Here is a 56,013-nt window from a genome sequence, read left to right as displayed (position 1 = left end):
GGGCAGCCCGGCGCCGCGCAGCAGCCCGCCGAACGCGCCCTCGCCGCCGAAGCGGCGTTCGTTCATCCAGGTGACGGCGATGCCGAGCAGGCAGGCCGCCATGATCGCCGTGCCCGCCACGATCATCAGGTGCGACGGGTTCGCCAGCGACAGGACGTCTTCGCGCTGCGCGAGCGTCACGTCGCGCGAGTGGCGGTAGACGTCCCAGCCGAGCCCCGCCAGGTGCAGCGCGAGCCCGCTGATCGCTCCAGCCCACAACAGCCTGTAGTTCATCGGTCGACTCCTCGGCGGACAGCCTACGCGAACGGCGTTCACCCGGGTAGTTCGGCAGCGCGTTCGCTCCCGTCCAGCTATGCTTCGCCCACCAGCACCGACAGCGACGGGCCATGCCGATTCGCCGACTGTTCATCGCCAACCGCGGGGAGATTGCCCTGCGCATCATCCGCGCCGCGGCCGACCTCGCCATCGAAACCGCAGCCGCGGCGCCGGAGGACGACGCAGCGAGCCTCCACCTTCGACGCGCCGACCACGCGGCCCGGCTGCCGGGCGCCGGGGCTGCAGCGTACCTCAACATCGAGGCCGTGGTGCGCGCTGCGCGCGACACCGGCTGCGATGCCATCCACCCCGGCTACGGCTTCCTGAGCGAGCGCGCCGATTTCGCCTCGGCCTGCGAGGAGGCCGGCATCACCTTCGTCGGGCCGGGACCGGCGACCCTCGCCGCGCTGGGCGACAAGGTCGCGGCGCGCGGCCTTGCCATCGCCTGCGGCGTGCCGGTCATCCCGGGCTCGTCCGCGGCGCTCGACCTCGACGGCGCCCGCGCCTTTTTCGCCCGGCTCGACGGCGCGCCGATGCTGCTCAAGGCCGCAGCTGGCGGCGGCGGCCGCGGAGTCCGCGTCGTACGAACCGCGGACGAGCTCGAGGCCGCCTTCCAGCGCGCTTCGTCCGAAGCGGCGGCTGCGTTCGGCGACGGCTCCCTCTACGCCGAGCGGTTCATCGAACGGGCCCGCCACATCGAAGTGCAGGTCATCGGCGACGGGACCGGCGCCGTGACCCATGCCTGGGAGCGGGAGTGCAGCCTCCAGCGGCGCTTCCAGAAGGTGGTCGAAATCGCGCCCGCGCCGGAGCTGCCGCCGGGCCTCCGAAGCCAGCTCATCGACGCGGCGCTCGCCATGGCGCAGCGGCTGGCGTACCGCGGCCTCGGCACCTTCGAATTCCTCGTCGATGTCTCGAACGGCCTCGACGAGCGCGCGCCGTGGTTTTTCATCGAAGCCAACGCGCGCCTCCAGGTCGAACATACCGTGACCGAAGAGGTGACCGGCCTCGACCTGGTCGCGATCCAGCTGCAGATCGCCGGCGGGGCGACGCTCGCCGACCTCAGCCTCGCCGGCGGCCCGCCGCCCGCCCGCGGCTTCGCCATCCAGGCGCGCGTCAACGCCGAGCGGATGATGCCGACCGGGGTGGCGTACCCCGCGGCCGGGACGCTGCAGCGGTTCGTGCCCCCGGGCGGGCCGAACATCCGCGTCGACACCGCGGCCTATCCCGGCCTCGCCGTCAGCCCGGCCTACGATTCGCTCCTCGCGAAAGTCATCGTGCGCTCTCCCGGGCAGGATTTCGGCGCAGCGGTTCAGCGGCTCAAGCGGGCGCTCGCCGAGTTCGAGATCGCCGGGGTCGAGACGAACCTGGCGTTCCTGCGGGCCCTCGCAGAGCGCCCGGAGCTTCCCGCCGCGGACCTGCACACCCGGTTCATCGACGAGCACGCCGCGGCGCTGGCCGAGGCGGCAGCCCGCTTCGCCGCCGCGCCGGCCGATGCCGCAGCCCCCGGCGGCCCCGCCGGCCCGGCCATCGCGGGCGCCCGAATCGACACGAGCGACCCGCTGGCCGTGCTCGCCTACGGGAAGCAGCAGGCGCCGGCCCGCCCCCCGGCCGATGCCGCGCCGGTCGACGAAGGCCAGCAGGCCGTCCGGGCGCCGCTGCAGGGCACAATCATCTCCCTGGCGGTCGAGCCCGGCGCCGCCGTCAGGCCGGGCCAGGTGCTCGCAGTCATGGAGGCGATGAAGATGGAGCACGAGGTGACCGCGCCGTGCGCGGGCACCGTCGTCCGCGTCGAAGCAGCGCCCGGGCTCCCGGTCGTCGAAGGCGCCTTGCTGCTCACCATCGCCCCCGGCTCCGGCGGCGAAGGCAGCGAGTCCGTCGAGGAGGCCATCGACCTCGACGCCATCCGGCCCGACCTCGCCGAAGTCCTCGAACGCCGCGCGCGGACGCGGGACGAGCGGCGGCCGGACGCCGTCGCGAGGCGGCACGCGACCGGCCACCGCACCGCCCGGGAGAACATCGCCCATCTCTGCGACCCCGGGACGTTCATCGAATACGGGCCGCTCGTCCTCGCCGCCCAGCGCGCCCGCCGCTCGCTCGAGGAGCTCATCGAAAAAACCCCGGCCGACGGGCTCATCACCGGCGTCGGCAGCGTCAACGGTGCGCTCTTCGGCGACCCGGCCAGCCGCTGCGCCATCATGGCCTACGACTACACCGTCCTCGCCGGGACGCAGGGCGGCCAAAACCACCGGAAGACGGACCGCATCATCGACATCGCCGAGCAGGGCCGGATGCCGTTCATCCTCTTCGCCGAAGGCGGCGGCGGCCGGCCGGGCGATACGGACATCGTCGCGAGCGCCCTCTCGCCGCCCACCTTCACCCGCTTTGCTCAGCTCTCCGGCCACGTGCCGATGGTCGGCATCACGACGGGTCGGTGCTTTGCCGGCAACGCCGCGCTGCTCGGCTGCTGCGACGTCGTCATCGCCACCGAGGACGCCAACATCGGCATGGGCGGCCCGGCGATGATCGAAGGCGGCGGTCTCGGCATCTACGCGCCGGAGGAGATCGGCCCGACGTCGGTCCAGGTGCCCAATGGCGTCATCGACATCCTCGTGAAGGACGAGGCCGAGGCCGTCGAGGTGGCGAAGCAGTACCTCGCCTACTTCCAGGGGCCGCTCCCGCGCTGGGAGGCCGCCGATCAGCGGCTGCTCCGGCACGTCGTGCCGGAAAACCGGCTCCGCGTGTACGACGTGCGCAAGGCCATCCATCTGCTGTTCGACACCGGGTCGGTGCTCGAACTTCGGCCGAAGTTCGGCGTCGGGATGATCACCGCGCTCGCCCGGGTCGAAGGCCGGCCGGTCGGCGTCATCGCGAACAACCCGGCCCACCTCGGCGGCGCCATCGATTCTGACGGCGCCGACAAGGCGGCGCGCTTCATGCAGCTGTGCGACGCCTTCGACCTCCCGATCGTCTATTTCTGCGACACGCCGGGCATCATGGTCGGGCCGGAGGCTGAGAAGACGGCGCTCGTCCGCCACGCTGCCCGGGTGTTCCTGACCGGCGCGAACATCAGCGTGCCGACGTTCACGGTCATCCTCCGCAAGGCGTACGGGCTCGGCGCGATTGCGATGGCCGGCGGCACCTACCACCGCCCCTTCTTCACGGTGGCYYGGCCGACCGCCGAGTTCGGCGGCATGGGGCTGGAGGGTTCGGTGAAGCTCGGCTACCGCAACGAACTGGCCGCCATCGAAGACCCCGAGAAGCGCCGGCAGTTCTACGAGGAGATGGTGGCGCGCGCCTACGCGCGCGGGAAGGCGCTCAACCAGGCGTCGCTCTTCGAAGTCGACGATGCCATCGACCCGGCCGAGACGCGCGCGTGGCTCACGGCGCTGCTCGCGGCGATCCGTCCGCCGGTCCCCCGCGCCGGCAAGAAGCGGCCGAACATCGACAGCTGGTAGAACGGCCGCCGCAGCACAGGTGCCGCGGCTTTCATTCCCCGCTGCGTTCACGTAGCATTCCCGCATCTCCCGGCCGGGTGACGACGCCATGGAAGGCTGGATGGACCAGCTTCGCGCACTCCGGAGGCAGGTCCATCTCTCGCGGGAGGACCTTTCGGCGCGTGCCGGCATCTCCGCCGCCTCGATCAAGGCCTACGAAACGGGCGTCCGCCACCCCAGCCGCGAGGCGCTCATCGGGCTCCTCGACGCGCTCGATGCTGACGCGTTCGCTCGCCAGCAGGTGCTGAGCGGCGCGGGCTACGCCCCGGACTTCGCCTCGCCTGCCGACCGGCTCGAAGACGAATGGTTCACGCTGCGGAGCGCCGCCGAGGCGATCGCCGACCTGCCCCACCCGGCCTGCGTCACGACCGAACTGTTCGAAGTGGTGGCGGCGAACGCCGTCATCCAGCGCGTCTGGGAAGTCGACCTCCACCGCGAGCTGCAGGGGCCATTCCAGCGCGGCTTCCTCAGCATGCTCACCACCCCGCGGTTTGCCCGCCGGCTGCGCAACTGGTCGGAGGCGCTTTCCGTTGCGGTCTCCGTCGTCAAAGGGCACTACGGCGGCGACGCCGCCCTCGACCCGGCCCAGCATCCCTACCTCGCCGCCGCCGTCCAGTTCCTCATGAACGGCAGCCCGGAATACGTGCAGAAGTTTCTCGACCTCTGGAACACCGTCCCCGGCCGCGCCTACCGGGTCCGGCTGACGTACCCGGTCGTCTGGGCCAATGCCGAAGTGGGCGAGCTCCGCTTCATCTCCGTCACCGGCCCGGCCAACGACCCGCCGTCCATCTGGTTCAACGACTGGGTCGCTCTCGATGCGAGGACGGCGGAGGCCGTGCACCAGCTGCGCATCATGGAGGATGGGCGCCGTCCGTACTACGACCGGACCTGGCCGCGCATCCCGCCGCCCGGGGCGTGACCATTCCCCCCGGGGCGGGGGTACAAAATGTGTCATTTTCGGCATTGCTGCGCCGATTCGAGGGTCCGAGACTGCCCGCATCCTCGCCCAGGATGTGGCCCCCATGCCCAAGCGTTCCCCGAGCGGACCCCAGTTTCCAAAGCGGTCGCCCGCCCCAGACGCCGCGCCGCCTCCGCCCCAGGTCGCAGAAGCGCCGCCGGCCGGCAACTCCGCGCCAGCGCCTGACCTCCGCACCATCGACCTGAAACCGGCGCCGGCGCCGGCTGAAACGGCGGCGGCCGAGGCCCGGGATGCCCTTCTCCGGAACAGCGACCCCGCCATCTCCGGGCCCGCGGCCCGGGCTGCTGGACGTTCCGCGCCCGGCAGCGATGGCTCGAGCGGAAACGCCGCGGTCAGCGGCGTCGCCCCGGCGGCGTCCGCAGCGGCGGCGGTCCCGGACATCAGCAACCGAACCGGGAACCTCCGCGACGCCCTTGACCGTTCGGATGCGTCCTCCGAGGCCAGTGCCGCGGAGCGCGCCGTGCCCAGCGCCCTCCAGGACATCGCCAGGCCGTCGCTCGACGACCTCCAGGCCCGAGCCGGGGAAGCCGCGGGAGGGATGCCGGGGACCGACGGCCGGTACGGCATGCCGGGAGCGGAGACACCCTCGTTCGGCGACGCTCTTCGCGCGCCCGGGCTCAACCTCATCGGCGGGGCGGTCGCCGATCTCGATGCGGCCATCGCCGGCACCGCGCCCGGGACCGGCCTGCCGGGCGGCGGCAGCCCCGGCCACGGCAATAAGGCCTACCAGGGCATGGTCGAATCGGCCATGGCTGCGATGACCGGCGGCACGGGCAGCGACCCCTTCGCAGTGACCAGCGGACGCGGTGCCATGAGCGGCTCCGGTGAGCTGGGACTGATGCAAGGCGCACTCGATACGTTCTCCCAGAGCTTGGTTGGTCCTAGCGTCGAGAACGATGGAGACGGCCAGGGCGGAATCGAGCTTCTGAAACGGGCTATAGCTGAGGCCGAGGCAGAAGCCCGGGCCAAGGCTCCGGATACCGGCGACAGCAGTGCGAGCGGGCGAGCGTCCCAACCGGGCCAGGCAGGACAGGCAACAAACTCGGGCAACGCGGGGGCAGCTGCCGTCCCCGGCCAGGCGCCGAGCCAAGCGACCGAAGGTGGCAAGGCGGCCGGCGAGGGGGGGCTGCTCACGGAGGCGCTGAACTGGATGAGCTATAAGCTCTACAACAGACCATTTTTCGGAATCCCGGGCAAGCTCCCGATTGTCTTTACTGGAAACGTCAATGAAGCCGAGCAGCTCCGCGAAGTTGACGACAACATTGGGAGCTTCGGCTCCAACCAACCTCTTGGAAAGGTTTCAAAAGAAGCGGATGTTCCGAATCTCGAAACAGCACTGTTCAAGACATTTGGAAAAGCGAAAAAGAAACAAGAAGCGGAAGGACAGACAACCCCACCCGACGCAAAGCAGCCCATCGACGAGACCCCGGACAACCCGGCGCTGCGCGCGTGGATTTACGAGCACCACAAAGACCAGATCGATGCGATGCGCGCCGGGCGGCACGGCTGGGACGTCGACCCCGCAGACGGCGCGAGCGACGCTCCGCCCGCCGGCAATCTCAGCCTCGCCGAGACAGCCGCCCTCCAGAGAGGCATGACGAACTTCCTCATCGGCAACCCGGGCGACCCCGGCGTCCGCGGCGGCACCGGCGGCGGCAGCGTCAGCTTCGGCGTCCTGCCCGGCGACCGCGGGAACATCGACTACGGTCCCGACGCCGCCGGCCAGTGGACCGGCAGCGCCCGCACCGAGGACCCGGCCGATGCCCTCTCCGGCTTCGGCGGCTCCGGCCTCTCCATCGCCGATGCGCACGGCACTGCCGACGCGGCGCAGTCCGCCAGCTCGAGCGCATCCGACGACGACAGCGACAGCGCCGACACGGTCTAGACCCGGGAGGAATCGTTCGTGAGCGACCAGACCGTATCGCCCCTCGGCACCGCCGGCCCGCCCGTCGACCGGACCGGCGCCCCGCCGCCCAACCAGATGCCGACATCTCCGCCTGACAGCCAGGGCGGCGCCGCGGCAGCGGTGCCGGACCCCAACAGCTGGCAGCTCGTTGGCCCCGACGGCCTGCCGCCGCAGAGCCTCGGCGATGCCGGCACGCCGACCCACACGCCTCCCGAACTCGACCCGGTTTCGCAGCCCGCCGGCACGACGTCGTCGCGGCCGCAGCAGAGCCAGGGGGCCAGCGAGACCGCCGCCGCTGCCGACCTCGCGGCAGACGTAGCGACTGCCGACGCCGCGGGCACCGATGAAGGCGATCAGCCCGCCCAGTCTTCCACCGAAGGAGCACGACCAATGTCCAGCACCCCGAACTACGTTCCGCCGCCGATATCCGGAGGAAAGACGCCCGACAGCAGCTACAACCAGCCGCACGCTCACGGGTCAGGCGCCGCCGAACTGCCCGAGACGCCGCGGCCGCCGGCCCAGGGAAGCACGCCGGTCTACGACGTCCGGCCGCTCCCGGACGGGACCGGCAGCATGGACATCGACGGCGACGGCCGCCCGGACCTCCCGGCCTCGGCCGGCGGACCGCCCGGCGCGCCCGCCGTCATGCCGGACCCCCCGCCCGCCCAGGGGGGCACATCGTATGTCCCGCCGCCCTTCGACCGCTCGAACCAATCGTTCGAAGAAGCCATGGAAGACTCCAAACGGCTGCGGGAGACCGGGGATCTCGCCGAGCGGGCGGCGCGGGCCGAAAATGCCGGGGGAGGCGCCGGGTTCGGCGGACCAGCGACGACGTTCCCCTTCCCGCCGGCCGAGCAGCCGGTGGCTCCCGGAGAGCAGCCCCCACAGACTGCGCCCATCGACGACCGGATTCGCAATCTCGAACCCGGCGAGGGGGGGCGACCGGGCATCGTCTACGAACCGCCCTTCCCGAATGCTCCTCGAAGGGTCCCCGACGACGTGCCGCGGGGCGGAACCCCTGCTGCGCCCCCTGTTGAAGCTGACGAACCGCCAGCACCGCCGCGCAATGGAGAGGCTGGACGCCCGCCCGTCGACGAGCAGCCCGGCTACCAGGACCAGCCGCCACCGGCGTACGAACAGCCCGGTTACCAGGACCAGCCGCCGGCGTACGAACAGCCCGGTTACCAGGACCAGCCGCCACCGGCGTACGAACAGCCCGGCTACCAGGACCAGCCGCCACCGGCGTACGAACAGCCCGGTTACCAGGACCAGCCGCCGCCGGCCGACGAGCAGCCCGGCTACCAGGACCAGCCGCCGCCGGCCGACGAGCAGCCCGGCTACCAGGACCAGCCCCGCGAGGTCGCCGGCGAGGTCGCGCCGGACCCTGCCGACTCGGCCGCGCCCGTGCCCGTCGCATCGGCACCCTCCGGCTCGTCGCTCGACGTGTTCGAACCGGGCGGCAGCGGCACATCGTCGCAGCCGGGTGACGGCAGCAGCGCGGCCGCCGGGGAGGCTGAGCCCCGCGCAGCCTCGCCGGAACCCTCGCCGCCGCCGGCCGAGCCGGCGTGGACGCTGACTCGCGACGACGCCATCGCCCCGCCGCCGCAGCCCGCGGCCGCCACGGCCGGCCTCGAGCCGGTCGTCTTCGAAGCGCCGCTCCCCGCGGGCGGCCCGATTTCGGACGGCGGTGGCGGTATCCAGGAGTTCGACCCCGACGTGGCCCGCCTCATCGCCTGGGTCCGCGCCGCGGTCGCCGACGCCGCGGTGATGGGCGATGGCGCGGCCCTGGCGGACGAGCAGCGCGACGACGGCAACATCCTCGAGCGCATCCTCGACTGGATCCGCGACGCGCTGTTCCAGGGCGGGGACGACCCCTCAGACGCCGACATCGCCGCCCAGATCCAGGTGCTCGACGCGGAGGAGGTTGCTGAGCTGTACCGGCAGTCGCTTGCGATGGCGTCCGCCGACGACGGCGACCTGGACGACTGACCTCGATTCCGCGCCAGCGGACCGGGGCCGCGGCTTGCCGCCGCGGCCCCTCCTTCGCTCAACCGATGCTTCGGGCGTAGAGCGCTTCGTAGGCCCGCGTCATGGCATCGGCCGCTGCCCGGCCGAACCCGTCAAGGAGAGGGTCGGCGGCCCGGTCTCGCCAGCGGTCGATGGCCGCAACCGCATCCGCCAGGGACATCGGGACAGGGCCCGGCGCGCCGAGACGCTCGAGCAGCGCCTCGGCTTCGTCGCGGTCGGCGTCGCTGAACCTGGCGAGCCCCGTCGCCGCCAGGTGCGCCGCCTCGAGGAGACCGAGTTCCGGCGCGCTGGCAGCGAGGTCATCGAGCTCCGCCGCGAGCCGCGCCGCGGCGGCCGGGCTGGCCGTTGCATGCTGCCGGGCGATCTGCCGGCCGGCAGCGACCACGCTGCGGACGATCAGGAGGTGCGACCGCGCCCGGAGGCGGCGGTCGATCGCCTCGCGGACCGGACCGATGCCGGAAACTGCCTCGAGCATGCGGGCGAGGTCGCTCGACGACTGCACGCGGCCGTCGGCGACGGCCGCCACAGCCACCCGGAGTCCGAAGAGGCCGAATCGCCGCAGCAAGAGCTCGCGCAGCTCCTCCGTGAGCGGGCTCCGCTCGGGGTCCCGAAAGCGATCCACCGAAAGCAGCAGGGCCGCCGCCGCCGACGGGTCGGCAGCGAGGTCGCGGATGGCGCGGTACTCCGCTTCCGCGAGCGTCGACGCGGTCTCGGCGAGGAGCCCGGCAACCGGGATGACCTGGCCCGCGAGCGCCAACAGCCGCGGGTCGCGGCTGTAGCGGGCCGCGATGCGGCGGGCGCTCTCCATCGCATCCGGCCGCCCGCCGCCGATCTCGTCGGCACGAGAGAGGACGAGGACGGTCGTGACCGGGCTTCCCAGCGGCAGGCCGGCGTCCCGGAACCCCTCGAGGAAGGCCGTGTCCTCGCGGTGGACATGCCGAAGCAGATAGATCACGGCGTCGACGGCGCTGGCCCCGCCGGCTGCGCCCGTCAGCTCCTCCGTCTGCTCGCTCACGCCGGGGGTGAGCGACCCGAGCCCCGGGGTGTCGATGAGCTCGATCCCTTCGAGCTTCCGCGACGGCCAGCCGACTTCGACCTCTGCGATGTCGCCCGCGCCCGCCAGGTCGATGTCCAGGCCGCGCTCCCCGCGCCTGAACGAGAGCGGCTCCCGGGCGCCGCCGGGCCGCACCGCGGTGACACGGTACTGCCAGTCGTGCACGAAGCGGGTGACGAGGCGGGTGCATTCGCCCGAATCCGTCGCCGCGAGACGCTCGCCGAGGAGCGCGTTCAGGAGCGTCGATTTCCCGGCTTTGACGCGACCGGCGACGGCGATGCGAAGCGGGCCGTGCAGGCGGTCGGCAGCAGCGCGGAGTTCGGACGCCGCACCCGGGAGCTCGTCCGCGGCGCGGCGGAGAACCCGGTCGAGTCGCGCCGCGAGCGCTCCCCCCGCGGCCGCCGTCACGCTCGAACTCCTTCGAGTTCGTCGGCCCGCCGAAGCAGGCCGCGCGCCTGCTGGAGCCAGGCTGCCACCTGCTGCAGCCGCGCCTGGCGCTCGGCGTCGGATGCGCGGGCTGCCTCCTGGAGACGCTCCAGCGTTGCGACCCGCGCCTGGAGCTCTTCAGCGATGCGCTCGCTAACGCCGTCGCGAACCTTCCGCTGGAGTTCGCGCGCAGCATCGCGCATCGACTTGGCGATTTCACCGTTCGCGTCGTCGATGAACTGGCGGACCGCCAGCCGGGCCTTTTGGCGCCGCTGGGTGAGCTGCCGCTTCCGCTCTTCGAGCAGCTGCTTCCCCCCGAACAGCACCCCGATGCCGACGAGGGCCCCGGTCGTAAATGCCAGCCCGGCGAGCCCGGTGAGCATGCCGAACACGAGGATGCCGCCCTGCGCACCGCGCAGTGACGCCCACGCCGTCGCCGCTGATTCGCTCACGAGGCGCACCTCCGGCGCGCGGGCCGTCCAGAGACTGGTCAGGTCCACGGGCGCGTCTTCGCGGCGCGGGGGGCCGATGCCGAGCGCTTCTTCATGCAGCACCGCCGCGATGCGGTCGACGATAGCCGCGGTCCCGTCCTCGAGCGCGACGATGACGTTCACCGCCGCGTCGGCCATCCGGCTGCGCACCTCACTCGCGAGGTCGTCCCAGGTCTCGGCCGGGTCTTCTTCCTCGATGCGCGCCTCGATGTCGCGGGCGAGTGTCCGCAGCTCGACCCGGAGGCGATGCTCGACATCGGAAATCAGGTCGGCGAAACCGTCGCCGAGCATGACCTGCCAGCGGGCCGCGGCGCCCCGGAGCTCCTCCAGCCGCCGGCGCTCCCCGGCGAGGCGTTCGGCATGCTCGCGGCCGGCTGCCGGGTCAGTCAGCGCCTGGCTTTCGGCCAGGAGCGCCGCTTCGAACTGCCGCGCCGCCGCGCGGACGTCGCCAAGACAGCGGGCGGCGGCGCGTGCGCGGGATGGGTCGAGGATCTCCCCGGCGATGCCGTCGAGCAGCGCCGGGAAGCCGGACTCCATGTTCAACGCGGCATCGCCGCTGGACAGCGCAGCGGCGCGCAGGGCCGCCGACAGCGGGAACAGCTTCGTCCCGGGATCGCGGGCCTGCAGCAGGCCGGCGTCGCCGGCAGCGAGTTCTCGCCAGTCCGGGTAGAGGTCGACTTTGGAGATCGCAACGAGCACGTCGGGGCAGACGTTGCGCGCGCGGGCGAGGAACTCCAGCTCCGCCCGCGAGAGCGGCCCGCTCGCGTCGGTGACGAAGATGAGCCCATCGGCCGCGTGGAGATAGCCGAGCGCGAGCGTTTCGTAGCCGCCGGAGAGGCCGCCGCCGACGCCGGGCGTGTCGACCAGGATGACGCCGTGGGCGAGAAACGCGTTCTCGGCGCAGACCTCGAGGTACGCGTGCTGCATCGGGTCAGCGCCCGACGGTGCTTCGGTCGCAAGCCGGCCCAGCTCCGCGAGGTCCCCGGCGCGCTCGAGCTCGGTCCCGTCCGGGTTTCGAACGATGACACGCTCGGGCGTCCCGTGGCGGATGAGGACGAGCCGGGCGGTTGCAATGTCGTCGTCGACCGGGCAGAGCTCGCGGCCGAGGATGCCGTTGATGAGCGAACTCTTGCCCTTCTTGAACTCGCCGATGACGACGAGCACCGTCTCCGGGCGCGCCAGCCGGCCGCGCGACGCCAGCAGCACGGCGGCAAGGTCCTCCCGCCCCAGCGAGCGGGCGAGCCGCGCCGCATCGAGGGCAGCTTCCGAAATCGGGAGCGACATGTCGACCGCGGCAGAAGGGCTACTTTTTGTATCCATTTTTCGATGCACTTCGCAGGCGATAGCGTGCGGCAATTTATCGCGCGGCTAGAATAGCGAATCTTTTCGCGGGATGGTGGACAGGATCGCATGACCTACGCCCTCGGGGTCGACATCGGAACGAGCTACACGGCGGCGGCGGTATGGGAGGCCGGGCGGGTGGACATGCTCCAGCTCGGGACGAGGAGCGCGTCGATCCCCTCGGTCGTGCTGCTGCGCGACGACGGCACGGTGTTGACCGGCGAAGCGGCCGAACGGCGCGCCCCCGCCGAGCCGGCGCGCGTCGCGCGCGAATTCAAGCGGCGCATCGGCGACCCGACTCCGCTCATCCTCGGCGGCACGCCGTACGGCGCCGAAGCCCTCTGGGGCTGCCTCCTCCGGGCTGCTGTCGAAGAAGCCGCCCGCCAGCGCGGCGAGGCGCCGGCCGCCATCGTCGTCACCCACCCCGCGAGCTTCAGCCAGTACAAGCTCGACCTGCTCGACCACGCCGCCCGCGCGGCGGACCTCGGAACCATCCGGCTGCTCCCCGAGCCCATCGCGGCGGCCATCCACTACGCCAGCCAGGAGCGGGTCGAGCCGGGCGCTGTCCTCGCCGTGTACGACTTCGGCGGCGGGACGTTCGATGCCTCGGTGCTCCGGAAGACCCCTGACGGGTTCGAGCTGCTCGGGCAGCCGGAGGGACTCGAGCGGCTCGGCGGCATCGACTTCGACGAGGCCGTCTTCCGTCACGTGCTGAATTCGCTCGAGGGCGACTGGAACGGAACAGGGGACCCTTCCGCCCGCCCGGCGGTGCAGCGGCTCCGCGATGAATGCCGGGAAGCGAAGGAAGCGCTCTCCTACGACACGGAAGCGGTCGTCACCGCCGCGCTGCCGGGGCTCCACACCACGGTGCGCATCACCCGCGAGGAATTCGAAGGCGCCATCGGCCCGCGCATCCGCGAAACCGTGGCCGCGCTCGAGCGCTCTGTGCGCAGCGCAGGCCTCACGATGGACGGGGTCGACCGCATCCTGCTCGTGGGAGGCACTTCCCGCATCCCGCTCGTCGCAGCGACAGTCCGGGAGATGACCGGGCGGCCGGTCGCGGTGGATACCCACCCGAAGCACGCCGTAGCGCTCGGCGCGGCGCTCGAAGCGGGGAGCGCGCTCGCAGAACGCCCCGCCGCGTCAGCCGGCGCGACGCCGCAGCCGCCCGGCGAACCGGCAGCGGGCAGCCAGCCCCGGCCCGCACCCGAACCGCTGGCGCCGGCCGCGGGGCCGGCGCGCGTCCAGCTCGCCGCCGGGGGAGCGCCACCCGGGGAGGGAACCGCCGACGCCGTCGCCGCGGCCCGAGGGCGGCCGCGGGGCATCGTCTTCGCGGGCGCTGCGGTGGCCGCCGCGGCCGTTGCCGGGGCCGCGTTCCTCCTGTTCGGGCGCGGCGGGGACGAAGCTGCGGCGCCGCCGGCCGCTGCCGACCGCGCGACCGCCGCGGCCGCTACCGCCACGGGACCCGCAGCCGCCGCAGCGGCCACCCCGACCGCGGCGGCCACGACCGCGGCGACCGTTGCTGCGCCGACGCCCACCCCGACGCTCGCCGCGGGGACGGCGCGCATCACCGGCATCACGGTCAGCGGGAATCGCTACAGCGTCGCGTTCGAAACCGCCGGCTTCCAGCCCGCGCTGCCCGGCCAGCACGTCCACTTCTTCTTCGACAACGTGCCCCCGCAGCAGGCGGGCATCCCGGGCACCGGTCCGTGGTTCGTCTACGGCGGCGGCAGCCCGTTTACGGGCTACACCACGGCTGACCGGCCCGCCGCGGCCACTGCCATGTGCATCCTCGTCGCCAATCCCGACCACTCGGTGAAACAGGGGACCGGCAACTGCTTCCCGCTCCCGCGCTGAGCCGCCTCGCGCCGCTCCTCGCCAGGCAGTCGCCGCAGCGCCAGCGCATCAACGAGAACGGGCTCGACGTACGTCGAGCCCGGCTTTGATGTCCTGGTAGCGCGTAGGGGATTCGAACCCCTGATCTCCACCTTGAAAGGGTGGCGTCCTGGGCCTCTAGACGAACGCGCCGTTGCCGTCTGACGTTCAGGCTACCACGACCGGGCGGTTCGGGCACCTTTTCGCGGGTGGGGCCGCGCTGCGGCTCCCGGCCGCTACAGTCCCTGGTTGAAGTCCGCGAACGTGAAAAAGTCGTTCAGCGCCGTCAGGCGGCCGCTCACGAGCAGCACCCCGACGACGATGAGCATCAGGCCGCTGACGATTTCGATGACGGGACCGAACCGCTGCACGCGGCGGATGACCCGCTGGGCATCGGAAACCGCGAGCCCGGCGATGAGGAACGGGACCGCGAGCCCGGCCGCGTACCACGCGAGCAGATACGTCCCGCGCACCGCCTCCCCCGAGGTCGCGGCGAGCGTGAGGATCGACCCGAGGATCGGCCCCACACACGGTGTCCAGCCGAGCGCGAACGCCCCGCCGACGAACGCGGAGCGCAGATAGCCGACGCCGTGGTTCCGCGCGATCGGAACTTCGAACGAGCGCTGGAAGAACGCGAGCTGCACGTAGCCCGCGAACCGCAGCCACACGAGGAGGAGCACGACGCCGAGCGCCGCCAGCCGGAAACGGTCGTCCTGCAAGTTCCCGAGGTCGGCCAGCAGGATGAACACGGCGGTAAGCACGATGAGCAGGAGCGCCGAGAGCAGCGGCTCCGCGCGCCCGCGCGGCGGGATGATGAGCACGCCCATGAGGACGAGGAGCGAGCCGGCAATCTCCCCCAGCCGCTCCTGGTTGTCGACCAGCACGTAGGAGCCGAGGAGCCCYGCCGCTGCGCCGAGTGCGATGAAGACGAGCGAGAGGCCGGTGACGAATGCCACCGCATGGGTGAACGTCACCCGGCGACTCGCCACGACGCGGCCGTTCTCGATGCTCGCCCCGGAAATCTGGGCGAGGAAAATCGGCACCAGCGGGAGCACGCACGGCGAGACGAACGAGAGCACGCCGGCAGAAAACGCCACGAACGGCCCGCCGGGGCCGCGAAGGCTGAAGCTCGAACTGGTCAGCGGCCCAATCGCGAACGCCACGACCGGGATGGCGGCAAGGAGGAGGAGGAGCGCGTAGCCGGTGCTCCGGTTCCACCGCGGCCGCGACAACGTTCCCTGGCGTGCCATCTGTGTTCCATTGTAGGAACTTCGCGGTTCCGGGCGCGGGACCGTTCGGACCCTGCTCCGCCGGTCATCGGAACGGGTTGCGGTCCGGGTCCGCCCCGCCGGGGCCGGGCAGGTCGGCCTCCAGCCCGAGCAGCCGCCGGCGGGCCGCCTCCCAGCGCTCCTTCGCGCGGGCTTCGCGTCCGAGCAGCCCTTTCAGCTGGTCGGGCCGGATCGGCTCGCCTTCCAGAAACACCCGGTGGAGATGCTGGAGCTGCTTCTGCCAGGCATCCCAGGCCTCGCGGTAAGCGGCGATGGTTTCGTCGTCAGCGAATGGCATGGCGGCATCCCCCGGCCGGGTCGATGGTCACCGGTTCGCGCCCGGCGCCGCACGGCGATGCCAGCGGCGCCACCGGCGCGGGAACGAAAACGGGCCCGACGAACGTCGAGCCCGGCCTGCTGGCGTTGGTAGCGCATAGGGGATTCGAACCCCTGATCTCCGCCTTGAGAGGGCGGTGTCCTAGGCCACTAGACGAATGCGCCGTTTCTTCGAGGATAGCCAACGTGCGACGATTCGGGCAAGGTTCGCACCCCATGGCGCGCGCTCGATGGATGTTCGCTGCGGCACTCCTGTGCCTCGCGCTGGCGGCCCCGGCCTGCCGCGGCGGCGGCCCTGCTCGGCCTGAGACGGTGCCGCTGCCGGACGCGTACCGGTCGATGCTCGAGGAGGTCGCCGGGGTGCGCGGCCTCCCGCCGCCCGCGTCGCTGCGCATCGGGGTCGTCCGCCGCGAGGCACTGCCGGCGCTGCTCAGCGAAGCGGCGCATCCTGCGGATGTCGGCCGCGCCGCCGCGCTGGACACGGTCTACCGGCTGTTGGGCCTGCTCCCGCCGGGAGCCAGCCTGGCCGGCGCGGAGCAGGCGATGCTCGAAACCGCGGTCGGCGCGCTCTATCTGCCGGGCCGGCGCGAAGTGTGGCTCGTCCGTGACGGCGCCCTCCCGGCCTCGCCGCGCGACCTCGAACCGTGGGAGCAGCGGCTCCTCGCCCACGAATTCGTCCACGCGCTGCAGGACTACCACTTCGACATCCCCCGGCTCGAACGCGGGGCGGCAACGCTCGACGCCCGCCTCGCGCTCCGGGCGCTCCTCGAAGGCGACGCCTCCTGGACGGAGGGGCAGTGGACGGCCCGCTATCTCCTGCCCCGGCTCGCCCCGGGCGCCGCCGTCGAACCTCCGCCCGCCGCGGCCGCGCCCCCGCCAGCGCTCGCCCGCGAGGCGGCGTTCCAGTACACGACGGGAACGGAGTGGGTCAGCCTCCTCCGGGGAAGCGACCCGGGCGCCCTCGACCGGCTGTTCCGGGCCGGCGGACCGGGCGCGACGGCCCTGATCCTCCACCCGGACCTCACCCGGACCGGCTGGGCGCCGGGCGGCGCGATGCTGCCAGCCGCGCCGCCTGGGCCGGGCTGGACGCCCGCGGGGGCGGACACGCTCGGCGAATTCCTGCTGGCGAGCTACCTCCAAACCGGGCTCCCGGCGCTCGCGGCGCTGCAGGGGGCCGGCGGCTGGGCCGCGGACGCCGCCCAGGCCTACGCCGCGCCCGGCGGCGCCGCGCTCGCGCTCCGCGTCCGCTTCTCGGACGCCAAGGAGGCCGGGGAGTTCGCCGCACGCCACCGCGACCTCCTCGGCGCGCGGGCGCCAGCTGTCCTGGAAGAGCCCGGCCAGCTCGTCGCAACCCGCCGGGACGCCGTCACCGTCATCCAGCTCGAGCCCGACGGCGCCGCGGTGACGCTCGTCTTCGCCGACGCGGAGGCCGACGCGCGGGCGCTCGCCGCGTTCCTCCGGAACCGGTGACGCGCCCGCCGCTCGCCGCAGCGGCCGGGACGCGTAGAATCCCGGCCCATGGCAGATGACGTGACGCTTCCCCGGTTCGACCAACTCCCGGCGGTGGAGGGCGCACCGCCGAAATCCGCCTGGTGGCTCTTCGGCAGGGACGACCAGGTCGGCATGTTCAACCTCCAGACGCCCGAGCGCATCGCGAAGGCGGCCCGGCTCGTCCAGCGCGGGGCGATGTTCCCGCTCAACTGGAACATGGAGCTGCCGAATCCTCCGCTCTTCAACCGCGGCGCGGTCCGCCAGACGATCTTCGGCGGGGCCATCCACCACGACGACGTGCTCGACAACTTCTACCCGCAGGCGAGCAGCCAGTGGGACACGCTCGTCCACGTCGGCAATTCGCAGTACGGGTTCTACAACGGCATCCGGAAGGAGGAGGTGACCGGCAAGCCCGGCTCGAAGGGCGGCATCGACCACTGGGCGCGGCGCGGCATCGCCGGCCGGGCGGTGGTGCTGGATATCGGCCGCTACCTCGCCTCGCGCGGCGAGGAGATCGATTTCACGACCGACCGCCGGTTCTCGGTGGACGAGCTCGAAGCCTGCCGGCGGGCGCAGGGAGTCGAGTTCGAAGCCGGCGATGTCCTCCTGCTGCGGACCGGATGGACCGAGTGGTACGAGGGGCTCGACGAACGGGCGCGCACCGGGCTGGCGAACATGGCGGCATTCCGCGCGCCGGGCATCGCGGCCGGCGAACCGATGGCCGAATACCTCTGGAACCTGCACATCTGCGCCATCGCCAGCGACCTCCCGTCCGTCGAAGCGTGGCCGCCCCGCCGGGAGCACGGCGGATTCCTCCACGAATGGCTGCTCGGGCTCTTCGGGATCGCCATCGGCGAGCTGTGGGACCTCTCCCGGCTGGCCGCCGACTGCGCCGCAGACGGCCGCTACGAAGCGTTCCTCGTTTCCGCGCCGCTGAACAAGACGGGCGGGATCGGCTCGCCGCCGAACGCCATCGCGCTCAAGTAGCCGGGACGGTCAGCCGTCGACCTCGGCGAACACCGGGAAGCGCCGCGTCAGGTGCGAGATGAGCGCATCCTCCGCATGCCGGGCCGCGAGGTCGAGGTCGAAGCCCTCCGGGTCGAGCAGCCACTGGAACGCGATGCCGATGATGGTGCCGATGTGGTGGGCCGCAGCGGCCTCCGGGTCGACGTCGAGCCGGAAGGCGCCGCTCCGCTGGCCGTCGCGGATGGCGTTCGCCGTGCCGCGCCGGAAGTCGCGGTAGAGGTCGCGCAGGCGCTCAGCGAGCTGCGGTTCGCTGCGGGCGCTCGCCGTGAAGTGGAGGAAGACGTCGTACGTCAGCGCTTCCTTGCGCGCCATCAGGATCCCGGTCCGCGTCACCATGCGGAGGCGGTAGACCGGGTCCAGCCCCGGTCCGATGGAGACGGCGACGGTATCGACGAAGACCTCGCGGCAGCGTTCGAGCACACCGGCGAGGAGGGCCGCCTTGTCGCCGAAGTGGTAGGAGACGAGCCCGCGGCTGACGCCCGCGGCCTTGCTGATCTCATCGATCGAGGCTTCCTGCCAGCCCTTCTGCCCCATGACCCGGACGGTGGCATCGATGATCTGGCGGCGCCGCTCGGCCGTGACACTGGAACGTCCCATCTGCTGGACTCCGGGAGACAGGTACGCGCAAGGGGCCAGTCGCGTCCTGCGTCACTCTACCATTTCGTTCGAATCACCGAAATAGCGCGCGATGGCGCGTTTGACACCGCGTTCAGCCGGCCGTCCGCCGCCCGGCGACGGGCCGCCCCTCCTCGACCTCTTCGAAGAAACGGAGGACTTCGCGGGCGAACGCCTGCGGCGCCAGCACCGGCACGCCGTGGCCCGTCCCCCGGAACGTCACGACGCGGGCATCCGGGAGTTCGCCGGCCATCACCTCGGAGGCGCTCCGGACCGGGTCGTCGTCGCCGATGGCCACCATCACCGGCATCGTCAGCCGGCTCCGGAGGAGCGGGAGGAGGTCGGGCCGCTCGTTCCGCACCCGCGCGCAGCCGAGCCACCCCGCCGCCGAAAGCCGGGCGTACCGCTCGCGCACGCCGCGGGCGAGGAACGGGTCCGCGATGGAGGCGGCAGCGCGCTTCCCCAGCTCGGCCGTGCCAAATTTGCGGACGACCCCGGTCGCGGCGTCGATGCTGCGCTCCCGCTCCCAGTAGCGCTCGTCGTAGGCCGGGTGGCGGTAGGCCGCGGAGGTATCGCTGAGGACCAGCGCTGCGAGCCGCTCCGGCCACGTGACGGAGAACTGCAGCGCGATCATCCCGCCGAAGCTGCAGCCGATGAGCGCGCAGAGGTTCATTTCGAGGTGATCGAGCAGGGCGCGGACATCCGCGGCGAGCTCTTCCGCGGTGTAGGCATCGAGGTCGTCCGGCGCCGCGCTCTGCCCGTGGCCGCGCAGGTCCATGGCGACGACGAAGTACCGGCGCGCGAAATCGCCGATGACCGGGTGCCACATCCGGAGGTCGCTGGTGAAGCCGTGGAGGAGGACGACCGCCGGCAGGCCGGCGTCGCCGGCGGTTTCGTAGGCGAATTGCAGCCCGTCGCGTTCGAACGTCGGCACCGGCTGATGGAACACCGCCGGGCATGAAGGCGCAAGCGCCCGGGGCGCGCGCGTACAATCGGGGGCTACTTCGCCGCCGGGACACGCCATGGAACGGACCGTTTACGTCGTCCCCCACACCCACTGGGACCGCGAGTGGTATCAGCCGCACGAACTCTTCCGCTGGCGGCTCGTCCAGATGATCGACGAGCTGCTGGACCACATGGAGCGGCACCCGGAGTACCGCTGCTTCAACCTCGACGGGCAGAGCATCGTCATCGCGGATTACCTCGAGCTGCGGCCGGAGAACGAAGGCCGGCTGCGGGCGCTCATCGAAGCAGGGCGCGTCGTCATCGGGCCGTGGTGGGTGCAGCCGGATGAGTTCCTGCCCTCGGGCGAATCGCACATCCGGAGCTTCCAGCGCGGCATCCGGTTCGCCGAGCGGCTGGGCGGCAGCCTGCGCATCGGCCACTGCGCGGACCAGTTCGGCCACATCGCCCAGATGCCGCAGCTGATGCGGCAGCTCGGCCTCACGAGCGCCTGCCTCTGGCGCGGCGTGCCGGATGGCATCCCGGGCTGGAGCTTCTGGTGGGAGGCGCCGGACGGCACGCGCATCCCGGTGCTCTACCTCCGCAACAGCTACTCGAGCGGCTGGCGGCTCCCCGCCGACGTCGAGGACTTCCTCGAGCGGGTCCGCCGGCAGGAGCGCGACCTCCGGAAGGGACTGCCGGCGCTCTTGATGAACGGCACCGACCATTCGCGGATGGAGCCGCACGTCCCGGAGCTGCTGGCGCGGGCGGCCGGCCGCGGCTACCGGTTCGAGCTGGCGACGCTCGCGGAGTACGAGCGCGCGGTGCTCGCCGCCGGCATCGACGAGGTCGTCCACCGGGGCGAACTCCGCTCGCCCGACCGCTCGAACGTGCTCGCCGGCGTGCTCTCCTCCCGCATGGTCCTCAAGCAGCGCGATTTCGAGGTGGCGTGCGCGCTCGAACGGTACGCCGAGCCGCTCGAGCTGCTTGCGCACCTGCACGGCGGGCCGGACGGCTCGCCTGCTCTGCGGCACGCGTGGGGCCTCGCCCTCGAAAACACGCCGCACGACTCGATCTGCGGCTGCAGCGTCGACCAGGTCCACCGCGAGATGCTGCCCCGCTACGACCGGGCCGAGCAGCTCGCCATGCAGGTCGCGCGGGAATCAGCGGCCCACCTCATCCGGCGGATGGAAGTGCCGGCGCAGGGCGGCCTGGCCGTCTTCCGGCCGGTGCAGGGCGCGCCGGCTGCCATCGAGGCCGACGTTCCCGCCGCCTGGGCGGCGTTCGATGCCCTCCGCCTCCCCGGCGGCGAGGTCATCCCGTTCACGCTCGAACCGCTCGGGGGCGGCGCCGAACTCCTCCGCGAGGACGTCTCGCCGCGCGGCGCGCTGCGCCACCTCGACTTCCTCCGCGAGCAGCGGTACGACGTCCACGCGATCGAGGCGATGGACTGGGAGCTGGGGGACGGGCACCTCCGCGTCACCACCACGGTCGGGCCGGACATCACCGTCATCGACGACGAAGGCTTCCGCGCCGAGGTGCGCAGCATCGTGCGCGCGGGGCTCGCGGAGACCGCGGAGGTCGCCGTCCGCGAGAGCGAGCGCGCGCGCCTCACGGCGGTCCTCCCGCCCGCGCGCGCAGCCGGCCTCGAGCTCGCCGTCCCGATCCACGGCGCAGCGGCCGGGCTCGAGCCCGCACCCGGCGGCCGGCGCCTCCGCTCCGGCCGCTTCGACGTGCGGATGTCCGGCGCCTCGCTCCGCATCCGCGACCGGGAAACCGGCCTCGACCTCGACCCCGCGCTCGTGTTCATCTCCGAGGGCGACCGCGGTGACGAGTACAACGCGGACATCCTCGATGACGGCGTCGACGAGCCGGTCTCGGTCACGGTTCGCGGGACGAGGAGCACGCCGGCCTGGCAGGAGCTGCAGTACACGCTCGTCTACGACCTGCCGGCCAGGCTCGGACCGAAGCGGCGGCGGCGGTCGCGGCGGGAGCGGGTGCTGGAGCCGGTCGATGTCGCGGTGCGGCTCTGGCGCGGGCTGCCGCTCATCGAATTCCGGGTCACGGTCGACAACCTCGCGCAGGACCACCGGCTCCGGGCGCTGGTCCCGCTGCCGTTCGAACCGGAGCGCCTGCTGACCGAGAACCACTTCTACGTGGCCGAGCGGCCGCTGGCGCCGCCGCCGTGGAACGGCGAAAGCGCCGAGCAGCCGCCGACCACCTTTCCGCAGAAAACGTTCGCCGCTGTCGAAGCCGGCGGCCGCGGCCTCGCCCTGCTGAACCGCGGCCTGCCCGAGGGCGAACTCGCCGACTGGCGCGGCCGGAAGGCGCTGGCCCTCACGCTCCTGCGGTGCGTCGGCTGGCTGTCGCGGCCGGACCTCCGCAGCCGGCGCGGCGGCGCGGGGCCGACCGTGCAGACGTTCGACAGCCAGTGCCCGGGCCGCCACCGGTTCTCGTTTGCGCTGGCGCCGTACGCGGGCGGCTGGCATGCGGCCGGCATCGCTCCGCTTGCCCACGGCTGGGCATTCCCGCCCATCGGCTGGGCCACGAACGGGCACGAGGGCTCGCTCGGGAGCTGGCTGCCCCTCGCCGGGCTGGAGGGCGACGCCGCGCTGAGCGCCGCCTGCCGCAGCGGCGCCGACGGTGCGCCCCTGGTGCGCGTCTACGGCGGCCCCGCCGGCGGCCGGGTGACGGTCGACGTCCCGGCCGCGGGCTCGGCAGCTGCAGCCCGTGTCGACCTGCTGGAGCGCAACCCGGTGCCGCTGGCGGGGGAAGCCGGGAGCCGGGCGTTCGACCTGCGGCCGTGGGAGATTGCGACCATCCGCTTCGAGCCCGCCGAACGCCCGTAGCGGGGTGCCGCCGTAGCATGCGCGCATGGCGCCCGGCGCTGAAGGGAGGCGAACCGCGCGGTCCGCGGGCGGCGGGCTGGCGCTCGCCGCGGCCATCGTCGCCTTCGGCTTCGTCGGTTCGCGGCTGCTCGGCATCGTGCGGACGATCGTCATCGCGAACGCCTTCGGCGCGTCGCCGGAGCTCGATGCCTACAACGTCGCCTTCCGCATCCCCGACATGATCTTCCAGGTGCTCGCCGGGGCCACGCTCGGCAGCGCCTTCATCCCGGTTTTCGCCCGCAAATTCGAGCGGGAGGGCGCTGCCGAGGCCTGGCTGCTCGCGAGCCGGGTGCTCAACCTCGTCGTCCTCGCGACGGCGGCGCTCTGCGCGGCGGCGTTCTTCCTCGCGCCGCTGCTCGTGCCGGCCATCGCCCCAGGGCTCGGCGACGACATCGGGCGTTCGGAGGAGCTGACGGGCACGGCCGTCGAGCTGACCCGGGTGATGCTGGTCTCGACGCTGCTGTTCGCCGCCAGCGGGATGCTCACGGGCATGCTGAACGGGCGCGAGCGGTTCTTCCTGCCGGCGCTCGCCCCGATGCTCTACAACCTCGGCATCATCCTCGGCGCGGTGGTCTTCGCCGACCGGTGGGGCGTCAACGGCCTCGCCTTCGGCGTCGTCCTCGGGGCGGCGATGCACCTCGGCATCCAGGTGCCCGGGGTGGCGGCCGAAGGGTTCCGCTACCGGCCGTCACTGGGCTGGGGCGAACCGGGCGTGATGGAGGTCGGCCGCCTGATGGCGCCCCGGGTCGTGGGGCTCGCCGCGGCGCAGGTGAACTTCGTCGTGACGGGCTTCTTCGCCTCAAAGGTCGGCGCTTCCGCGATTTCGAACATGACGTACGCGTGGCTGCTGGCGGGCCTGCCGCTCGCGCTCTTCGGGATGGCGCTCTCGACGGCGGTCTTCCCGCGGCTCGCGGGACAGGTCGCCAGGGAGGAGCTGGACGAACTGAACCGGACAGTTTCGCGGGTCCTTCGGCTCATCATGTTCCTGACGGTCCCGGCAGCGCTCGGCCTGGCGATGCTGCGCGAGCCGGCAGCCATCACCCTCCTCGAACGGGGCGCGTTCACCCGCGCGGACTCGCTGATGACGGCCGCCGCGCTCGGCTGGTACTGCCTCGGCATCGTCCCCCAGGCCGGGATCGAAATTCACAGCCGCGGCTTCTACGCGCTTGGCGATACGCGCACGCCGGTGACGCTGGCCGTGCTTGCAGTCGGCGTGAACCTGCTCCTCGGGGCGCTCCTCTGGGAGCCGTTCGGCGTCAGCGGGCTCGCCTTCGCGGTCGGTGCCGCGTCATGGGCGGAGTGGCTGGGGCTGTACGTGCTCTTCCTGCGCCGGACCGGCTGGAACCCGGCGGAGGAGCTCGGCGCGATGGCGCGCGTCGCCGTGGCCGGCGGGCTGATGGCGGTCGCCCTCTCGGCCGCGACGGTGCTCCTCGATTCCGAGACCCGGACGCATGCCGCGGTGACGGCGGCGGCCGGCGTCGCGGCGGGCGCGCTCTGCTACGCCGCAGCCTGCCTGGCGCTCCGTGTTCCCGAGCTCGAGGATGTCACGGCCCGGCTGGCGGCGCGGCTTCGCCGGCGCCCGGCGCCGGAGTGAGCCCCGGCCGCTCGCCGCGCAGTCCGCGCAGCGCAAGGTCCACCCCGCCGAGCCGGCGGCCGCCCTTCGTCCGGGCTTCGCCCCGGTTCGCCATCATCACGAGGTAGTCCGAGAGCCCGGTATCGAGGAAGGCGCTGTACCCCATGAGGTCCTGCGCCCGGTTCGCGGCGGCCTTCGAGAGGCGCACGACGACCGGGTTGTTCTCGGCCACCCGGAGGGCGTAGCCGACGGTTTCGCGCTCGAGGTCCTCCGGTTCGAAGACGCGGTTGACGAAGCCGAGCTCCCGCGCCTCTTCGGCGGTGAGGAAGCGGCTTTCGAACATCAGCTCCTTCGCCTTGCGGACGCCGACGTCGTACGGCAGCGAGAAGTACTCCAGCATCGCGGGCAGGAAGAGCGCGTTCCGGGCGGCGAAGACGAGGTCGACGCAGGCGGCCATCATCCAGCCGGCGAAGATGCAGAACCCCTCGACCATCGCGATGGTCGGCTTCGGGGCATTGCGCCACTTCACGAGCAGGTCGAGGTTGTAGTGACGGAAGTTTTCGTAGAACTCGATGCCGGCCTCGCCGATGCCCCGGGCTTCGCGGTCGGCCGCCTGCTCGGGTGTGCCGAGGTCGTGGCCGCTGGAGAAGTTGCCGCCGGCGCCGCGCGTGATGATGACGCGCACCGCCGAGTCGGCCACGGCGAGGTCCATCGCGCGGTCGTACTCGTCGAGCAGCCGCCACGACTGCGCGTTGCGGTACTGGGGGCGGTTGAAGGTGATCCAGGCGATCGGGCCGTCGGTCCGGTAGTCGATATCGCGGAACTCCACGGGAGGCCTCCTCGGTGCGGTGGGCGGGAGTGTACCCGGCAGCGGCGCCGCCCCGCGAATTCACCGGGGGGGAACCAGCCCGTACCATGGACGGAAACGTTTCGAACCCGGAGCGCCCCATGGAGGCCTACAACATCACCGTCGTCGGCGCGAGCGGCATCGTCGGCCAGGAGTTCCTCAAGATCCTCGATGAGCGGCAGGTGCCGGTCGGCCGGCTGCGGCTGCTGGCGACGGCCCGCTCAGCCGGCAAGACGGTCGCCTTCCGCGGCGCCGAGGTCGTCATCGAGGAAACCACGCCGGCGAGCTTCACCCCGGACGACCATATCGTCTTCCTCTCCGCCTCCGGGGCTGCGTCCAGGCAGTACGCGCCCATCGCTGCGGCCAACGGCAGCTTCGTCATCGACGACTCCAGCGCCTTCCGGATGGACCCCGCGGTGCCCCTCGTCATCCCCGAAATCAACCCGGACGACCTCGAGTGGCACCGCGGCATCGTGAGCCAGCCGAACTGCACGACGACGCCGATGGTGCTCGCGCTGGCGCCGATTCACCGCGTGAATCCGCTCCGGCGCGTCATCGTCAGCACATACCAGGCCGTGGCCGGGGCCGGCGCCGCCGCCGTCGAAGGGCTGCGCAGGGAGACGGAAGCGGCGCTGTCCGGGCGCCGGGAGCCGAGCGGCACGCAGAAGCGCGACATCGCCTTCAACGCGGTCCCCCAGATCGACGTCTTCGCCGACGACGGCTACACGAAAGAAGAGCTGAAGATGGCGAACGAAACGCGGAAGATCCTCCACGCGCCGGACGTGGGAGTGAGCGCCACCTGCGTCCGCATCCCGACTTTCTTCGGCCATGCGATGAGCGTCTGGGCCGAATTCGAGCGGCCGGTGACCGTCGACGAAGCGCGGGCGCTGATGGCGGGCGCCCCCGGGGTGGAGCTGATGGACGACCCGGCGGCCGAGCAGTACCCGACGCCGATGGACGTCGCCGGCACCGACCGGGTGCTCGTCGGGCGGCTGCGGCCAGACCACTCGAATCCCGGGGGCATCGCCTTCTGGACGGTGACCGACAGCATCCGCAAGGGCGCTGCGACGAACGTCGTGCAGATCATCGAAGAAGCGGCCCGGCGCGGCCTCATCCGGCCGCGGGCCGGGGTTCGATAGCGGATTCAGCGGGCTCTCCTATAGGCCGGCGCTCTGCCATAATGCGGACCAATACCTTGGGAGTTCGCACATGGCATTCACGGTCAACCCCGACAAGTTCCGCTACCCGGCCGAGTTCGCCGCCGGGGTCAAAGGCAAGCGCGTCCTCATCTCGGGCGCGGGCAAGGATGGCGGCCTCGGCCAGTCGTTCGCGCTGGCGGCCGGCCTGAACGGCGCCGAGAGCGTCGCCGTCCACTTCCATTCTTCCTACGACGACGGGCTCGACCTCGTCGATTACCTCCGCAGCCAGGGCGTCAACGCCTTCCCGCTGCAGGCCGACGTGACCAACATGGGCGACCTCTGGGCGAGCCGCAGTTATGTCATAGAAAAGATGGGCGGCATCCCCAACCTCGTCATCTGCAACTCCGGCCTGACCGAGAAGGGGTATTCCTTCGGGCGGTCGCTCCGGGAGATCGAGGGCGAATCGATGGCCATGCGCCGCGCCCGCGTGCGGCAGGCGTTCATCAACAACCTGAATGAGACCCGGCTGGTGCTCGACACGAAGATCGACGGCTTCATGGCGATGACGCACCTCTGGTCGGGCGAGGCGGTGTACGCGAACGAGCCGATCCAGTTCGTCTACATCTCCTCGCGCCAGGCGATCGACCCGGGCGTGAGCGTCCCGGGCTACGCCATCGCCAACTGGGCGGTGCTCCAGCTGCCGAAGGTGCTCCAGGTGAACCTCGGGCGCAGCGCCGAGCTCGTCTCCGCGTACTCGGTGCTCTACCCGTTCGTGCGCACCGGGATGACCAATGAGTATGCCGAGAACCCGAAGGTGTTCGGCCGCTGGCAGCCGCGCATGCTCGAGACCTTCGAGGCGGCCGAAGGGTTCATGCAGCTCCTCGCCCAGCCGAAGGAGGTCACCAACCAGGGGATGTTCGAGGCCATCGTCGAGCCCCTACCCGAGCGCGGCGAACGGGCCGTCAAGTTCACGTGGAAACAGGTGAAGTTCGCCATCGAAGAAGAGCTGACGCCGTTCAGCGCCCAGCACCCGCTCGAGTTCGCCTGAGTCGACGATAACGGCCGCACGCCGGCGGCCGACATTCTGTCGACTTCGAACCGGGGGCCGGGCCGGCGTGTCAAATCTTCRTGAAGCCAGCGGCAAGCCGTCATAAGTTGCTTGGCCGGCGGCCGGCTGCCCCGCTACATTCCGGCCCGTTGGAGGCGGGGTGGTCGGGGGGGACGGCCGGCGCGGCGGGGTCCTCCCGCAGCCGCCGGTCCCGGGCCGGTGTCACGGCGCCGCCCCGGGAGCTGCCGGGCCGGCAGGCGCAGGGGCAACCCGGGCGCAGCAAAGGCCGGCAGCCCGAACGGCGACGCCCGCGCTGCGGGCGGGGCCGGCTCCCGATAGACGCGCTCCAACGCTTGCAAAGGGCCGCTCTCGCCTCCAGGGGGCGCGGGGCGGCCCCTTCGCACGCCTGCGGGAAGCCGCGCCCCGTGCGCACCCCGCGAAGCGGGCGCTAGGATGCGCAGCGAACTCTCGCAGGGGGCGCGCACATGGCGAGCGAATTGCCGTCGCCGATGACCGGCACCATCAAGGAAGTCCTGGCGCAGCCGGGCCAGCAGATCGCCCCGGGCCAGGAGCTCTTCATCGTCGAAGCGATGAAGATGGAGCTGCCCGTGGAGGCCGAGACCGGGGGCACCGTGGCGGAAGTGCTGGTGCGCGCCGGCGACCGCGTCGAACAGGGCCAGCCGCTCCTGCGCCTGGCGTGATTCCGCGTTTGCGCGTCGGCCGGGCCGGCGTAGCATGAGCGGTGGACTCGCCGCCGGCCCTCAGCATGCGCACTGCCAACCTCGTCTTCTCCATCATCTCCATCGTCCTCGGGGTCGTCCTGATCCTCTTCCTCCTCACGCAGGCGGTAGAGTGGAATATCGGGATGGCCATCGGCGTCGTTCTCATCCTGAACGGGGCCGTCCGCCTCTGGTTCGCCCAGGACGACCGCTGACCGGTGCGCAGCGCTGAAGGGGGAGTGGAAGCCTGATGGACACCTGGCAGACGTTCCTCGTCCCGGTCGCTTCCGACCGCGCCAGCATGGAGGCGATCGCCGTCGCGGCCGCCGCGGCGAAGGCCCGGCGGGGGCGGCTCCATCTGCTGCACGTCATCGAAGTTGGGCGGTCGATGCCGCTGAACGTGGAGCTGGACCAGGAGTCCCGCCGGGCGCAGCAGATCATCGAGAAGGCGGAGGCCGCCGCCGCGGAATTCGGCTGCCAGGGCGTCCGCTCCGTCGTCGTGCAGGCGCGCGAGGCGGGGCCGGCCATCGTCGAAGAAGCGCGGTCGCAAAAGGCTGACGTCATCGTCCTGGGGCTGCCGCCGTTCGAAGGCGAGGACCGGCCGTTCGCGCTCGGGCCGACTGCGGAGTACCTGCTTCGCCACGCGCCGTGCGAGGTCTGGCTCATCCGCAGGCCGATGCGCGATGCTTACCGGGGAGGAGGTCTCGAGACCCGATGAACGTCGTCATCATGGGCTGCGGCCGCCYGGGCTCCCGCATCGCGACGATGCTGGAGCGGCAGGGCCACGCCGTCACCATCATCGACATCACCGAGAGCGCGTTCCGCCGGCTCCCTGAAGGGTTCGGCGGCCGCCGCATCGTCGGCAACGGCATGGACCTCGCGACGCTCGAACGCGCCGGCATCCGCGAGGCGGACGCGTTCTTCGCGGTGACCCAGGGCGACAACCGGAACTACTTCGCGAGCCAGGTCGCCCGGGAGATCTTCGGCGTGCGCCGCGTCCTCTGCCGGGTGTACGACCCGGTGCGCGAGAGCATCTTCCGCGACCTCGGCCTCGAAACGTTCAGCCCGACCAGCTACGGCGCGCAGGTCATGGTCGATATGCTCCTGAACGAGCCTGCCCGGAGGTAGCGCGTGTACATCATCGTTGGCGGCGGCGGCAAAGTCGGTTTCCACCTCGCCCTCGAACTCATCCAGCAGGACCACGAAGTGCTCGTCATCGAGCAGGATGCGGGCCGCGTGGCGAACATCCGGGAGGAGCTGGCCGGCAACGTCCTCTTCGGCGACGCCTGCGAAGCGACCACGCTCGACGCCGCCGGCGTCAGCCGGGCCGACCTCGTGGCGGCCGTCACCGGCGACGACGAGGACAACCTCGTCATCTGCGATATCGCGCGCTACCGGGGCGTGAAGCGCACGATCGCCCGCATCAACAACCCCCGCAACGAGCTCATCTTCCGCAAACGCGGGATCGAAACCACCATCTCCGCGACGCAGGCCGTCCTCGCCCAGATCGAGCAGGAGCTCCCGACACAGGCGATGATCCCGCTGCTCCAGCTCCACTCCGGCCTCGAGCTCATCGAAGTGAAGCTGCCGGAAACGTCGCCCGTCGTCGGCCGGTCGGTCCGCGAAATCCTCCTCCCGGCGGAGTCGCTCATCTCGCTCGTCGTCGACCCGGGCGGGGTGCCGCGGATGCCGAGCGGCGACACCCGGCTCCACGCCGGCGACGCGCTCGTCGTGGTCGCGCCGAAGGAGAGCCTCGACATGCTCCGCGAGCAGCTCGTGGGCTCGACCCACGGGCTGGACACCTGACGGCGGCGCCGGCGTGACGCGGGTCGCCTACCTCGGGCCGCCGGGCACGTTCGGCGAACTCGCCGCGCTCCAGTACGACTCGAGCGCGGACCTCATGCCGTTCCCGTCCCACGCTGCCGTTGCCGCGGCCGTCGAATCCGGCATGGCCGACGTCGGCATCGTCGCCATCGAGAACCTCATCAACGGCTCGGTGCAGGAGACCCTCGACATCCTGATTCACGAGACGGACCTGAAGATCCAGGCGGAGCTCGTCGTCCCCGTGCGGCACAACCTGGTGGCGAAGCCGGGAACGCGCCCCGCGGACGTGCGGGTCATCTACTCCCACCCGCAGGCGCTCGGCCAGTGCCGGAAGTTCCTCGAGCGGTGTTTCCCCCGCGCGCAAGCGGAGGCCGCCCTTTCGACGACCGAAGCGGTGGAGCTCGCGCTCAAGCGGGAGGGCGACGCAGCAGCCATCGCGACCGAGCGCGCCGCGGAGCTGCTCGGCGCGGAGGTGCTGGCGCGCGACATCCAGGATTCGGAGAACAACGTCACGCGCTTCCTCGTCCTCGGCCGGGGCACGCCGCCGCCCACCGGCCGCGACCGGACCTCCATCGCGTTCACCTTCGCGGAGGACCGGCCCGGCGCGCTGGCCAGCGTGATGAACGCCTTCGCCGAGGCGAACATCAACTGCAACAAGATCGAGAGCCGGCCGACGAAGGCGACCTTCGGCGACTACGTCTTCCTCATCGATTTTGAAGGCCACCAGGACGACCCGGCGGTGAAGGCCGTCCTCGACCGCATCCGGCCGCTCTGCGCCGAATTGAAGGTCTTCGGCAGCTATCCGCGCGCCATCTGACCCGCCGCGGGCGCAGCGTTACGGGTAGTACTCTTCGCAGCTGATCGGCCAGGTGAAGACCGACCCGTTGCGGTAGCAGATGTCGTAGCCGCCGCCGCCGTTGAGCACGACCCAGAAGCCGGGGCCGCCGATGAGCACGTCGTCGCCGCCGCCGCCGTTGAGCGTGTCGTTGCCGCCGCCGCCCACGATGCAGTCGTTGCCGCCGTTGCCGTTCAGCGTCTCGCCGGCCGCCGTACCGAGCACGAGGTCGTTTCCGCCGCCGCCGGAGCCCGAGTAGACGATGGACGTCAGCGACATGTGGGCGCATTGCGGCGGCGCCAGCTGCATGATGCTGAGCGGGACGGTGTTCTGCCCGATGCGCGTCGGCGGCACGGTGTTCGTCGCAGCGGAGGCGGAGAGCGCTGCGAGCAGCGCCGCCACCGCAAGGCCCGCAACTGCCGCCCGCGCGATGCGCCCCGGCCTCACGCGGCCCGCTCCGTGCCGTACTCCGCCTGCTCCGGCGCGAACCGGTACACGGCGGCGCCGTCGCGGACGTAGCACACGTGGCGCCCCGGGCCGGCCTCCTGGAGGATGATGCCGCCGGTCCGCTCGGCAATGCGCTCGAGGTCGGCCATGGACGCCACGTCGATGACGTCCGCGGATTCGAACCGGCCGCTTCCGGCGATGCGAACCGCCGCAGCACCCGAGGCCGCGCTCGAGGGTTCGCCCCAGCCGCGCCGGGCTGCCGCTGCGACGAGCGCGCCAGCCGCGCCGAACGCGATGACCGCGCCGGCTGCGCCGGCGATGCGGGCCGCGAGCACGGGAACACGCACGAACCAGAGCTGCACGGCATTGCCGACCAACCGCTGCGCCGTGACGACGCTGGTTTCGGAGGGGCGCAGCAGCCCTTCGGGATCGGCGCTGTTCAGCCACAGGCGCGAGCGGTCGAGGGCGAGCGGGAGCGCGGCAGCTTCGAAGCCGCGTTCGAACGGCAGGCCGTCGAGCTCACCGCTGATGCGCACCTGCGGCTTGATGGTGACCGAGTAGCGGTCATTCACGACCCCGGATTGGGCCTCGAGCGCCGCGATCTGCTCGCGGACGGCGGCCAGGTCGAGCGTCCCCTTCGCCTGGAAGGCGGTGCCTTCGAACGTCCCCGGCTCTCCGATCGGGATGGTTCGCTTCCAGCCGCTGGCGTCGCCGAGTTCGGCGACGAGCTGGTAGCTGCCGGAGACYGCCGCCGGCCGGGAGGCCAGGAACTCATACGAAAATCCGAAGGTCACCCGGTCGCTCAGCCGGAGGTAGACCGGTTCGCCGGTCGTCGCCCGGCCGGCGTCGTAGATGCTGCCGTCCGCGGCGGCGGCGTCGTAGATGAACTCGCCGCGCTGGGTGTACTCGAGGTCGGCCGGGATCGACTTCTCGAGCCCGCGGCTGAAGCCGACCCACGCCAGCGCGCCAAAGGCCAGCCCAACGGCGAGCAGCAGCGCGAGGGCGTCCTGCCAGTTGCGGTAGATGGGAGCCATGGGATGTCCTCCTCCCCGTTGATGGTGGCGCCCGGCAGGGCGCGCGGCAGCGCGGCGCGTCCCTGCGGAGCCGCCCAGGAGCCCGGCGAACGCGACGAACAGCACCAGCCCGCCCCAGAGCGGGTCCCGGAGGTGCCAGAGCAGCCGCCCGGCGCCCGGCACCGTGAACCAGAGCCGGCCGACGACCTCGCCGCGGCCCGGGCGGTACGAATCCGTGAAGTCGTTGTTGTCGCCCTGCAGCGTGTACCGGCCGCCCTCTTCGTCGATGATGCGGTGGATGACGTGCCCGACCTCCGGGTGACGGTAGGTCACGACGTCGCCGGGCCGGTAGTCATCGGCGCGCCGGACGACGGCCAGGTCGCCCCGCTTCATCCCGGGCTCCATCGAGTTGCCGTTGACGATGACGTACGCCGTCTGTCCGCCGAGCTGCTGGGGCGCGAACAGGACCCAGCCAGCGGCGACCAGCAGGAACAAGATGGCTGTGGCGGCGGAGAACCCGGCAGCGGCCCGCGGGCTGACCTGCCGGCCAGTTCGGCCAGGGTGGCGAGGTGAAGTTCCGCTCATGGCGTCAGCTCCGCCCTACTGGGCCGCCACGACGCGCAGGCCCGTGATGGACGAGACCGATGCCGTCGATGTGCAGGTGATGCTCGAACCGGTGGTGCAGGGAGCCGTCCAGGTGGCGCCACCGTCCGTCGAAACGCGCACGGTCCCCCCGCCGGGCACCGCGGGCGAGATGGTGAACGTGATCGAGCTGAGCTGCTGCGGATTCAGCGTGTCGAGGTTGTAGTGGACGTTCGTCACCGTGTACCCGCTGACAGCGGCGGCTCCATCGCCGGCTCGGCTCGCGGGCACCGTATTGGCAGCGGCGAACCCGTATGCGGCCGAGGCCGTCAGCGCGAGGAGGGCTGCGAACGGAAGCCGGCGCGAGAGAAATGGCACGAGCCGGGGCATTGGTGTCCTCCCTGCTGGTGGACCGCCCGGGAGCGGACTCCCGGGCGGCGTCGGTGCGGTTCGCCCGGCGTGACCAGCGCCAGGCGTTTCGGGATTCACCCGGTCTTACTGAGCTGCGACGACCCGGAGGCTGGTGAAGGACGCGCCGATCGACTGGGGCGTCGTGAACGTGCAGGTGATCGTGGTGCCGGTCGAGCAGGCGTTCGACCAGGTGGTGCCGCCGTCGAACGACACATGCGCCGTGCCGCCGGACGGCAGCGCGGGCGAGATATCGAAGGTGACCGAGTTCGCGGTGGCCGGGTTCGAGGGGTTCAGGTTGTAGTGGACGTTGGTGATGGTGTAGCCCGAAACCGTGTTGCTGCCATCGCCGGCGTTGGTGGCCGGGACGGTGTTCGTCGCGGCGAAGCCGAGCGCCGAAACGGCGACGATGGAGAAGACCGCGATGGCGGCCAGCCGCCGCGGGCTCCTCAGGGAACGAAAGACCATGGTGCTCTCCTCCAGATGTGGTGACGGGGATACCCCGCACGGTTCGAGGCGTTTCTGCCTCTCACTCGCTGGAGTCGGACGTGCCTCTGCCCCGCAACAGCGCGGGGAACGCTATCATGACATATCGTCTTTCAATGCAGACATCTCCCGGTATCAAGATGCAGCTGCAGCGGCCGATATGGGCTCTGCACGCCGTCCGCGGGAAAACCCGAGGGAAAGCGTGAATGTGGCGCCACTTGCCGCCGGGCCGCGGCCCGGCGCAGGATCTGGTCCATGGACGCAGCGCTCTACCGGGAGATCGCGCGCGCGCTCGAAGCCGGGCAGCCGGTGGCGCTCGCCACGGTCACCCGGACGCGCGGGTCGACGCCCCGCAAGCCCGGGGCGAAGATGCTCATCCGGGCCGACGGGACTTTCACCGGGACGATCGGCGGCGGCTGCGGCGAGGCCGAGGTCTGGCAGGAAGCGATGGCGGCGCTCGAAGACGGCCGCCCGCGAACCGTCACCGTCGACCTCACGGAGCCGACCGACGGCGAAGACAAGATCTGCGGCGGCGTCATGGACGTATTCGTTGAGCGGCTGGGGCGCGCAGGTTCGTGAGGGTCGCACGCTCCGGCCGACGTGATAGCATCAGAGGAGCCGGCCCGGGCAGCCGGGCAGCAGGAAGAAGGTAGCTATGTTCGGTTCGCTCGGAGCCCCGGAGCTCATCATCATCGCCCTCGTCATCGTGCTCATCTTCGGGGTCGGCAAAATCTCTGGCCTCGGCCGGGAGCTGGGCACCTCGATCAAGGAATTCCGCCGCGCCGTGAAGGACGAGGATGAGGCCGCGCGGCAGCAGCAGACTGCGGCGCCCCCGCCCCAGTACCAGCAGACCGTGCAGGCGCCGCCCCCGCCGCCGCCGGTCGCCGCCCAGCCGCCTGCTGCGGCGCCGCCGAACAACGACCCGAACAAGCCGAATACGCCGAACGTCTTCTGACCCGGCTGCGAAGCACCGGGTTCGCGGCCCCCGCCCTTCAGCGGGGGCCGCTCGTTTCGGCGGCGAACGCGCACCGGCCGCGGAGGAGGCACTCACCGCAGCGCGGGGCGCGCTTCCGGCAACAGTGCTTCGCGTGGAGGACGATGAGCGCGTGCGCGCGGCCGAGGCGCTCGGCGCCGCGCCAGCGGGGGTCGGCCGCGGCCTCCGCGGCGAGCCAGCGCTGCCAGGCGTCGTAGCTGTCGGCCTCCGGCCCCAGGCCGAGCCTGCGGAACAGGCGGGCGGTGTACGCGTCGACGACCATCACCTCCCGGGCCGCGGCGTAGCAGAGGATGCAGTCGGCAGTCTCCGGGCCGATCCCCCAGGTTTGGAGGAGCCGCGCGCGGAGGTCGGCCGCCGGCAGGGCGAGCAGCGAATTCAGCCCGCCGGCAGCGCGGCACAGGTCGAGAAATGCGCGGAGCTTCTTCGCCTTCTGCCGGAACTGGCCGGCAGGCCGGATGAGCGCCTCGAGTTCGGCCGGCTCCAGCGCGGCCATCGCTGCCGGGTCGAGGGCGCCGGCCTGCCGCAGGCGGTCCAGCGCGCGCTCGGCGTTCGCCCAGGCGGTGTTCTGGACCAGGATGGCGCCGACGCACACCTCGAACGGGGCCGCGCCGGGGCGCCAGTGCCACGGCCTGCCGCCGTGCATCGCTTCGAGCGCGGCGAGCACCCCGGGGACGTCGGCGCTCATACGGCGTCGGCGGCGCCCGGCGCCGGGATCAGCGGCGGCCGGCTCCGCTCCGTGCGCCACGTCCGGTAGCTGACCGCGGCGATGATGATGGCGCCGCCGAGGACGGCCCACCAGCCGGGCGTTTCGCCGAGGACGAGGTACACCCAGACCGGGTTGAGGACCGGCTCGAGCATGCCGATGAGCGAGGCTTCGAGCGCCCCTACGGTCCGCATGGCGTAGCCGAACAGCAGGTACGCGAACCCGATCTGGACGACGCCGAGGAAGAGGAGCCCGGCGAGGTCGCGCAGGCCGGGGCTGAAGAGGCCGACCTCGCCCCGGGCGAGGTTGACCGGCGCGAGCGATACGACGAGCAGCGCGTTGCCGAGGAGCATCGCCAGCGGCCGCGTCTCCGGCGTGCAGCCCGGCGCGCGGAGGAGCAGGAACATCGCCGCCAGCGTGACGCCGGAGGCTGCGGCGAGCAGGTTGCCGCCCAGCGCGTCCCCTTCGAGGCGCCCGACGAAGAACAGGCTCATGCCGGCGAACGCCGCCGCGACGGTGACGGCATCGAGACGCGTCGCCCGTTCGCGCAGGACGAGGGGCCCGGCGAAGAGCAGGTACACCGGCGCGGTGTACTGGAGGAAGATGGCGTTCGCGGCCGTGGTGAGCTTGGTGGCAGCGACGAACATGACGAGCGTCAGCGCGTAGGCGACGGCGATCGACCACGTGAGGCGCGAGAGGCGCCACGGTGCAGCGGCGCGGGGCCGGACGAGGACGGCGATGGTGAGGCCCGCGAAAAGCGAACGCCACATCGTGACGCCGAGGGCATCCAGCGACACCGCCTTGATGAAGAGCCCGCCCGTGCTCCACAACACCGCTGCGGCGAGCATGGCGAGCAACCCGCGCTGGCGTGCCGAGAGCGCAGCGGCGCGGCCCCGGGCGGCGGCAACATCCACACCGGCAAGTGTGGGGTTCGCCGGCCCCGGTGCAAAGTCCGCGTGGACGCGCCTCTTGCGAATGGCTATGATCTTGATAGTGCAGCGAAAGGGCCGCCCGGCCCTGCCGCTGCCATCACGGAGGAGGTCGTCAGATGTCAGTGGAGCCCGGCGCGTCGGTCGCGCTCGTCAACATCACCGAACGCGCGGCGGAGAAGGCCCGCGCGCTGCTCGAAGCCCGCGAACTCCCGAACGGGGCGCTGCGCGTCTTCGTCGCCGGCGGCGGCTGCTCCGGCTACCAGTACGGCATGGCGCTCGCCCGCTCGTCCGAAGAAGACGACATCGTCATCGAGCAGTTCGGCGTGCGCATCCTCGTCGACCCCGAGAGCGCGCGCTACCTCGAGGGCGCCGAAATCGATTATGTCGACGACATCATGAAGAGCGGCTTCAGCATCTACAACCCGAACGCGGTGAAGAGCTGCGCCTGCGGCTCGAGCTTCCAGACCGCTGACGGGAGCGGCCAGCCGCGCGCCTGCTGCTAGGCCGGCCGGCTCGTTTCCGGTTCTCGACATGCCGCGGGGAGGCGTCATGACGCCTCCCCGCCGTTTTTCGTCCCGCCGGCGGGTACTCGCAGAAGGCGCTACATCAGCCGCCGGAGCAGGTTCGTCTCGGTCGTGAGGAAGACCATCGACGCGCGCGTCGCCGCCCGCAGGCGCGCGAACTCGGAATCTGTCACCGCCATCTCGTCGAATTTCTCGAGTTCGGCCAGCGAATCGAACTCCGCCACGATGGCAACGCCGCTCGTATGCCCCGTCATGGCGCTCCACACGCTGGTCGTCGCATCGATGCCGCGCTGCTTCTGGTAGTCGAGCGCGTGCGATACGGAGAGGACGAATTCGCGGTGGTGGCCAGGCTGGACTTCGCCGGTCAGCACCCGCATGAACTTGCGCGGGGCCGTCGCCTCCTCCGACGTCATGAGGCCTTCGGAGTGGTAGGCGAGCCGGTGGATGGACACCTTCACGTCGTCGTAGACCATGTGGGTGCGGACCGCCCGCCGCACCTGCGCGAACCGCGCGTCTTCAGCGGCCATGTCGGTCCAGCGCTCGAGGTCTTCGAGGGTGTTGAAGTCCGCGGCGATGAGTACGCCGTTATTGCGCCCCGTCATCGACCCCCAAACGGCCGTGCGGGCGCGGATGCCGCGTTCGAGCTGGTAGTCGGTGGCGATGCGCATCGCTTCCAGGAATTCTCGCGTTTTGCCCTGGGCGACGATGCCCGAGAGGATGCGTCGGTACATGGCATATCTCCGCGCGCCGCGGGTCACGGCCGGGCGCGCGGCAAGTCTACCAGAGGGACGGGATTCGGTCGGCGGACCGGTATAATGCCCGCCATGCCGCTCTACGTGGCCTACTTCACCTTCAAACCCGGCACGAACGTCCTGCGCGGCCTGGAGGCCTTCGAACGGCGGAAAACGTTCCAGCACCCGCGCGGCGCGAACGTCCTCGCGGAGCTGTGGGTCAACGCGCCCGAGGGCCTGCCGCAGGTCGTGCTCGCGTGGGAAGCTGACGATGAGGGCCCGGGCGACTACTACGAGGCTGCCTGGGGCGACATCTTCGACATCGCCATCGCGCAGGCGACGCGCCCGGTGACCGAGCTGCCGGCGGAACTTCCCGAGTCGCTCCAGCAGCGGCTCCAGTAGCCGATGGGCGCAAGGCAGCCGCCGGCCGGCCTGCTGGGCCGGCGGATCGTCATCTTCGGCCCGAGCTGTTCGGGCAAGTCGACCCTCGGGATGGAGCTGGCGCGGCGCCTCGACATCCCGTTCATCAAGCTCGACGCGCTGTTCTGGCAGGAAAACTGGGGCCGGCCCAGCGACGGCGATTTCTGCGCGCTGCTGCGCGGCGCGCACGGCGGGGAGGAGTGGGTGAGCGCCGGCAACTACCTCCGGCAGGCCCGCTTCGTCACCTGGCCATTGGCCGATACGTTCATCTGGCTCGACATCGGCCTGCCGACGACGACGTGGCGGATTCTCCGCCGGTCGTGGCGGCGCTGGCGAAGCCGCGAGCTCCTCTGGGGCGTCTGCCGCGAATCGTTCTGGCGGCAGCTGGCGCTCTGGAGCGAACACCGGTCGCTCATCCGCTACAACATCGCCCGCCGGCGGCCCAACCGCGCTGCGTTCGAAGCGGCGCAGCGCGACGCCGAAGCCGCAGGGAAGACGTTCCTGCGGCTCCGGTCACGGCGCGATGTCGAACTGCTGCTGGCCCGGCTCGACGGCCGGGCCGGAACCGGTGCTAGCGGCCCTTGAAGACAGGCTCGCGGCGCTCGGCGAAGGCGGCGAGGCCTTCCCGGAAGTCCTCGCTCTGGAAGAGCGGGAGAAGCTGCAGGTAGATGTGGTCGACCGCGGCCTCGAAGGTCTCCTCCATGCCGAGGCGCATCATGCGCTTGGTGGCCTGCACGCTGAGGGGCGCGTTGTTCGCGATCTTCGTGGCCCAGGCGCGCGCTTCGGTCATGAGCTGGTCGTGGGGCACGACTTTGTTGACGAGACCGAGCTCCAGCGAGCGCTGCGCGTCGAGGACATCGCCGAGGAAGGCGACTTCAGCAGCGCGCGCCCAGCCGAGCAGGCGGGGGAGATACCAGCAACCGCCGCTCTCCGGCAGGACGCCGCGCTTGGCGAAGACGGCGCCGAGCTTGGCGTGCTCGCTGGCGATGCGGATATCGCAGCCGAGCGCGAGGTCCATGCCGTAGCCGGCGGCGGCCCCATTGAGCGCGCAAATCATCGGCTTGTCCATCCGGTTGATGACGATCGGCGGCGAGTTGTGCAGGTCGAACAGCTGATAGCCGCCGCGGCCCGGCTGGATGGCGCCCTCGCCGCCGCCGTTCGACATCTGGTCTTTCAGGTCGAGGCCCGCGCAAAACCCGCGGCCGGCGCCGGTGAGGATCACGCACCGGACGTCGCGGGTGATGTTCGCTTCCTGGAGCGTCTTCGAGAGCGCGTTCAGCATCGGCCCGCTGATCGCGTTGAGGCGGTCGGGCCGGTTGAGAGTGATGGTGAGGATGTAGTCGCTGTGCTCGACGAGCAGCTCGGGCGTCGGAGAAGGTGAAATCACGGATGACTCCTGCAGGGGCGATTGGGTTGCTGCCGGAGTGTGGCACCCGCCGGAGCGGCCGGCAAGCGCCGCCGGTCAGCGCTGGAGGAGGTACTCCCGGAGCGTGAGGCCGGAGCGGTGAACGTCCGCCGCGACCTCCTTCCCGACGTAGCGGATGTGCCAGGGTTCGTAGGCGTACCCGGTGATGTGCTCCTTGCCGTCGGGGTAGCTCACGATGAAGCCGTACTTCCAGCTGTTGGCTTCGAGCCAGGCCGCTTCCGGCGTGCCGACGAAGTTTTCGAGCACGAGCCCGCGCGCGCCGACGTCGGCGGTCGTGCCGAGCTGGTGCTCGGAATGGCCCGGGCGCGCGCTGGTGCGGTCGGCATACTCCTGCCCGTACAGCTGCACCCACGTGGCGTAGGTCTGCGCCTGCACGTCGTAGCTCCGGTAGCTGCTGTTGACGACCAGGCTGAAGCCGTCGCGGCGGGCGGCCTCGAACAGCTCGAGCAGGGCGTCGAGCGCTTCGCGGCGCAGGTACTGCGCGCCGCCGAAGCTGATCTCGGCGGGGAGCTGGACGAGGTCCGGCGGCTCGCAGTCGGCGGGCAGCCGATGCTGTTTATCGAGCGGCGCGAGGATGTCGCCGCAGGCGACGACGATCGTGCCGTCGGCGCCGGGCGTGGGACGCTCCGTCGGCGCAGCCGTCGCAGCCGCGGTGGGCGAGGCACCGTTCCCGTTGCCCGGGGAGGGCGCCGGTGTTTCGACGGCGCCGCCCGGCGCGCCGCCCGGGGGCGGAGCGGCGTCACGGCCGAGGCTGTCGGCAGCGACGACGAGCAGGACGATGACGCTGACGATGACGGCGATGACGGAGGCGAAGAACACCGGCCGCCAGGGCTCGCCGCCACGGCGCTGGCCGACCGTCCGCTCGCTGCGCGCCGGGGTTCGCTTCCGCGTCCGCGACTCTGCCATCTGGGCTACCTTACCGCGGATGCCGCACAGGGCCTACCGGGGCCGCGCGTGTCACCGGAGGCGGGGGTCGGCTGCCACGTCGTCGAGGAAGGCGCGGAGGAGGGCGTTCGTCCGTTCGGGCTGTTCGAGCTGGAAGAAATGCCCGGTCCCCGGCAGCGGCTCCTGCCGGGCGAACTTCGTCATGTTGCGGAGCCAGGCCGGGTCGCCGAGGGGCCGCTCGGCCCAGATGGCCATGAACGGCTTCTCATCGGCGAGGCGGACGAGGTCGGGCAGCCGGCCGAGGACCTCCGGGGCATCTTCGAGCATGCCGGCGGCGACCTCCGGCGGGCAGCTGTACATCACCGTCTCGGCGTACTCGCGCGCGGCGGCCGGGGTCTCGTCCGTGAAGAACGTTTCGACGAGCGGCCGCAGCCCTTCCCGCGTGCCGAGGTCGCGGATGCGCTGGACGAGCGGGTTCGCGCCGCCGCCGCGGGGCTCGGAGATGGGCGAATCCCCGGTAACGATGCCGAGCACGAGGTCGGGCCGGAGTTCGTTCAGGACGAGCGCCGTGATGCCGCCGAGGCTGTGGCCGACGATGACGGACCGGCCGAGCCCCAGCCGGTCGATGAGCGCGGCGACGTCCTGCGCGGCCCGGGCGATGCCGAATGGCGGCTGGGCCGGGGTCTCGCCGCGTCCGCGGAGGTCGACGGCGATGCAGCGGTGGTCGCGGGAGAGGTCGTCGAACTGGGGCTGCCAGGCGCGCCGGTCGCAGCAGAGCCCGTGGATGAAGACGATCGGCGGGTCGCCGGCCCCGGCCGCGGCATGGGCGAGCGCGACGTCCATCGTCACGCCAGCCAGCCGAAGCGGCGGGATTTGCGGCGCCGGCCGGGCGCGGGCAGGAGGGCGAGCGCGCGGCGGGCGAGGCCGCGCTTTGCGGGGCGCCGCGCCGCAGGAGCGACGCGCTGCACGGTCCCGCGGAGGACCTCAGGAGCGTGGCGCCCGGTCTCGCCGAGCGCGGCGAGCGCTTCCGCGGCGGCAGCCCGGGCGCGCGCAAGGTCGACCTCGTCGATGGCGCGGCGGGCGCGCTTCGTCCCGCGCGCGCCGACGTCCGCGAGCCGCGCGACCGTCTCCGCAGCGCGGGCGCGCGCGAGCTCCAGGTCCACGGGAGGCAGCGGCGGGGCCGCCGTCTTCGCCGCCTCGGCGAGCCGCCGGACAGGCGCGCGGCGCTCGCGGCGGCGCTCCGACGCCTTGCGAACGGCGAATCCGATGCCCGCAAGGGCGATGACCGCCCCCGCGCCGGCGAGGATGAGCGTCAGCATGCCGGGTCCACGGCGGCGGGCAGCGGTCTGCTCTTCGACCAGCCGCTCGAGCGGTGGTTCGGCCGCTGCCGCGCGCGGCGGGAATTCGCCCCGCTCTACTTCGGCGAGGAAGCTGGCGACCGCCTCCGTGAAGGCGTCCGGGTTATCGCCGGGCACGCTGTGGCCGGCTCCCGGGATCGTCACGAGCCGGGCCGCGGGCATCTCCTGCACACAGCGCTCGGCGACCTCGGCTGAGAGGACGTCGCTCTCCGCGCCGCGGACGAGCAGGGTCGGGATGGCGATATTGCGGAAGAGCTGCCACAGTTCGTCGCTGCTCAGCCGCCAGCCGACGGTGAGGCCGCTGTCGGGCTGGCGGAACCGCTTGTCGAACTTCCACGTCCACTTTCCGCTTTCCGTCGGCTTCAGCCGGTGGCGCATCCGCTCCCGGATGTTCTCCAGCGTCCGCCGGGGGTTGAACCGGTGCGCCATCTGGACGAACTCTTCGAAGTCGAGCTCGTCCGGCCCGCGGGTGAAGCGGACGATGTTGTCGACACCTTCTTTCGACGACTCCGGCCCGACATCGACGAGCACGAGCGCGGTCGCGTGGCCGGGGTAGCGGTTCACGTAGGAGACGGCGTTGAGGCCGCCCATCGAATGGCCGATGAGGGCGAACTTCTCGAGGCCGAGCGCCTTGCGGAAGCCCTCGAGGTCCTCGACGAACGCCTCGCGGGAATAGTCGCCGGCCTCGGACCAGTCGCTGTCGCCGTGGCCGCGCTGGTCGAGCGCCAGGAGCCGGTAGCGGTCCTGCATGCGCTCGGCGAACTCATCGAACATGTGCCCGGAAACGCCGAAGCCGTGGAGCATCACGATCGGCGGAGCGTTCGGGTCGCCCCACTCCTGGTAGGCGAGCTTCAGCCCGTTGACGGTGACGGAGCGTTCGATATACCCGGCCGTTACCACAGGTCACCTCCCGGATGCGGCGCGCGGGGACACGCCCAAGGCGATGATACCACCCGGTGAAGGCCGAGACGGCGTTCAGGAGAGAGGCGGGAGGCCCTGCTGCTGGAGCAGCCGGTTGTACGTGCGCACGAGCGCATCCCCCTGGTAAGCGAAGCCGCCGCCGGGGTTGAAGGTGTCATCGTACGCGGCGCGGACGGCGTATTCGCCGGTGTAGCCGGCAGCCTGGACCTTTCGCCACGAGGCCGCGAGGCCGCGGGCCGCGCGGTCCGCATTCGCCTCGGGGTCGAAGCGGAGGTCGCCCATGCCGTGGCCGTAGCCCTGGTCGTGGAGCTGGAAGAGCCCGACGGAGTGGCCGCCGTCGCCGACCGCATCCGGGCGGCCGCCGCTCTCGATGAGCATGACCGCCTTGAGGAAGAGCGGGGGGACGCCGTACTTCTGGCCCAGCCGGTTCAGCAGCCCGTCCCAGCGGTCGGGGTCGGCGCTTTCCTGGGCCGAGACGATGGGCGTGTGGGGTTCGAACGCGCGCGAGGCCGCGGCGGTGCCGGGGCGGCTCGCCCGCGGGCCGGCGGGCGGCGGCTCAGCCGATGCAGCTTCGAGCGCGCGCGCGAAGCTGCCCTCGCGGAGGGCCCGGGCATGCTGGCCCGCCGCCGGCAGGCCGACGTGCAGCGGCGACGGCGCGCCGGCCGCGAGCGGGTCGATCGCCATGTTCCGATGGTAGTACGCTCGATGGACGCAGCCGCCGCGGGTTTCCCCTGACGCCGGCGCGGAACTCCCCCGGTTTCGAGGTGCCGCGATGGAACGACGCATCCCCGACCCCACGCTGATGGCCCGTCTGCAGCTCAGCGTGAAGGGGGTCGACTGGGCAGCCGGCCTGGYGCGCCGCTGGCAGCACGAGACGCCGCCAGGCGGGGGCTGGACGCCGCACCAGCACGTCGCGCACCTGCTCGCCGCCGAGCAGCACGTGTTCCATCTGCGCATCCCGCGCATCCTCGCGGAGGAGCGGCCGGCATTCGACAACTGGGACGAAGAAGCCCACATGGCGCGCGACTACCGGCCCGAGGGCGACATCGAGGAGCTGGCCGAGGCGTTCATGAAGGCCCGCGAGCAGACGGTGGGCTACTTCAAGGAGCTCACGCCGGAACAGTGGACCCGGACGGCCGTGTGGCCGGGCGCGGGCGAAGTCGACCTCGCATGGGTCGCCGAGCGGGCGCTCGCCCACGCGCTCGAACACTTCGTCGCGCTCCTCAACCTGCACCAGCAGTTCGACCGCCACCATGCGCGGGCGTGGCTCGGCGACGGCGGCTGAACCGCGGGGCAGGTCAGGAATCGAGCAGCACGGCCTCGTAGGCGCCGGCCCGGAGCGCATCGAGCAAGTCGCCGTCAGAGCTGACCGCCGCCGCGAACCGGGTGGCGGCCCGGCCGACCTCCGCTGCGGTGTGCGCATCCGAACCGCCGATGCCGGGCAGACGGAAGCCTTTCGCGAGGCCGGCCGCCGCGATGTTCTGGAGCCGGGAATCGGAGCCGTTCGCGGCTTCGACCGAGACGAAGTACTCGACCGTTTCGCGGGTGACCCGCAGGAGGCCGTCGCGGGCCGGGTGGGCCAGGTAGAGCAGCGCGCCGTGCCGTTCGGCCGCGGCCGCCAGCTCCCGCGCCTCGGCCGAGAATGCCGCCGCCGGGAGGCCGAAGGCGAGGACGTGGCCGAGGTCGGTCGTCAGTTCGGCCGCGCTGAAGACGGCGATCGGCGCTGCCCGGCGAAGCGCATCGAGCGCGTCCGCATCCCAGGCGCGGTCGTGCTCGGTGAGGCAGATGCCGCCGAGCCCGCGCTCGGCCGCCAGCCGCGCCAGCTCGAGCGGATCGAGCGCGCTGCAGGCCGAGAGCGGGAGCGTGTGGCAGTGGAGGTCGACGAGCACGGCTCAGCGCGGCAGCCGGACGCCGTAGATTTCGCCGAGGAGGTCGAGGAAGCCGGCCATCGGCCCCGACTGCGGCTTGTTCCGCCGGTACATCACCGCGATATCGCGCTGGACCGGCTCTGCGGACTCGATATGGACCTTGTGGAGCGTGCCGAGCCGGATTTCGCGCTCGACGGACACCTCCGGGAGGAGCGCGATGCCCAGGTTCGCCTCCACCATCTTCTTCGTCGCTTCGATGGAATCGAGCTGCATTTGCTGGTGGGGCACGACGCCGAGGTCGCGGAAGAGGCCCATGATCATGCCGTAGTAGCCGGAATCGCGGTCGAAGAGGATGAGCGAGTCTTCGGCCAGGTCTTCGACGCGGACCGAGCCTTTCTTGGCGTACCGGTGCTGGGCCGAGACGACGAGGACGAGCTCGTCGCGGTAGAGCACGACGGTGCGGACGTCCGGGTGATTGATGGGGCGGCCGAGGCCCACCTGCACGTCGTCATCGAGGACGAGCTGGAGGATTTCGTCGCTGTGGCCCGTGCGGACGAGGACGTCCACGCCGGGATGGGTGTCGCAGAACACCTTGAGGAGGCGGGGCAGGACGTAGGTGCCGACGGCCGGGGCGGTGCCGATGAGGAGGCGGCCGGCGGTGCCGTCGCGGGTGCCTTCGAGCATCATCAGGCCGTCGTTCAGGGTGCGCATGACCCGCTGGGCGTACGGCAGGAAGGCGCGGCCGGCATCCGTGAGCTTCACGCCGCGGCCCATCCGTTCGAAGAGCGGCTGGCCGACTTCGCGCTCGAGGGCCTGGATCCGGTTGCTGAGCGACGGCTGGGCGACGTTGAGCAGCTCGGCGGCGCGGCTGAAGCTGCCGCAATCCGCAGCGGTGATGAACGCTTCGAGCTGGGCGAGTTCCATATGGCTCTGCCCCTATCGATAGGGTGCGACTATGGATCGAGCATACGCTCCCCGCGAGCCATACGCGAGCCCCATGAATCCATCGATGGCGGGCAGAGGTGAACGCGCCGCCGCCGCTCAGTCGAAGTAGCGGCCCATCACCCAGTTGAGCACATCCCGCCCAGTGAGCATCCCGACCAGTTCGCCGTCGCGCACGACGGGGATGTGGCGGAAGCCGCCGACGCCCATCTTGTTGAGCGCGTAGGCCATCATGTCGTCGTCGCGGAGCACGACCGGGTCCGGCGTCATCACGGCATCCACCGGCCGGTCGAGCGCGGCGGGGTCCGGCGCGACCCTCCTGAGGACGTCGCGGTCCGTGAAGATGCCGGCAATCTCCCGCCCGCGGAGGACGACGACGGCGCCGCTCCGCTGCTCCTGCATGACGCGGATGGCTTCGCGGACACTGGTCCCTGCCTGGACGGTAATCGGCTTGCTCCAGCGGACGGCTGCAATCGGCAGGGTGAGGTCGGACTCTTTGAGCACCTGCGCCGCCTCCGGCACGTCGATGCTGCTGAGGTCCATGAGGCAGCGCTCGCAGTAGTCGGCGCCTTCGATGTTCTCGGCTCCGCAGCTGGGGCAGACGATGACGTTGGCGGGCTCGGTCGCCATAGCGCGTCCCTCCTCTGCAGGCCCCGGACATGGCGCCGGGGCCTCTCGCGAGACCCCGACGATAGCAGATTCCGCAGGACGTTGATGCAGTAGGGTGATGCTACTCGACGACCCAGGTCTCCCCGGCGCGGAGGGCGTCTTCGAGCGAGCCGCGGCCCTTCGCGATCGCCTCATCGACCTGCTGCTGGACGAGCTGGTCGAACGTCGGGGCATCGACATCGCGGAAGACGCCGACAGGCACGGGGAAATCCGGATAGTCCATGCCGACGAGGATGTTCGCGAGCGTGATGTTCTCGGCGTGGGCGTCGTGGACGAGGAGACCGTCGTCGCTTTCGGCGTTCTCGACGATTTCGGGCGTGAAGCCGTTCAGCCGAATGCCGTGCTCGTTGTTCTTGCCGAAGCGGAGCGGCTTGCCGTGCTCGAGGTAGATCATCCGCTCGGCGCGGACTTCCTTCTCGGCGAAGGCGGCGAAGGCGCCGTCATTGAAGATGTTGCAGTTCTGGTAGACCTCGACGAACGAGACGCCGCGGTGCTTCGCCGCCCGGTAGAGCATCTCCTCGAGGTGCTTCGTGTCGCGGTCGACGGCGCGGGCGACGAACGTGGCGCCGGCCGCCAGGGCGATGCGGATCGGGTTGAGCGGCCGCTCCGTCGTCCCGTACGGCGAGGACTTGGTGATCTTGCCGAACTCGGAGGTCGGCGAGTACTGGCCCTTGGTGAGGCCGTAGATGCGGTTGTTGAAGAGGATGATGTTGAGGTCGATGTTCCGGCGCATGGCGTGCAGGAGGTGGTTGCCGCCGATGCTGAGGCCGTCGCCGTCGCCCGTGATGACGAAGACGGTGAGCTCGGGCCGCGCCGTCTTCAGGCCCGTCGCGATGGTGGGCGCGCGGCCGTGGATGCTGTGGAAACCGTAGGTGTTGACGTAGTAGGGGAAGCGGCTCGAGCAGCCGATGCCGCTGATGAAGACGATGTTCTCGCGGGCGATGCCCAGCTCGGGGAGCATCTTCTGCATCTGGGCGAGGATCGAGTAGTCGCCGCAGCCGGGGCACCAGCGGACTTCCTGGTCGGTGACGAAGTCCTTCCGGGTGAGCACCGGGAGGTCGGGCGAGATGAGGCCGTCGTTGGATGCGGTCGGAGCGGTCATATCAGCCTCCACTGACCCCGGCACTGCGGGTGAATTCGAGGACGTACTCATCGCGGAGACCGAGCACTTCGTCGATCTTGCCCTCGATTTCCGCGATCTTGAACGGCTGGCCGGAGATTTTGTTGAAGCTGATCGCATCGACGAGGTAACGGCCGCGGATGAGCAGCGCGAGCTGGCCGGTGTTCAGCTCGGGGATGAGCACCTTTTTGTAGCGCTTCAAGACGTCGGGCAGGTTGGCCGGGAACGGGTTGAGGTAGCGCAGGTGGGCGGAGGCGACGCTGAGGCCCCGCTTCCGGGCGTTCTCGCAGGCGCTCGTGATGGAGCCGTAGGTCCCGCCCCAGCCGAGAACGAGGAGGTCGCCTTCCTCCGGGCCGGTGACCTGCAGGAGCGGGATGTCCTCCACGATGCGGTCGACCTTCGCCTTGCGGGCGAGCGTCATCTCGTGGTGGTTGCGCGGGTCGTAGCTGATGTCGCCAGTCTCGCCGGACTTCTCGAGACCGCCGATGCGGTGCTCGAGCCCTTTCTGGCCGGGCACCGCCCACGGCCGGGCGAGCGTCTTCGGGTCGCGCAGGTAGGGATTGAACTTCCCCTCCTGCGGCTCGGCGTACTTCCACTCGATGCGCGGCAGCTCGGAGATATCGGGGATGCGCCACGGCTCGGAGCCGTTGCCGAGGTAGCCGTCGGAGAGGAACACGACCGGCACCATGTGCTTGAGCGCGATGCGGAACGCCTCGATCGCCATGATGAAGCAGTCCGACGGGGTGCACGGGGCGACGATGGCGACGTAGCTGTCGCCGTTGCGCCCGAACATCGCCTGCAGGAGGTCGGCCTGCTCGGTCTTGGTCGGCATGCCGGTCGAAGGGCCGGCGCGCTGGACGTCGATGACGACGAGGGGCAGCTCCGTCATGACGGCGAGGTTGAGCGCCTCGCTCTTGAGCGCGAGGCCGGGGCCGCTCGTGCCGGTGAGGCCGAGGTGGCCGCCGTAGGCCGCGCCGATTGCCGCGCCGATCGCCGCGATCTCGTCCTCGGCCTGGAAGGTCTTGATGCCGAAGTTCTTCAGCTTCGAGAGCTCGTGGAGGATGTCGCTGGCGGGGGTAATCGGGTAGCTGCCGTAGAAGAGCGGCAGCCCGCTGAGGACCGAGGCCGCGACGAAGCCGAGGGCCGTCGCTTCGTTGCCGCTGATGTGGCGGTACGTGCCGGGCGGCACCTTGGCCGGCGGGACGCGGTACTGGACGCGGAAGAGTTCGGTGGTCTCGCCGAAGTTGTAGCCGGCGCGGAGGGCGCGCAGGTTCGCTTCGAGGATGTCGGGCCGGCGCTTGAACTGCTCGGTGGCCCACTTGATGGTCGTATCGAGGGTGCGGCCGTAGAGCCAGAGGATGAGCCCGAGGGCGTAGAAGTTGCGGCAGCGGAACTTGTCCTTGGCGCTCAGGGGCAGGCCCTCGAGGGCGAGTTCGTTTTGCCGCGTGATGGAGATCGGGACGACCTGGTAGCCGGCGAGCGAGCCGTCTTCGAGCGGGTTCGACTCGTAGGCCGCTTTCTTCAGGTTGGTGGGCTCGAACTCATCCTTGTCGACGATGAGGAGGCCGCCCGGCTTGAGGTCGCCGAGGTTCGTCTTCAGGGCGGCAGGGTTCATCGCCACGAGGACATCGGGGCGGTCGCCCGGGGTGTAGATTTCGGTGCTGGCGAAGGAGATCTGGAAGCCGGAGACGCCCGGGAGCGAGCCGGCGGGCGCGCGGATCTCGGCGGGGAAATCGGGAAGCGTCGCGAGGTCGTTGCCGAAGACGGCGGCGGTGCGGGTGAACTGCGTCCCGGTGAGCTGCATGCCGTCGCCGGAGTCGCCGGCGAAGCGGATGGTGACGCGTTCGAGCTCCTCGACGTGGTGTTCAGGCTTGAGCTGCGTTTCGGTAGTCATGAATCTCTGCTTCTATCCACCCTCTGGTTGCTCCATCACCTGGTGAGGGCGAGGAGGCAGGTTCAGGACGTCTTCGGGGTAGGCCTCTGCGAGGTCCCGCAGGAGGTCGCCGAGCCGCAACACCCCAACCACGCGGCCGCCCTCCACCACGGGCAGGTTCCGGTAGTGATGCTGCTGCATCAGGGCGATTGCTTCGGCCACCGTCCCTGTGGAGGCAATCACCCGGGGCTGCTTCGTGAGCACCGAAGCATCGAGCGGCTGGTCCCAATCGAACCCATCCACCATGCATTTCGAAAGGACGTCGCGCTCCGTGAAGATGCCGCGCAGCTCGCCCTGCTCCACAGCGAGCACGCAGGTGGTGCCGAAACGGTTCATCGCGTCGACGGCCTGGCGAACGGGGATGAATGGCGAAACGGTGGCTGGCTCGCTGAGGGTCAGCTCGGAGAGGCGTTGATTGACGAACCGGCTGAGCCGGGTGCGGTCCATCTGCGCTGTCGTTCGCCTGGATGGGATGATGCGGACCGGCGGGCGCAAAGGCACACCGTGCGCGTTACCCAAAGTGTACGCCCTTTCGCAAAGTCGTGCAGGCGCGGGGCGGCCCGGCCCGCTGCCGGCTCTCCCGATGCGGCCTACGACGCTTCCCTATTTCCCGCGCCCGTCACCCCGCAGTCCCTGCACGTCCACAGGACCAGGGCCGATATTCCGAATACGCCCTGCTACCTGCGGGATACGGGGAATCATGGCTTCCAAGGCGCAGATCCAGACGGTCAAGGCGGACTTTCTCGATCCGTCGCTGTACGAAGACACCGGGCTCTCGGGGGTGCCCCGCCTCAGCCGCGGCGCGGTGCTCGGGGCGCTCAGCCGGGCCTTCGACCTCGCCGAGGGGCGGAAGCCGGGCCATGCGCAGCGCGTCGCCTACATCGGCGTCTACCTCGCGAGCGACCTCGGCCTCGAGCCTGCGCGGATCGAGGAGGTCTACTTCGGCTGCCTGCTGCACGACATCGGCATGGCGGTGATGGAGCCGGTCGCGCTCCCGGCGGTGCGGCCCGCCCGCCGCTGGGCCGCCGATGGCCGCCGCACGGCGGCACCGGAGCGCCCGCCGCAGGGCGGCTGGTCGGAAATCATCGGCGCCATCGCGCGGCACTGTGAAACGGGCGCGGACGTTGCCCGCCGCATGGGCTTCTCCGAGGCGGTCGCGCGCGCTGTCCTCGGCCACCACGACTGCTGGGACGGCTCCGGCCGGCCGGGCGCCGTCCCCGGGCCGGAGACGCCGCTCGTCAGCCGCATCGTCGCTCTCGCGGACCGGTTCGAGACGCTGCTCGATGCCGAGGCGCCGCCGCTCGCGCTGCGCCGGAGCGGCCCTTCCCTCCTGCGGGACATGGCCGGTCAGGAGCTCGACCCCGACCTCGCCGAGCGGATGGCTGTCATCGCTTCGCGCGATGATTTCTGGCTCGGCCTGTACGACAACGACCTCGGGTCGGGGCTCATGGCGCTCAACTACGGCGGCGTCCTCGGCCGCGATGAGCTGTTCGAGCTGCTCGGCGTCCTCGCCGATGTCATCGACGTGCGCAACGGGCGCGCGGAGGGCGCCGGCCGGCGGGTGGCCGACCTCGCGCGCAGGGTCGCGCTGCACTGCGATATGACGGAGCGCCGCGCCGACCTGCTGAAGGTGGCGACGCTGCTCCACGACATCGGCACGCTCGGTGTGCCGGCCCGCTTCCTGCGCAAGCCCGACATCCTGAGCGTCGAAGAGATGTCCGCGGTGCAAATGCACCCGATGTACGCCCGCGACATCCTCGGCGAAATCCCCGGCCTGGGGGCCGCCGCGTGGTGGGTCGGCTGCCATCACGAGCGAATCGACGGGAAAGGCTACCCCGGCATGCTCGAAGGGAGCGAAGTCCCGGTCGAAGCGCAGATCATCGGCATGTGCGAGACCTTTGATGCGCTGACGAACGACCGGCCCTACCGCCGGGCGCTGCCCCGCTCGGAGGCCTTCGAAATCATGCGGGGGCTGGCCGGCAACCGGTTCGACCCCTACCTGCTCGCGCGCTTCGAGAGCGTCGCGGGCCCGTTCGACGCCTGAGACGGGCGCCAACCCGTCCGCAACGGCACCTCCCGCGGGACCGGGGCCGGCGATTTGCCGGCCCCGGTTCACGTTCACCTGCGGTGCTGGCAGCCGGCGCTACAATGCCGGCGGCGAACACTTTCGCGGAGCGCGCGCATGGCGACGCGGGTCATCTCCATCTCGCGGCAGGTCGGGACGGCGGGTGAGGAAGTCGCCCGGGCCGTCGCCGACCGGCTCGGGTTCCGGTACGTCGACTACCAGGTCATCCAGGAAGCGGCGGCAGAGGCGGGCGTCTCGCCCGAGACGGTTTCGGAAGCCGAGCACACGCCGTCGCTCCTGACGCGCATCCTCGAAGCGCTCGCGCGGAACCCGGCGATGCCGGCCGCGGGCTGGGCGGACCCGGTCCCGCTCACCACGAGCCCGCTCTACACCTCGGCTGATTACCGGCGGTTCCTCGAACAGGTGATCCGCGACCTCGCCGACGGGGGCGAGTGCGTCATCGTCGGCCACGCAGCCCAGGTCATCCTGCGGGACCGCGCGGATACGGTTCGCGCGCTCATCACGGGCTCGCCCAAATACCGCGCCCGGCGCATCATGACCGGGATGGGCGTCGACGAGAAGGAAGCGCTCAAGATCATCGAAAGGACCGACAACGAGCGGCTGGAGTACTTCCGCCGCTTCTACGACACCGGATGGCTGACTCCGAGCACCTACGACCTGTGCATCAACACCGACCGCCTCTCGCCCGGGCAGGCGGCCGAGGTCATCGTGCAGTTCGCCTCGCTGCCGCGGGCCTTCTCCTGATCGCCGCCGGGGCCGCGACGGCCTGCGGCGGGGGCAAGGGCGGGGACGCCGCGACCCCGACGGCAGCCGCCGCCGCGACCGCCGCCGACCTCGTCCCCGACCTCTCCGGCGAGGGGTTCCGCCTCGAGGCGAGCGGCAAGCTGCCCTCGCTCACCCCGGAGCAGGACGCTTTCATCGCGATTTTTTCCGGGTCGAAGCCGGGCGTCTCGAGCGTCCGCATCGAAGTGAACCTGCTGCCGGCCGCCGATGCCGCCTGGGCGCAGTTCGGCGCCATCGCCGACGCGCTCCGCAACCCGCCGCCCGACCTGTTCGGGCCCGGCACCGTGCAGGCCGAAGGCCAGCCCGTCTACCAGGCCGATGAAGCGCGGAGCTACGTCACGGCGAAGCCGGACGCCCAGGGCAATCTCGTGTACTCCGACGCCTACCGGATGGGCCGCGCGATCGTCATCGTCTACACACTCGGGAACGACCCGGCAGCGGTGAAAGCGGCCCGGGAGCTGGTCGCGAAGGCGATCGACGGCCGGGCACCCCGCTAGCCTGCAGGCCGCCGCGCGGCGGTGCTAGGATGCCGCGCATGTCTCACCCGCTCGAATCCCGCGGCCGCCGCCTCCCCTTTTCGTTCACTACGCTCGACCCCGCCACCCGGCGCGAGGCCGTCTACCTCGAAGCGAGCGACACCGCGCAGAGCTTCGGCATCCTCTACCTTCCGCCCCGGCACGAGCCGCGCACGGCCGTCTACCTCATGCACCCGCGGGGCGAATTCACCCGGCATTATGTCGTGCCGGGGCTCACCGCCCGCGGCTACGCGGTGTTCGGCCAGAACAGCCGCTACCTGAACAACGACACCGACATGGTGCACGAGCGGCTGCTGCTCGACATCGCCGCCGGGATGCGCTGGCTGCGAGAGCGCGGCTTTGAACGCATCGTGCTGCTCGGGAATTCCGGCGGCGGCTCGCTGCTCGCCTTCTACCAGTCGCAGGCCTCGCGCCCCGCGGCCGAGCGCCTTTCGTCGACGCCTTCCGTCGAGCCGATCGACCTCGCATCGGAGCAGATGCCGCCGGGCGACCTCTACATCGCCGTCGCCGCCCACCTCGGCGAGGGCCGCTTCATGCTGAACGTCCTCGACCCCAGCATCACGAACGAATCCGACCCGGCGAGCTACGACCCCGCATGGGACATGTACAACCCGGAGAACGGCTACCGGCCCTACCCGGAGCCGAGCCGCTACGACCCGGCGTGGCTGGCCGAGTACCGCCGCCGCCAGCGCGAGCGGAGCCTGCGGCTGGACGCCATCGCCCGCGAGTATCTCGCCGAGCACGCCTACTTCCGGGGCGAACTCCGCTCCGAGCGGTTCGCGGCGCTTCCGCCGGCCGCCCGCGGGCTGGTCGCGCGGCGGGCGCGGCTCGGCCGGTACATGGTCATCTACCGCACGCTGGCGAACCCGGCCTACCTCGACCCGTCGATCGACCCGAGCCGGCGGCCGCTCGGCAGCATCTTTTCGCCCGGCGACCCGATCATCGGGAACTACGGCTACGGGGGGCTCGCCCGCGTGATGACGCCGCGCGGCTGGCTGAGCACCTGGAGCGGCACCAGCTCCCAGGCCGACCTCCCGGACACCATCCGGCACGTGACAGTGCCGACGCTCATCGTCTTCGCCGACGGCGACTGCGACATCTTCCCCTCTGAGCAGCAGGAGATCCTCGAGAAGAGCGGCGCCGCCGATAAGCAGCTGGTGACGCTCGAATGGGCGGACCACTACCTCAACCCGGTCGGCGAGGAGGGCCGAAAGCTCGCCGACCCGCGGGAGCGGCTCCTCGACCTGCTCGTGCCCTGGATCGAAGCGCGCATCGGCGAGCCGTAGCCTCGCGGCGTCATCCGCCCGGCCCGCATTGCCCCGGCGGACGTTCGTCTGCCGGCCGCCCGCTCGCCCGGGGCGAAACAGTTCGCTCACCCCTGCGGGCTCCCGTCCCCGGCTGTCGCCGCGCCGCGGTCCGCATCGTCGCGGAGGGCAGCGGCAGCGATGCTCGTCTCGATGAGCTCTTCGAACCCGAAGATGAGCCCTGCGGCTATCGCGACGGGCGACTGGAACGCCCAGCCGAGGCCGACGGCGAGCAGGGCTGCGCCCTGGGTGAGCCGCCGTATGCCCCGCATGAGCAGCCAGTTGCCGCGCGGCGCCGGGATACTGGCCAGCCGAAGCCCGTCGCGGCCGAGGCCCAGGCCAGTCACGAGCAGCCACGCGCCCCCTGCTGCCAGCAGCGTGGCAGGAACGTACCGGAGCGGCGATGTCCATAAGTCGTCCATGGCCCTACGATCGTCTCCTCCGTGCGGCCGATGGAAGGGCCACTTCGCGGGACAGGGGTGGAGCCATGGACGTCGTCATCGACCTCCCGGAGCTGCCCGGCCAGCCCGCCTACGTTCGGCTCGCCGAGGGTCTGCGGCGGGCGATTCTCGACGGCCGGTTCCAGCCGGGCGAGCGGCTGCCAGCCACCCGCGCGGTCGCGCGGGCGCTCGGCATCGCGCGCAACACCGTCCTCGAGGCTTACGACCAGCTCACCGCCGAAGGTTACCTCGTGGCGCGGCACGGTTCGGGGACGTTCGTCGCACCCGAACTCCCGGACCGGGCGTTCCGCGCCCGGCGCCCGGGGACGGGGTCGCCGCCGCCGGGCGCGCCGCTCCCCGCGCAGCCGGCGAAGTTCTCCGCGTTCGCCCGGCGGCTCCCCCCAGAAGACCCGGTGCCGCCGATGGGGCACGGCCGCCTGCCGTTCGACTTCCGCTACGGCACGCCGTCGTTCGCCGAGTTCCCGCTCGCAGAGTGGCGCTCGCTGACGCGCCGCATTCTCGACTACCCCCCGGCCGAGCTGCTCGGCTATGGCCCGGCGGAAGGGCTGCCGGCGCTGCGCAGCGCGCTCGCCCGCTACCTCCAGCGCAGCCGCGGCGTGCGCTGCTCGGCCGAGGACCTCGTCATCGTGAACGGCTCGCAGCAGGCGCTCGACCTCGCGGCGCGGGTGCTCCTCGACCCCGGCGACGCGGTAGCGATGGAGGAGCCCGGCTACTCCGGCGCGCGCACTGTCTTCGAAGCCGCGGGCGCCGAGATCGTACCGGTCCGCGTCGACGAGGAGGGCATCGTGGTCGCTGAACTGCCCGAGCGGGCGCGGGTGGTTTATGTCACGCCTTCGCACCAGTTCCCGACCGGGGCGGTGCTCTCGGCAGCCCGGCGGATGGAGCTGCTCGCGTGGGCGTGGCGGACAGGCGCCACCATCATCGAGGACGACTACGACAGCGAGTTCCGATACGCCGGCCGCCCGCTCGCAGCGCTCCAGGGGCTCGATGAAGCCGGCCGGGTGGTCTACACCGGCACGATGTCGAAAGTGCTGCTGCCGGCGCTGCGGCTCGGCTACCTCGTCCCGCCGCCCTCCCTGAAGGCGGCCATCGCACGGGCGAAGTGGCTCACCGACCGGCACGTCGCACTGCTCTACCAGGCCGTGCTTGCCGCGTTCATCGAGGAGGGGCACTTCGAGCGCCACCTGAGGCGGATGCGGCGTGTGTACGCCCGCCGCCGCGAGCGCCTGCTGTCCGCCATCGAGCGCCACCTCGGGAGCCGGGCAGCCGTGCGGGGAACGGAGAGCGGCATCCACGTGATGCTGGAGCTGCCGGGGGTGGACGACAGCCGCGCCGTCGTCGAAGCCGCGCGTGCGGCGGGCGTCGGCCTCCACAGCGCGCACATCTACTACGCGGGCCCGCCGCCCTCCAGCGCGTCGTTCGTGCTCGGGTATTCGAGCCTCGACGAGCCCGCCATCGAGGAGGGGGTCGCGCGGCTCGGCCGCGTCGTCGAGGCATACTGCCGCCTCCGGGGCAGTTGACCCCGGGCCCGCGGGGCTGGCTACAATCCGCCGATGCTCGCCCGCGTCCTGAGCTGTGCGGTCGTCGGGCTCGATGGCGAGCTCGTCGAGGTCGAAATCGACATCACCCGCGCCCAGCTGCCGGCGATGACGGTCGTCGGCCTGCCAGATGCCGCGGTGCAGGAATCGCGCGAGCGCGTTCGGGCGGCCATCCGGAACAGCGGGCTCGCATGGCCGGCGAACAACCGCATCACGGTGAATCTCGCGCCGGCCGACCTGCGGAAGGAAGGCCCCGCGTACGACCTGCCCATCGCCGTCGGCATCCTGCTCGCCTCGGGTCAGCTCGCAGCCGAGCCGGCGGACGCCGTGTTCCTCGGCGAACTGGCGCTGACGGGCGACGTGCGGCCGGTCCGCGGCGTGCTGCCGATGGCGATGACCGCCGCCGCGCGGGGCATGCGCCGCGCCTTCGTCCCGGTCGAGAACGCCGCCGAGGCTGCGCTCGTCGAGGGGCTCGCGGTCTAT

56 protein-coding genes and 2 tRNA genes (2 of these 58 cut by a window edge) are annotated in these 56,013 nt (G+C 71.4%); 29 read left to right on the top strand and 29 right to left on the bottom strand.

Going from position 1 to position 56,013, the window contains the following annotated elements; genetic code table 11:
- On the bottom strand, positions 1-273 hold the start of the coding sequence (locus tag O0235_RS13075) for a hypothetical protein (RefSeq protein WP_270056221.1). Its footprint begins 798 nt before the window's first position; only the first 273 of its 1,071 coding nucleotides appear in the window; the start codon lies at positions 271-273; its stop codon lies beyond the left edge, outside the window.
- A gap of 113 nt (positions 274-386) precedes the next feature.
- Here O0235_RS13075 and O0235_RS13070 point away from each other — a divergent pair, with 113 nt between their 5' ends.
- The 4 genes from O0235_RS13070 (at position 387) to O0235_RS13055 (ending at position 8,683) form a co-directional block, all read left to right on the top strand.
- Entirely contained in the window at positions 387-3,770 is a 3,384-nt protein-coding gene (locus O0235_RS13070) for an acetyl-CoA carboxylase family protein (protein ID WP_270056220.1), read from the top strand.
- A 100-nt stretch (positions 3,771-3,870) separates the two neighbouring features.
- Positions 3,871-4,728: a helix-turn-helix domain-containing protein gene (locus O0235_RS13065; protein ID WP_270056219.1), complete on the top strand. Its 858-nt coding sequence runs from the start codon at positions 3,871-3,873 to the stop codon at positions 4,726-4,728.
- 520 nt (positions 4,729-5,248) lie between these two features.
- Entirely contained in the window at positions 5,249-6,673 is a 1,425-nt protein-coding gene (locus tag O0235_RS13060) for a hypothetical protein (protein WP_270056218.1), read from the top strand.
- An 18-nt stretch (positions 6,674-6,691) separates the two neighbouring features.
- Positions 6,692-8,683, top strand: a complete 1,992-nt coding sequence (locus O0235_RS13055) for a hypothetical protein (RefSeq protein ID WP_270056217.1) — start codon at positions 6,692-6,694, stop codon at positions 8,681-8,683.
- 58 nt (positions 8,684-8,741) lie between these two features.
- Here the strand turns inward: O0235_RS13055 and O0235_RS13050 are convergent, their stop codons facing one another.
- Positions 8,742-10,184, bottom strand: a complete 1,443-nt coding sequence (locus O0235_RS13050) for a dynamin family protein (RefSeq protein ID WP_270056216.1) — start codon at positions 10,182-10,184, stop codon at positions 8,742-8,744.
- Positions 10,181-12,013, bottom strand: a complete 1,833-nt coding sequence (locus tag O0235_RS13045) for a dynamin family protein (protein WP_270056215.1) — start codon at positions 12,011-12,013, stop codon at positions 10,181-10,183. The genes O0235_RS13050 and O0235_RS13045 overlap by 4 nt, the downstream gene beginning before the upstream one ends.
- A gap of 90 nt (positions 12,014-12,103) precedes the next feature.
- Here O0235_RS13045 and O0235_RS13040 point away from each other — a divergent pair, with 90 nt between their 5' ends.
- Positions 12,104-13,891: an Hsp70 family protein gene (locus O0235_RS13040; protein ID WP_270056214.1), complete on the top strand. Its 1,788-nt coding sequence runs from the start codon at positions 12,104-12,106 to the stop codon at positions 13,889-13,891.
- Positions 13,892-13,985: 94 nt separating this feature from the next.
- On the opposite strand, the gene O0235_RS13035 is transcribed toward O0235_RS13040, so the two are convergent.
- From O0235_RS13035 to O0235_RS13020, 4 genes are all read right to left on the bottom strand, one after another.
- Positions 13,986-14,062: transfer RNA gene (locus O0235_RS13035), tRNA-Glu, on the bottom strand.
- A gap of 83 nt (positions 14,063-14,145) precedes the next feature.
- Complete coding sequence (locus O0235_RS13030; RefSeq protein ID WP_270056213.1) at positions 14,146-15,159, bottom strand: cytochrome c biogenesis CcdA family protein; 1,014 nt, start codon at positions 15,157-15,159, stop codon at positions 14,146-14,148.
- A gap of 64 nt (positions 15,160-15,223) precedes the next feature.
- Positions 15,224-15,475, bottom strand: a complete 252-nt coding sequence (locus tag O0235_RS13025; RefSeq protein WP_270056212.1) for a hypothetical protein — start codon at positions 15,473-15,475, stop codon at positions 15,224-15,226.
- A 126-nt stretch (positions 15,476-15,601) separates the two neighbouring features.
- Positions 15,602-15,678, bottom strand: a tRNA-Glu gene (locus O0235_RS13020).
- A 69-nt stretch (positions 15,679-15,747) separates the two neighbouring features.
- Here O0235_RS13020 and O0235_RS13015 point away from each other — a divergent pair.
- Complete coding sequence (locus O0235_RS13015; RefSeq protein WP_270056211.1) at positions 15,748-16,983, top strand: hypothetical protein; 1,236 nt, start codon at positions 15,748-15,750, stop codon at positions 16,981-16,983.
- 48 nt (positions 16,984-17,031) lie between these two features.
- Positions 17,032-17,991: a cyclase family protein gene (locus tag O0235_RS13010; protein WP_270056210.1), complete on the top strand. Its 960-nt coding sequence runs from the start codon at positions 17,032-17,034 to the stop codon at positions 17,989-17,991.
- A gap of 9 nt (positions 17,992-18,000) precedes the next feature.
- Here the strand turns inward: O0235_RS13010 and O0235_RS13005 are convergent, their stop codons facing one another.
- Together O0235_RS13005 and O0235_RS13000 are read right to left on the bottom strand one after the other, a co-directional pair.
- Positions 18,001-18,627: a TetR/AcrR family transcriptional regulator gene (locus O0235_RS13005; protein WP_270056209.1), complete on the bottom strand. Its 627-nt coding sequence runs from the start codon at positions 18,625-18,627 to the stop codon at positions 18,001-18,003.
- Positions 18,628-18,739: 112 nt separating this feature from the next.
- A complete protein-coding gene (locus tag O0235_RS13000; RefSeq protein WP_270056208.1) occupies positions 18,740-19,579 on the bottom strand; it encodes an alpha/beta fold hydrolase in 840 nt (279 codons plus the stop codon).
- Positions 19,580-19,667: 88 nt separating this feature from the next.
- Between O0235_RS13000 and O0235_RS12995 the strand changes: the two genes are divergently transcribed.
- Both O0235_RS12995 and murJ read left to right on the top strand, forming a co-directional pair.
- On the top strand, positions 19,668-22,436 hold the full coding sequence (locus O0235_RS12995; protein ID WP_270056207.1) for a glycoside hydrolase family 38 N-terminal domain-containing protein: 2,769 nt from the start codon (positions 19,668-19,670) through the stop codon (positions 22,434-22,436).
- 25 nt (positions 22,437-22,461) lie between these two features.
- Entirely contained in the window at positions 22,462-24,069 is a 1,608-nt protein-coding gene (gene murJ, locus O0235_RS12990; RefSeq protein ID WP_270056206.1) for a murein biosynthesis integral membrane protein MurJ, read from the top strand.
- Here the strand turns inward: murJ and O0235_RS12985 are convergent.
- Positions 24,020-24,877: an enoyl-CoA hydratase-related protein gene (locus tag O0235_RS12985; RefSeq protein WP_270056205.1), complete on the bottom strand. Its 858-nt coding sequence runs from the start codon at positions 24,875-24,877 to the stop codon at positions 24,020-24,022. The two genes, murJ and O0235_RS12985, sit on opposite strands and share 50 nt — an antisense overlap.
- 119 nt (positions 24,878-24,996) lie before the next feature.
- Between O0235_RS12985 and O0235_RS12980 the strand changes: the two genes are divergently transcribed.
- The 8 genes from O0235_RS12980 (at position 24,997) to pheA (ending at position 30,442) form a co-directional block, all read left to right on the top strand.
- Positions 24,997-26,034, top strand: coding sequence for an aspartate-semialdehyde dehydrogenase (locus tag O0235_RS12980; protein WP_270056204.1), 1,038 nt, complete (start codon positions 24,997-24,999; stop codon positions 26,032-26,034).
- Positions 26,035-26,104: 70 nt separating this feature from the next.
- Positions 26,105-27,082, top strand: a complete 978-nt coding sequence (locus tag O0235_RS12975) for an SDR family NAD(P)-dependent oxidoreductase (protein WP_270056203.1) — start codon at positions 26,105-26,107, stop codon at positions 27,080-27,082.
- Between the two features lie 485 nt (positions 27,083-27,567).
- On the top strand, positions 27,568-27,783 hold the full coding sequence (locus O0235_RS12970) for an acyl-CoA carboxylase biotin carboxyl carrier protein subunit (RefSeq protein ID WP_270056202.1): 216 nt from the start codon (positions 27,568-27,570) through the stop codon (positions 27,781-27,783).
- Between the two features lie 41 nt (positions 27,784-27,824).
- A complete protein-coding gene (locus tag O0235_RS12965; RefSeq protein ID WP_270056201.1) occupies positions 27,825-28,016 on the top strand; it encodes a hypothetical protein in 192 nt (63 codons plus the stop codon).
- A gap of 35 nt (positions 28,017-28,051) precedes the next feature.
- Entirely contained in the window at positions 28,052-28,519 is a 468-nt protein-coding gene (locus O0235_RS12960) for a universal stress protein (RefSeq protein ID WP_270056200.1), read from the top strand.
- Positions 28,516-28,929, top strand: coding sequence for a potassium channel family protein (locus tag O0235_RS12955; protein ID WP_270056199.1), 414 nt, complete (start codon positions 28,516-28,518; stop codon positions 28,927-28,929). The genes O0235_RS12960 and O0235_RS12955 overlap by 4 nt, the downstream gene beginning before the upstream one ends.
- Before the next feature lie 3 nt (positions 28,930-28,932).
- Positions 28,933-29,607: a potassium channel family protein gene (locus O0235_RS12950; RefSeq protein WP_270056198.1), complete on the top strand. Its 675-nt coding sequence runs from the start codon at positions 28,933-28,935 to the stop codon at positions 29,605-29,607.
- 13 nt (positions 29,608-29,620) lie between these two features.
- Complete coding sequence (pheA, locus tag O0235_RS12945) at positions 29,621-30,442, top strand: prephenate dehydratase (protein WP_270056197.1); 822 nt, start codon at positions 29,621-29,623, stop codon at positions 30,440-30,442.
- 18 nt (positions 30,443-30,460) lie between these two features.
- Here the strand turns inward: pheA and O0235_RS12940 are convergent, their stop codons facing one another.
- The 4 genes from O0235_RS12940 to O0235_RS12925 form a co-directional block, all read right to left on the bottom strand.
- Positions 30,461-30,907 carry a calcium-binding protein gene (locus tag O0235_RS12940; RefSeq protein ID WP_270056196.1) on the bottom strand — a complete coding sequence of 149 codons (447 nt, stop codon included), beginning with the start codon at positions 30,905-30,907 and terminating at the stop codon, positions 30,461-30,463.
- Entirely contained in the window at positions 30,904-32,415 is a 1,512-nt protein-coding gene (locus tag O0235_RS12935) for a signal peptidase I (RefSeq protein WP_270056195.1), read from the bottom strand. The genes O0235_RS12940 and O0235_RS12935 overlap by 4 nt, the downstream gene beginning before the upstream one ends.
- Positions 32,416-32,520: 105 nt before the next feature.
- Positions 32,521-32,892, bottom strand: a complete 372-nt coding sequence (locus tag O0235_RS12930; protein ID WP_270056194.1) for a hypothetical protein — start codon at positions 32,890-32,892, stop codon at positions 32,521-32,523.
- 105 nt (positions 32,893-32,997) lie between these two features.
- Complete coding sequence (locus O0235_RS12925) at positions 32,998-33,378, bottom strand: hypothetical protein (protein WP_270056193.1); 381 nt, start codon at positions 33,376-33,378, stop codon at positions 32,998-33,000.
- A 273-nt stretch (positions 33,379-33,651) separates the two neighbouring features.
- On the opposite strand from O0235_RS12925, the gene O0235_RS12920 reads away from it, so the two are divergent.
- The gene (locus O0235_RS12920) at positions 33,652-33,975 is read left to right on the top strand and encodes an XdhC family protein (protein WP_270056192.1); all 324 of its coding nucleotides are present in this window, start codon (positions 33,652-33,654) and stop codon (positions 33,973-33,975) included.
- A gap of 76 nt (positions 33,976-34,051) precedes the next feature.
- Positions 34,052-34,351, top strand: coding sequence for a twin-arginine translocase TatA/TatE family subunit (gene tatA / locus O0235_RS12915; RefSeq protein ID WP_270056191.1), 300 nt, complete (start codon positions 34,052-34,054; stop codon positions 34,349-34,351).
- Positions 34,352-34,388: 37 nt separating this feature from the next.
- Here the strand turns inward: tatA and O0235_RS12910 are convergent, their stop codons facing one another.
- Both O0235_RS12910 and O0235_RS12905 read right to left on the bottom strand, forming a co-directional pair.
- Entirely contained in the window at positions 34,389-35,075 is a 687-nt protein-coding gene (locus O0235_RS12910; RefSeq protein ID WP_270056190.1) for an endonuclease III domain-containing protein, read from the bottom strand.
- A complete protein-coding gene (locus O0235_RS12905) occupies positions 35,072-36,007 on the bottom strand; it encodes a DMT family transporter (protein ID WP_270056189.1) in 936 nt (311 codons plus the stop codon). The genes O0235_RS12910 and O0235_RS12905 overlap by 4 nt, the downstream gene beginning before the upstream one ends.
- Positions 36,008-36,141: 134 nt before the next feature.
- Here O0235_RS12905 and erpA point away from each other — a divergent pair, with 134 nt between their 5' ends.
- Positions 36,142-36,528: an iron-sulfur cluster insertion protein ErpA gene (gene erpA / locus O0235_RS12900; protein WP_270056188.1), complete on the top strand. Its 387-nt coding sequence runs from the start codon at positions 36,142-36,144 to the stop codon at positions 36,526-36,528.
- Between the two features lie 98 nt (positions 36,529-36,626).
- On the opposite strand, the gene O0235_RS12895 is transcribed toward erpA, so the two are convergent.
- Positions 36,627-37,280 (bottom strand): hypothetical protein, encoded by a 654-nt coding sequence (locus O0235_RS12895; RefSeq protein WP_270056187.1) that lies wholly within the window; start codon positions 37,278-37,280, stop codon positions 36,627-36,629.
- Positions 37,281-37,373: 93 nt separating this feature from the next.
- On the opposite strand from O0235_RS12895, the gene O0235_RS12890 reads away from it, so the two are divergent.
- Both O0235_RS12890 and O0235_RS12885 read left to right on the top strand, forming a co-directional pair.
- Positions 37,374-37,682, top strand: coding sequence for a hypothetical protein (locus tag O0235_RS12890; protein ID WP_270056186.1), 309 nt, complete (start codon positions 37,374-37,376; stop codon positions 37,680-37,682).
- Positions 37,683-37,685: 3 nt separating this feature from the next.
- Positions 37,686-38,285, top strand: a complete 600-nt coding sequence (locus tag O0235_RS12885; RefSeq protein ID WP_270056185.1) for a P-loop NTPase family protein — start codon at positions 37,686-37,688, stop codon at positions 38,283-38,285.
- Here the strand turns inward: O0235_RS12885 and O0235_RS12880 are convergent.
- The 5 genes from O0235_RS12880 to O0235_RS12860 all read right to left on the bottom strand — a co-directional run bounded on the left by O0235_RS12880 (position 38,272) and on the right by O0235_RS12860 (position 42,974).
- Entirely contained in the window at positions 38,272-39,087 is an 816-nt protein-coding gene (locus tag O0235_RS12880) for an enoyl-CoA hydratase/isomerase family protein (protein ID WP_270056184.1), read from the bottom strand. The genes O0235_RS12885 and O0235_RS12880 overlap by 14 nt on opposite strands.
- A gap of 75 nt (positions 39,088-39,162) precedes the next feature.
- Positions 39,163-40,032, bottom strand: coding sequence for a M15 family metallopeptidase (locus O0235_RS12875; protein ID WP_270056183.1), 870 nt, complete (start codon positions 40,030-40,032; stop codon positions 39,163-39,165).
- 51 nt (positions 40,033-40,083) lie between these two features.
- On the bottom strand, positions 40,084-40,854 hold the full coding sequence (locus tag O0235_RS12870) for an alpha/beta fold hydrolase (protein WP_270058077.1): 771 nt from the start codon (positions 40,852-40,854) through the stop codon (positions 40,084-40,086).
- Between the two features lie 2 nt (positions 40,855-40,856).
- On the bottom strand, positions 40,857-42,269 hold the full coding sequence (locus O0235_RS12865; RefSeq protein ID WP_270056182.1) for an alpha/beta fold hydrolase: 1,413 nt from the start codon (positions 42,267-42,269) through the stop codon (positions 40,857-40,859).
- Positions 42,270-42,344: 75 nt separating this feature from the next.
- The gene (locus tag O0235_RS12860; protein WP_270056181.1) at positions 42,345-42,974 is read right to left on the bottom strand and encodes a transglycosylase SLT domain-containing protein; all 630 of its coding nucleotides are present in this window, start codon (positions 42,972-42,974) and stop codon (positions 42,345-42,347) included.
- Between the two features lie 88 nt (positions 42,975-43,062).
- On the opposite strand from O0235_RS12860, the gene O0235_RS12855 reads away from it, so the two are divergent.
- Positions 43,063-43,575, top strand: coding sequence for a DinB family protein (locus tag O0235_RS12855; protein ID WP_270056180.1), 513 nt, complete (start codon positions 43,063-43,065; stop codon positions 43,573-43,575).
- A gap of 13 nt (positions 43,576-43,588) precedes the next feature.
- Here the strand turns inward: O0235_RS12855 and O0235_RS12850 are convergent, their stop codons facing one another.
- The 6 genes from O0235_RS12850 to O0235_RS12825 form a co-directional block, all read right to left on the bottom strand.
- Entirely contained in the window at positions 43,589-44,179 is a 591-nt protein-coding gene (locus O0235_RS12850) for a CehA/McbA family metallohydrolase (protein WP_270056179.1), read from the bottom strand.
- A 3-nt stretch (positions 44,180-44,182) separates the two neighbouring features.
- A complete protein-coding gene (locus O0235_RS12845) occupies positions 44,183-45,082 on the bottom strand; it encodes a LysR family transcriptional regulator (protein WP_270056178.1) in 900 nt (299 codons plus the stop codon).
- A gap of 117 nt (positions 45,083-45,199) precedes the next feature.
- Entirely contained in the window at positions 45,200-45,730 is a 531-nt protein-coding gene (locus O0235_RS12840) for a CBS domain-containing protein (RefSeq protein ID WP_270056177.1), read from the bottom strand.
- Positions 45,731-45,830: 100 nt separating this feature from the next.
- Positions 45,831-46,871, bottom strand: coding sequence for a 2-oxoacid:ferredoxin oxidoreductase subunit beta (locus tag O0235_RS12835; protein WP_270056176.1), 1,041 nt, complete (start codon positions 46,869-46,871; stop codon positions 45,831-45,833).
- Between the two features lies 1 nt (position 46,872).
- Positions 46,873-48,783, bottom strand: coding sequence for a 2-oxoacid:acceptor oxidoreductase subunit alpha (locus O0235_RS12830; RefSeq protein ID WP_270056175.1), 1,911 nt, complete (start codon positions 48,781-48,783; stop codon positions 46,873-46,875).
- 12 nt (positions 48,784-48,795) lie between these two features.
- Positions 48,796-49,269: a CBS domain-containing protein gene (locus tag O0235_RS12825; protein ID WP_270056174.1), complete on the bottom strand. Its 474-nt coding sequence runs from the start codon at positions 49,267-49,269 to the stop codon at positions 48,796-48,798.
- A 253-nt stretch (positions 49,270-49,522) separates the two neighbouring features.
- On the opposite strand from O0235_RS12825, the gene O0235_RS12820 reads away from it, so the two are divergent.
- The 4 genes from O0235_RS12820 (at position 49,523) to O0235_RS12805 (ending at position 53,513) form a co-directional block, all read left to right on the top strand.
- Positions 49,523-50,866 (top strand): HD-GYP domain-containing protein, encoded by a 1,344-nt coding sequence (locus O0235_RS12820; RefSeq protein ID WP_270056173.1) that lies wholly within the window; start codon positions 49,523-49,525, stop codon positions 50,864-50,866.
- A gap of 138 nt (positions 50,867-51,004) precedes the next feature.
- Entirely contained in the window at positions 51,005-51,652 is a 648-nt protein-coding gene (locus O0235_RS12815; RefSeq protein WP_270056172.1) for a cytidylate kinase-like family protein, read from the top strand.
- A complete protein-coding gene (locus O0235_RS12810; protein ID WP_270056171.1) occupies positions 51,568-52,188 on the top strand; it encodes a hypothetical protein in 621 nt (206 codons plus the stop codon). The genes O0235_RS12815 and O0235_RS12810 overlap by 85 nt, the downstream gene beginning before the upstream one ends.
- 38 nt (positions 52,189-52,226) lie before the next feature.
- Positions 52,227-53,513: an alpha/beta fold hydrolase gene (locus O0235_RS12805; RefSeq protein ID WP_270056170.1), complete on the top strand. Its 1,287-nt coding sequence runs from the start codon at positions 52,227-52,229 to the stop codon at positions 53,511-53,513.
- An 86-nt stretch (positions 53,514-53,599) separates the two neighbouring features.
- On the opposite strand, the gene O0235_RS12800 is transcribed toward O0235_RS12805, so the two are convergent.
- Positions 53,600-53,953: a hypothetical protein gene (locus O0235_RS12800; protein WP_270056169.1), complete on the bottom strand. Its 354-nt coding sequence runs from the start codon at positions 53,951-53,953 to the stop codon at positions 53,600-53,602.
- 65 nt (positions 53,954-54,018) lie between these two features.
- On the opposite strand from O0235_RS12800, the gene pdxR reads away from it, so the two are divergent.
- The gene (gene pdxR, locus O0235_RS12795; RefSeq protein WP_270056168.1) at positions 54,019-55,512 is read left to right on the top strand and encodes a MocR-like pyridoxine biosynthesis transcription factor PdxR; all 1,494 of its coding nucleotides are present in this window, start codon (positions 54,019-54,021) and stop codon (positions 55,510-55,512) included.
- A gap of 33 nt (positions 55,513-55,545) precedes the next feature.
- Positions 55,546-56,013, top strand: partial view of a YifB family Mg chelatase-like AAA ATPase gene (locus O0235_RS12790; protein WP_270056167.1) — the start only. 1,062 nt of this gene lie beyond the right edge of the window; the window shows 468 of its 1,530 coding nt (coding positions 1-468); its start codon is at positions 55,546-55,548; the stop codon falls past the right edge of the window.

Origin of the sequence: Tepidiforma flava (genome assembly GCF_027594505.1) — a bacterium.
Classification (GTDB): Bacteria; Chloroflexota; Dehalococcoidia; order Tepidiformales; family Tepidiformaceae; genus Tepidiforma; species Tepidiforma flava.
This window is presented reverse-complemented; position numbering and strand designations above follow the sequence as displayed.

Coding starts and splice junctions, on each gene's coding strand:
- O0235_RS13065 (WP_270056219.1), top strand. CDS start 3,871: ATGGACCAGCTTCGCGCACTCCGGAGGCAGGTCCATCTCTCGCGGGAG.
- O0235_RS13045 (WP_270056215.1), bottom strand. CDS start 12,013: ATGGATACAAAAAGTAGCCCTTCTGCCGCGGTCGACATGTCGCTCCCG.
- O0235_RS13040 (WP_270056214.1), top strand. CDS start 12,104: ATGACCTACGCCCTCGGGGTCGACATCGGAACGAGCTACACGGCGGCG.
- O0235_RS13025 (WP_270056212.1), bottom strand. CDS start 15,475: ATGCCATTCGCTGACGACGAAACCATCGCCGCTTACCGCGAGGCCTGG.
- O0235_RS13015 (WP_270056211.1), top strand. CDS start 15,748: ATGTTCGCTGCGGCACTCCTGTGCCTCGCGCTGGCGGCCCCGGCCTGC.
- O0235_RS13010 (WP_270056210.1), top strand. CDS start 17,032: ATGGCAGATGACGTGACGCTTCCCCGGTTCGACCAACTCCCGGCGGTG.
- O0235_RS13005 (WP_270056209.1), bottom strand. CDS start 18,627: ATGGGACGTTCCAGTGTCACGGCCGAGCGGCGCCGCCAGATCATCGAT.
- O0235_RS12995 (WP_270056207.1), top strand. CDS start 19,668: ATGGAACGGACCGTTTACGTCGTCCCCCACACCCACTGGGACCGCGAG.
- murJ (WP_270056206.1), top strand. CDS start 22,462: ATGGCGCCCGGCGCTGAAGGGAGGCGAACCGCGCGGTCCGCGGGCGGC.
- O0235_RS12980 (WP_270056204.1), top strand. CDS start 24,997: ATGGAGGCCTACAACATCACCGTCGTCGGCGCGAGCGGCATCGTCGGC.
- O0235_RS12975 (WP_270056203.1), top strand. CDS start 26,105: ATGGCATTCACGGTCAACCCCGACAAGTTCCGCTACCCGGCCGAGTTC.
- O0235_RS12970 (WP_270056202.1), top strand. CDS start 27,568: ATGGCGAGCGAATTGCCGTCGCCGATGACCGGCACCATCAAGGAAGTC.
- O0235_RS12960 (WP_270056200.1), top strand. CDS start 28,052: ATGGACACCTGGCAGACGTTCCTCGTCCCGGTCGCTTCCGACCGCGCC.
- O0235_RS12930 (WP_270056194.1), bottom strand. CDS start 32,892: ATGCCCCGGCTCGTGCCATTTCTCTCGCGCCGGCTTCCGTTCGCAGCC.
- O0235_RS12925 (WP_270056193.1), bottom strand. CDS start 33,378: ATGGTCTTTCGTTCCCTGAGGAGCCCGCGGCGGCTGGCCGCCATCGCG.
- O0235_RS12920 (WP_270056192.1), top strand. CDS start 33,652: ATGGACGCAGCGCTCTACCGGGAGATCGCGCGCGCGCTCGAAGCCGGG.
- tatA (WP_270056191.1), top strand. CDS start 34,052: ATGTTCGGTTCGCTCGGAGCCCCGGAGCTCATCATCATCGCCCTCGTC.
- O0235_RS12910 (WP_270056190.1), bottom strand. CDS start 35,075: ATGAGCGCCGACGTCCCCGGGGTGCTCGCCGCGCTCGAAGCGATGCAC.
- erpA (WP_270056188.1), top strand. CDS start 36,142: ATGTCAGTGGAGCCCGGCGCGTCGGTCGCGCTCGTCAACATCACCGAA.
- O0235_RS12895 (WP_270056187.1), bottom strand. CDS start 37,280: ATGTACCGACGCATCCTCTCGGGCATCGTCGCCCAGGGCAAAACGCGA.
- O0235_RS12890 (WP_270056186.1), top strand. CDS start 37,374: ATGCCGCTCTACGTGGCCTACTTCACCTTCAAACCCGGCACGAACGTC.
- O0235_RS12885 (WP_270056185.1), top strand. CDS start 37,686: ATGGGCGCAAGGCAGCCGCCGGCCGGCCTGCTGGGCCGGCGGATCGTC.
- O0235_RS12875 (WP_270056183.1), bottom strand. CDS start 40,032: ATGGCAGAGTCGCGGACGCGGAAGCGAACCCCGGCGCGCAGCGAGCGG.
- O0235_RS12870 (WP_270058077.1), bottom strand. CDS start 40,854: ATGGACGTCGCGCTCGCCCATGCCGCGGCCGGGGCCGGCGACCCGCCG.
- O0235_RS12860 (WP_270056181.1), bottom strand. CDS start 42,974: ATGGCGATCGACCCGCTCGCGGCCGGCGCGCCGTCGCCGCTGCACGTC.
- O0235_RS12845 (WP_270056178.1), bottom strand. CDS start 45,082: ATGGAACTCGCCCAGCTCGAAGCGTTCATCACCGCTGCGGATTGCGGC.
- O0235_RS12840 (WP_270056177.1), bottom strand. CDS start 45,730: ATGGCGACCGAGCCCGCCAACGTCATCGTCTGCCCCAGCTGCGGAGCC.
- O0235_RS12835 (WP_270056176.1), bottom strand. CDS start 46,871: ATGACCGCTCCGACCGCATCCAACGACGGCCTCATCTCGCCCGACCTC.
- O0235_RS12830 (WP_270056175.1), bottom strand. CDS start 48,783: ATGACTACCGAAACGCAGCTCAAGCCTGAACACCACGTCGAGGAGCTC.
- O0235_RS12825 (WP_270056174.1), bottom strand. CDS start 49,269: ATGGACCGCACCCGGCTCAGCCGGTTCGTCAATCAACGCCTCTCCGAG.
- O0235_RS12820 (WP_270056173.1), top strand. CDS start 49,523: ATGGCTTCCAAGGCGCAGATCCAGACGGTCAAGGCGGACTTTCTCGAT.
- O0235_RS12815 (WP_270056172.1), top strand. CDS start 51,005: ATGGCGACGCGGGTCATCTCCATCTCGCGGCAGGTCGGGACGGCGGGT.
- O0235_RS12805 (WP_270056170.1), top strand. CDS start 52,227: ATGTCTCACCCGCTCGAATCCCGCGGCCGCCGCCTCCCCTTTTCGTTC.
- O0235_RS12800 (WP_270056169.1), bottom strand. CDS start 53,953: ATGGACGACTTATGGACATCGCCGCTCCGGTACGTTCCTGCCACGCTG.
- pdxR (WP_270056168.1), top strand. CDS start 54,019: ATGGACGTCGTCATCGACCTCCCGGAGCTGCCCGGCCAGCCCGCCTAC.